The sequence below is a fragment of the Rhizorhabdus sp. P4_G6 genome (assembly GCF_056401045.1).
Genome location: NZ_JBFUKC010000004.1, coordinates 56,395 through 111,050 on the forward strand (window position 1 = coordinate 56,395; position 54,656 = coordinate 111,050).

54 protein-coding genes and 1 other RNA gene (2 of these 55 only partly in view) are annotated in these 54,656 nt (G+C 65.9%); 23 read left to right on the forward strand and 32 right to left on the reverse strand.

Annotated elements, in window-relative coordinates; all coding sequences use genetic code 11:
• Nucleotides 1-185, forward strand: partial view of an ATP-binding protein gene (locus AC1DPF_RS06000; protein WP_477868664.1) — the final stretch only. 637 nt of this gene lie to the left of the window's left edge; 185 of the gene's 822 nt are visible here — the last part of the coding sequence; the start codon falls outside the window, past its left edge; its stop codon occupies nt 183-185.
• Nucleotides 186-193: 8 nt separating this feature from the next.
• Here AC1DPF_RS06000 and AC1DPF_RS06005 read toward each other — a convergent pair whose 3' ends face one another.
• The 3 genes from AC1DPF_RS06005 to AC1DPF_RS06015 are packed head-to-tail and all read right to left on the reverse strand — an operon-like array spanning nt 194 to nt 2,636.
• Complete coding sequence (locus AC1DPF_RS06005) at nt 194-1,627, reverse strand: sensor histidine kinase (protein WP_477868662.1); 1,434 nt, start codon at nt 1,625-1,627, stop codon at nt 194-196.
• Between the two features lie 8 nt (nt 1,628-1,635).
• Nucleotides 1,636-2,298, reverse strand: coding sequence for a response regulator transcription factor (locus tag AC1DPF_RS06010; RefSeq protein ID WP_477868660.1), 663 nt, complete (start codon nt 2,296-2,298; stop codon nt 1,636-1,638).
• Between the two features lie 35 nt (nt 2,299-2,333).
• The gene (locus AC1DPF_RS06015; RefSeq protein ID WP_477868658.1) at nt 2,334-2,636 is read right to left on the reverse strand and encodes a PepSY domain-containing protein; all 303 of its coding nucleotides are present in this window, start codon (nt 2,634-2,636) and stop codon (nt 2,334-2,336) included.
• A gap of 119 nt (nt 2,637-2,755) precedes the next feature.
• Between AC1DPF_RS06015 and AC1DPF_RS06020 the strand changes: the two genes are divergently transcribed.
• Complete coding sequence (locus AC1DPF_RS06020) at nt 2,756-4,531, forward strand: ABC-F family ATP-binding cassette domain-containing protein (protein WP_477960244.1); 1,776 nt, start codon at nt 2,756-2,758, stop codon at nt 4,529-4,531.
• A gap of 195 nt (nt 4,532-4,726) precedes the next feature.
• Here AC1DPF_RS06020 and AC1DPF_RS06025 read toward each other — a convergent pair whose 3' ends face one another.
• Nucleotides 4,727-5,008: a chorismate mutase gene (locus tag AC1DPF_RS06025; protein ID WP_477868654.1), complete on the reverse strand. Its 282-nt coding sequence runs from the start codon at nt 5,006-5,008 to the stop codon at nt 4,727-4,729.
• A 148-nt stretch (nt 5,009-5,156) separates the two neighbouring features.
• Between AC1DPF_RS06025 and AC1DPF_RS06030 the strand changes: the two genes are divergently transcribed.
• From AC1DPF_RS06030 to AC1DPF_RS06040, 3 genes are all read left to right on the forward strand, one after another.
• Nucleotides 5,157-6,170, forward strand: coding sequence for a polyprenyl synthetase family protein (locus AC1DPF_RS06030; protein ID WP_477868652.1), 1,014 nt, complete (start codon nt 5,157-5,159; stop codon nt 6,168-6,170).
• A 59-nt stretch (nt 6,171-6,229) separates the two neighbouring features.
• Nucleotides 6,230-8,671: an ATP-dependent helicase HrpB gene (gene hrpB, locus AC1DPF_RS06035; protein ID WP_477960248.1), complete on the forward strand. Its 2,442-nt coding sequence runs from the start codon at nt 6,230-6,232 to the stop codon at nt 8,669-8,671.
• 63 nt (nt 8,672-8,734) lie between these two features.
• The gene (locus AC1DPF_RS06040; RefSeq protein ID WP_477868648.1) at nt 8,735-9,034 is read left to right on the forward strand and encodes an ETC complex I subunit; all 300 of its coding nucleotides are present in this window, start codon (nt 8,735-8,737) and stop codon (nt 9,032-9,034) included.
• Here AC1DPF_RS06040 and AC1DPF_RS06045 read toward each other — a convergent pair.
• Genes AC1DPF_RS06045 through AC1DPF_RS06060 form a run of 4 tightly spaced genes read right to left on the reverse strand, consistent with a single transcriptional unit; the run spans nt 9,024 to nt 11,645 of the window.
• Complete coding sequence (locus tag AC1DPF_RS06045) at nt 9,024-9,536, reverse strand: NUDIX hydrolase (RefSeq protein WP_477869262.1); 513 nt, start codon at nt 9,534-9,536, stop codon at nt 9,024-9,026. The two genes, AC1DPF_RS06040 and AC1DPF_RS06045, sit on opposite strands and share 11 nt — an antisense overlap.
• A gap of 2 nt (nt 9,537-9,538) precedes the next feature.
• Nucleotides 9,539-10,216, reverse strand: a complete 678-nt coding sequence (locus AC1DPF_RS06050; protein ID WP_477960250.1) for a TPM domain-containing protein — start codon at nt 10,214-10,216, stop codon at nt 9,539-9,541.
• Nucleotides 10,216-10,995 (reverse strand): TPM domain-containing protein, encoded by a 780-nt coding sequence (locus AC1DPF_RS06055; RefSeq protein WP_477960398.1) that lies wholly within the window; start codon nt 10,993-10,995, stop codon nt 10,216-10,218. The genes AC1DPF_RS06050 and AC1DPF_RS06055 overlap by 1 nt, the downstream gene beginning before the upstream one ends.
• Before the next feature lie 56 nt (nt 10,996-11,051).
• On the reverse strand, nt 11,052-11,645 hold the full coding sequence (locus AC1DPF_RS06060; protein WP_477868644.1) for a LemA family protein: 594 nt from the start codon (nt 11,643-11,645) through the stop codon (nt 11,052-11,054).
• Between the two features lie 145 nt (nt 11,646-11,790).
• On the opposite strand from AC1DPF_RS06060, the gene mscL reads away from it, so the two are divergent.
• The 4 genes from mscL (at nt 11,791) to AC1DPF_RS06080 (ending at nt 15,487) form a co-directional block, all read left to right on the forward strand.
• Entirely contained in the window at nt 11,791-12,219 is a 429-nt protein-coding gene (gene mscL / locus AC1DPF_RS06065; RefSeq protein WP_477868642.1) for a large conductance mechanosensitive channel protein MscL, read from the forward strand.
• Between the two features lie 13 nt (nt 12,220-12,232).
• Nucleotides 12,233-12,573, forward strand: a transfer-messenger RNA (tmRNA) gene (gene ssrA / locus AC1DPF_RS06070).
• A 351-nt stretch (nt 12,574-12,924) separates the two neighbouring features.
• Nucleotides 12,925-14,745 carry a DUF885 domain-containing protein gene (locus AC1DPF_RS06075; protein WP_477960252.1) on the forward strand — a complete coding sequence of 607 codons (1,821 nt, stop codon included), beginning with the start codon at nt 12,925-12,927 and terminating at the stop codon, nt 14,743-14,745.
• Nucleotides 14,746-14,845: 100 nt separating this feature from the next.
• The gene (locus tag AC1DPF_RS06080) at nt 14,846-15,487 is read left to right on the forward strand and encodes a glutathione binding-like protein (protein WP_477868638.1); all 642 of its coding nucleotides are present in this window, start codon (nt 14,846-14,848) and stop codon (nt 15,485-15,487) included.
• Nucleotides 15,488-15,494: 7 nt separating this feature from the next.
• On the opposite strand, the gene AC1DPF_RS06085 is transcribed toward AC1DPF_RS06080, so the two are convergent.
• The 6 genes from AC1DPF_RS06085 to proS all read right to left on the reverse strand — a co-directional run bounded on the left by AC1DPF_RS06085 (nt 15,495) and on the right by proS (nt 21,533).
• Complete coding sequence (locus AC1DPF_RS06085; protein WP_477868636.1) at nt 15,495-15,902, reverse strand: TadE/TadG family type IV pilus assembly protein; 408 nt, start codon at nt 15,900-15,902, stop codon at nt 15,495-15,497.
• Nucleotides 15,899-16,408: a TadE/TadG family type IV pilus assembly protein gene (locus AC1DPF_RS06090; RefSeq protein WP_477868634.1), complete on the reverse strand. Its 510-nt coding sequence runs from the start codon at nt 16,406-16,408 to the stop codon at nt 15,899-15,901. Before AC1DPF_RS06090 ends, AC1DPF_RS06085 begins: the two co-directional genes overlap by 4 nt.
• Complete coding sequence (locus AC1DPF_RS06095) at nt 16,405-18,156, reverse strand: hypothetical protein (RefSeq protein ID WP_477868632.1); 1,752 nt, start codon at nt 18,154-18,156, stop codon at nt 16,405-16,407. The genes AC1DPF_RS06090 and AC1DPF_RS06095 overlap by 4 nt, the downstream gene beginning before the upstream one ends.
• Before the next feature lie 132 nt (nt 18,157-18,288).
• On the reverse strand, nt 18,289-18,960 hold the full coding sequence (locus AC1DPF_RS06100; protein ID WP_477868630.1) for an ABC transporter ATP-binding protein: 672 nt from the start codon (nt 18,958-18,960) through the stop codon (nt 18,289-18,291).
• Nucleotides 18,953-20,203 carry a lipoprotein-releasing ABC transporter permease subunit gene (locus AC1DPF_RS06105; protein ID WP_477868628.1) on the reverse strand — a complete coding sequence of 417 codons (1,251 nt, stop codon included), beginning with the start codon at nt 20,201-20,203 and terminating at the stop codon, nt 18,953-18,955. The genes AC1DPF_RS06100 and AC1DPF_RS06105 overlap by 8 nt, the downstream gene beginning before the upstream one ends.
• Nucleotides 20,204-20,219: 16 nt before the next feature.
• The gene (gene proS, locus AC1DPF_RS06110) at nt 20,220-21,533 is read right to left on the reverse strand and encodes a proline--tRNA ligase (RefSeq protein ID WP_477868626.1); all 1,314 of its coding nucleotides are present in this window, start codon (nt 21,531-21,533) and stop codon (nt 20,220-20,222) included.
• A gap of 455 nt (nt 21,534-21,988) precedes the next feature.
• Between proS and AC1DPF_RS06115 the strand changes: the two genes are divergently transcribed.
• Entirely contained in the window at nt 21,989-22,117 is a 129-nt protein-coding gene (locus AC1DPF_RS06115) for a hypothetical protein (RefSeq protein ID WP_477868624.1), read from the forward strand.
• A gap of 269 nt (nt 22,118-22,386) precedes the next feature.
• On the opposite strand, the gene AC1DPF_RS06120 is transcribed toward AC1DPF_RS06115, so the two are convergent.
• From AC1DPF_RS06120 to tpiA, 5 genes are all read right to left on the reverse strand, one after another.
• Nucleotides 22,387-23,652, reverse strand: coding sequence for a cytochrome P450 (locus tag AC1DPF_RS06120; protein ID WP_477868622.1), 1,266 nt, complete (start codon nt 23,650-23,652; stop codon nt 22,387-22,389).
• Nucleotides 23,653-23,786: 134 nt separating this feature from the next.
• Entirely contained in the window at nt 23,787-23,939 is a 153-nt protein-coding gene (locus AC1DPF_RS06125) for a hypothetical protein (RefSeq protein ID WP_477960254.1), read from the reverse strand.
• Nucleotides 23,940-23,982: 43 nt separating this feature from the next.
• Nucleotides 23,983-25,617 carry a CTP synthase gene (locus AC1DPF_RS06130; RefSeq protein WP_477868618.1) on the reverse strand — a complete coding sequence of 545 codons (1,635 nt, stop codon included), beginning with the start codon at nt 25,615-25,617 and terminating at the stop codon, nt 23,983-23,985.
• Nucleotides 25,618-25,757: 140 nt separating this feature from the next.
• The gene (secG, locus tag AC1DPF_RS06135; protein ID WP_477868616.1) at nt 25,758-26,123 is read right to left on the reverse strand and encodes a preprotein translocase subunit SecG; all 366 of its coding nucleotides are present in this window, start codon (nt 26,121-26,123) and stop codon (nt 25,758-25,760) included.
• Between the two features lie 97 nt (nt 26,124-26,220).
• Nucleotides 26,221-26,970: a triose-phosphate isomerase gene (tpiA, locus tag AC1DPF_RS06140; protein WP_477868614.1), complete on the reverse strand. Its 750-nt coding sequence runs from the start codon at nt 26,968-26,970 to the stop codon at nt 26,221-26,223.
• A 135-nt stretch (nt 26,971-27,105) separates the two neighbouring features.
• On the opposite strand from tpiA, the gene AC1DPF_RS06145 reads away from it, so the two are divergent.
• The 3 genes from AC1DPF_RS06145 (at nt 27,106) to AC1DPF_RS06155 (ending at nt 31,543) form a co-directional block, all read left to right on the forward strand.
• Nucleotides 27,106-29,040: a peptidylprolyl isomerase gene (locus AC1DPF_RS06145; protein WP_477960256.1), complete on the forward strand. Its 1,935-nt coding sequence runs from the start codon at nt 27,106-27,108 to the stop codon at nt 29,038-29,040.
• Between the two features lie 10 nt (nt 29,041-29,050).
• On the forward strand, nt 29,051-30,562 hold the full coding sequence (gene trpE, locus AC1DPF_RS06150) for an anthranilate synthase component I (protein ID WP_477869258.1): 1,512 nt from the start codon (nt 29,051-29,053) through the stop codon (nt 30,560-30,562).
• Between the two features lie 147 nt (nt 30,563-30,709).
• Nucleotides 30,710-31,543 (forward strand): outer membrane protein, encoded by an 834-nt coding sequence (locus tag AC1DPF_RS06155; protein WP_477868610.1) that lies wholly within the window; start codon nt 30,710-30,712, stop codon nt 31,541-31,543.
• 84 nt (nt 31,544-31,627) lie between these two features.
• Here the strand turns inward: AC1DPF_RS06155 and AC1DPF_RS06160 are convergent, their stop codons facing one another.
• The 3 genes from AC1DPF_RS06160 to hflK all read right to left on the reverse strand — a co-directional run bounded on the left by AC1DPF_RS06160 (nt 31,628) and on the right by hflK (nt 35,219).
• Nucleotides 31,628-33,193, reverse strand: coding sequence for a Do family serine endopeptidase (locus AC1DPF_RS06160; RefSeq protein WP_477868608.1), 1,566 nt, complete (start codon nt 33,191-33,193; stop codon nt 31,628-31,630).
• Nucleotides 33,194-33,297: 104 nt separating this feature from the next.
• Nucleotides 33,298-34,167, reverse strand: a complete 870-nt coding sequence (gene hflC, locus AC1DPF_RS06165) for a protease modulator HflC (protein WP_477868606.1) — start codon at nt 34,165-34,167, stop codon at nt 33,298-33,300.
• Entirely contained in the window at nt 34,164-35,219 is a 1,056-nt protein-coding gene (hflK, locus tag AC1DPF_RS06170) for an FtsH protease activity modulator HflK (protein ID WP_477868604.1), read from the reverse strand. Before hflK ends, hflC begins: the two co-directional genes overlap by 4 nt.
• Nucleotides 35,220-35,290: 71 nt before the next feature.
• On the opposite strand from hflK, the gene AC1DPF_RS06175 reads away from it, so the two are divergent.
• Together AC1DPF_RS06175 and AC1DPF_RS06180 are read left to right on the forward strand one after the other, a co-directional pair.
• Nucleotides 35,291-36,292, forward strand: coding sequence for an Mrp/NBP35 family ATP-binding protein (locus AC1DPF_RS06175; protein WP_477868602.1), 1,002 nt, complete (start codon nt 35,291-35,293; stop codon nt 36,290-36,292).
• A gap of 25 nt (nt 36,293-36,317) precedes the next feature.
• Nucleotides 36,318-36,734 (forward strand): CoA-binding protein, encoded by a 417-nt coding sequence (locus AC1DPF_RS06180; RefSeq protein WP_477868600.1) that lies wholly within the window; start codon nt 36,318-36,320, stop codon nt 36,732-36,734.
• Here AC1DPF_RS06180 and AC1DPF_RS06185 read toward each other — a convergent pair whose 3' ends face one another.
• The 3 genes from AC1DPF_RS06185 to ubiA all read right to left on the reverse strand — a co-directional run bounded on the left by AC1DPF_RS06185 (nt 36,735) and on the right by ubiA (nt 39,884).
• Nucleotides 36,735-37,514 (reverse strand): 3'(2'),5'-bisphosphate nucleotidase CysQ, encoded by a 780-nt coding sequence (locus AC1DPF_RS06185; protein ID WP_477868598.1) that lies wholly within the window; start codon nt 37,512-37,514, stop codon nt 36,735-36,737.
• Complete coding sequence (locus tag AC1DPF_RS06190; protein WP_477868596.1) at nt 37,507-38,853, reverse strand: TldD/PmbA family protein; 1,347 nt, start codon at nt 38,851-38,853, stop codon at nt 37,507-37,509. Before AC1DPF_RS06190 ends, AC1DPF_RS06185 begins: the two co-directional genes overlap by 8 nt.
• Nucleotides 38,854-38,924: 71 nt before the next feature.
• The gene (gene ubiA / locus AC1DPF_RS06195; RefSeq protein ID WP_477868594.1) at nt 38,925-39,884 is read right to left on the reverse strand and encodes a 4-hydroxybenzoate octaprenyltransferase; all 960 of its coding nucleotides are present in this window, start codon (nt 39,882-39,884) and stop codon (nt 38,925-38,927) included.
• Between ubiA and AC1DPF_RS06200 the strand changes: the two genes are divergently transcribed.
• From AC1DPF_RS06200 to AC1DPF_RS06210, 3 genes are all read left to right on the forward strand, one after another.
• Complete coding sequence (locus tag AC1DPF_RS06200) at nt 39,883-40,623, forward strand: 16S rRNA (uracil(1498)-N(3))-methyltransferase (RefSeq protein WP_477868592.1); 741 nt, start codon at nt 39,883-39,885, stop codon at nt 40,621-40,623. The two genes, ubiA and AC1DPF_RS06200, sit on opposite strands and share 2 nt — an antisense overlap.
• A 62-nt stretch (nt 40,624-40,685) precedes the next feature.
• Nucleotides 40,686-42,056, forward strand: coding sequence for a glutamate--cysteine ligase (locus AC1DPF_RS06205; protein WP_477868590.1), 1,371 nt, complete (start codon nt 40,686-40,688; stop codon nt 42,054-42,056).
• A gap of 521 nt (nt 42,057-42,577) precedes the next feature.
• Nucleotides 42,578-43,120 (forward strand): CAP domain-containing protein, encoded by a 543-nt coding sequence (locus tag AC1DPF_RS06210; RefSeq protein ID WP_477868588.1) that lies wholly within the window; start codon nt 42,578-42,580, stop codon nt 43,118-43,120.
• A 46-nt stretch (nt 43,121-43,166) separates the two neighbouring features.
• Here the strand turns inward: AC1DPF_RS06210 and AC1DPF_RS06215 are convergent, their stop codons facing one another.
• Together AC1DPF_RS06215 and AC1DPF_RS06220 are read right to left on the reverse strand one after the other, a co-directional pair.
• Nucleotides 43,167-43,664 carry a PEP-CTERM sorting domain-containing protein gene (locus tag AC1DPF_RS06215; RefSeq protein ID WP_477868586.1) on the reverse strand — a complete coding sequence of 166 codons (498 nt, stop codon included), beginning with the start codon at nt 43,662-43,664 and terminating at the stop codon, nt 43,167-43,169.
• Between the two features lie 81 nt (nt 43,665-43,745).
• Nucleotides 43,746-44,234 carry a PEP-CTERM sorting domain-containing protein gene (locus AC1DPF_RS06220; RefSeq protein ID WP_477868584.1) on the reverse strand — a complete coding sequence of 163 codons (489 nt, stop codon included), beginning with the start codon at nt 44,232-44,234 and terminating at the stop codon, nt 43,746-43,748.
• A gap of 278 nt (nt 44,235-44,512) precedes the next feature.
• On the opposite strand from AC1DPF_RS06220, the gene xrtV reads away from it, so the two are divergent.
• Complete coding sequence (gene xrtV, locus AC1DPF_RS06225) at nt 44,513-45,421, forward strand: exosortase V (RefSeq protein ID WP_477868582.1); 909 nt, start codon at nt 44,513-44,515, stop codon at nt 45,419-45,421.
• Nucleotides 45,418-46,131 carry an exosortase-associated protein EpsI, V-type gene (gene epsI / locus AC1DPF_RS06230; protein WP_477868580.1) on the forward strand — a complete coding sequence of 238 codons (714 nt, stop codon included), beginning with the start codon at nt 45,418-45,420 and terminating at the stop codon, nt 46,129-46,131. The genes xrtV and epsI overlap by 4 nt, the downstream gene beginning before the upstream one ends.
• A 3-nt stretch (nt 46,132-46,134) precedes the next feature.
• Here the strand turns inward: epsI and AC1DPF_RS06235 are convergent, their stop codons facing one another.
• Nucleotides 46,135-46,464 carry an XrtV sorting system accessory protein gene (locus AC1DPF_RS06235; protein WP_477868578.1) on the reverse strand — a complete coding sequence of 110 codons (330 nt, stop codon included), beginning with the start codon at nt 46,462-46,464 and terminating at the stop codon, nt 46,135-46,137.
• 85 nt (nt 46,465-46,549) lie between these two features.
• Between AC1DPF_RS06235 and AC1DPF_RS06240 the strand changes: the two genes are divergently transcribed.
• On the forward strand, nt 46,550-47,353 hold the full coding sequence (locus AC1DPF_RS06240) for a SurA N-terminal domain-containing protein (protein ID WP_477868576.1): 804 nt from the start codon (nt 46,550-46,552) through the stop codon (nt 47,351-47,353).
• 162 nt (nt 47,354-47,515) lie between these two features.
• On the opposite strand, the gene AC1DPF_RS06245 is transcribed toward AC1DPF_RS06240, so the two are convergent.
• Nucleotides 47,516-48,979, reverse strand: a complete 1,464-nt coding sequence (locus tag AC1DPF_RS06245) for an undecaprenyl-phosphate glucose phosphotransferase (protein ID WP_477868574.1) — start codon at nt 48,977-48,979, stop codon at nt 47,516-47,518.
• Between the two features lie 4 nt (nt 48,980-48,983).
• Entirely contained in the window at nt 48,984-50,582 is a 1,599-nt protein-coding gene (locus tag AC1DPF_RS06250; protein ID WP_477960259.1) for a tetratricopeptide repeat protein, read from the reverse strand.
• Nucleotides 50,583-50,668: 86 nt separating this feature from the next.
• Between AC1DPF_RS06250 and AC1DPF_RS06255 the strand changes: the two genes are divergently transcribed.
• Together AC1DPF_RS06255 and AC1DPF_RS06260 are read left to right on the forward strand one after the other, a co-directional pair.
• Complete coding sequence (locus AC1DPF_RS06255; RefSeq protein ID WP_477960261.1) at nt 50,669-51,673, forward strand: glycosyltransferase family 2 protein; 1,005 nt, start codon at nt 50,669-50,671, stop codon at nt 51,671-51,673.
• Nucleotides 51,670-52,824 (forward strand): glycosyltransferase family 2 protein, encoded by a 1,155-nt coding sequence (locus AC1DPF_RS06260; RefSeq protein ID WP_477960263.1) that lies wholly within the window; start codon nt 51,670-51,672, stop codon nt 52,822-52,824. The genes AC1DPF_RS06255 and AC1DPF_RS06260 overlap by 4 nt, the downstream gene beginning before the upstream one ends.
• Here AC1DPF_RS06260 and AC1DPF_RS06265 read toward each other — a convergent pair.
• Together AC1DPF_RS06265 and AC1DPF_RS06270 are read right to left on the reverse strand one after the other, a co-directional pair.
• Nucleotides 52,821-54,203, reverse strand: a complete 1,383-nt coding sequence (locus tag AC1DPF_RS06265) for an oligosaccharide flippase family protein (RefSeq protein WP_477960264.1) — start codon at nt 54,201-54,203, stop codon at nt 52,821-52,823. The two genes, AC1DPF_RS06260 and AC1DPF_RS06265, sit on opposite strands and share 4 nt — an antisense overlap.
• On the reverse strand, nt 54,200-54,656 hold the final stretch of the coding sequence (locus tag AC1DPF_RS06270) for a hypothetical protein (protein WP_477868564.1). Its footprint extends 1,055 nt past the window's final position; 457 of the gene's 1,512 nt are visible here — the last part of the coding sequence; its start codon lies beyond the right edge, outside the window — the gene reads right to left on this strand; its stop codon occupies nt 54,200-54,202. The genes AC1DPF_RS06265 and AC1DPF_RS06270 overlap by 4 nt, the downstream gene beginning before the upstream one ends.

Genomic DNA, 54,656 nt, shown 5'->3' on the forward strand with positions numbered 1-54,656 from the left:
TCGGCTTCCACGTCTGTGACCAGGACACTTATGTTGCGATGGTGGCGGGCTATGCGGCCCGCTTCGGGCTGGAATTCCAGCCGCTCGACGCGATCGCCTGGGCGACGCAGCGGGGGAGTCGCTCGGGTCGGGTGGCATGGCAATATGTGGTCGAACTCGCGGGGCGAGCGGGCAAGGCCTTGTAGAGCCGGCGCTAGCTTGCCGCCGGTAGCCTCACCCGAACCAGCAGCCCGCCGAGATCCTCGCTCTCCTCCAGGCCGATCGTGCCGCCATAGATGCCGACGACGTCGCGCACGATGGCGAGGCCGAGGCCCGTGCCGGGCTTGCCGGTGTCGAGCCGCGCGCCGCGTTCGAACAGCCTGTTGCGCTCGGCCGGCGGGATGCCGGGTCCGTCATCCTCGATCAGGATCTCGACGAAATCGATCTTGCGCGACACCGCGATGTTCGAGATTTCGCGGACCACGGTCACGAAGACCCGACCCTGGCCATATTTGGCGGCATTCTCGATCAGGTTGCCGAGAATCTCATCAAGATCCTGCCGCTCGACATGGACCACCGCCTTCTGGTCGCCGACCATGTCGACCGTGACGTGGCGGTGCATCCGCGCCATCGCGCGCTCGACCGCCTTGAGCGACGGCCACACCTCCGAACGAGCCTGCGCATTGGCGCGGCGGCCGACCGCGCGGGCCCGCGCAAGATGATGATCGACCTGGCGGCGCATGTCGGCGGTGGTGCGCACCACCGTCTCGGCCAGCTCGGCGCTGCCGGCGGTCGCCTCGTTCATCAGCACGGTCAGCGGCGTCTTGAGCGCATGGGCGAGGTTGCCGGCATGGCGCCGCGCCTCCTCCGCCTGCCGCTCGTTATGCGCGAGCAGCTCGTTGAGTTCCTCGACCAGCGGGCGAACCTCGTTGGGAAGCTTGGCGTCGATCCGCGCGCTGGCGCCCGAGCCGACCGCCGCCACGGCCCGGCGCAGGCTGCGCAGCGGCCACAGGCCATAGGTCGCCTGCAGCGCGGCCAGGATGAGCAGTCCGAGCCCGAGGATCGCGAAGGAGCGGACCAGTGTCCGCCGGAGCACCGCGATCTGATCGTTGAGGTTGGCGCGACTGGCGGCGACCTGGAATCGCCATTCGGTCGATGAGCCGGGAAGCCGAACCTCCCGGTCCAGAATGCGCAGCGGCTCGCCGTCGAACTCGTCGCTGTCGGCGACGTGGAGCTGCTGGCCGGCGTGATCTCGCTGCTGGAGCAATGCGCGGTCCCAAAGCGAGCGCGAGCGGAACGGCTCATGGCCAGGGCCGGACACCTGCCAGTACAGGCCGGAATAGGGTTCCAGGAAGCGCTGGTCGCCCAGCGGGCGGTTGAACCGGACCTCGCTATCGGGGCCGATCTCGGCCGATGCGATCATCGCGTTGAGGACATATTCGAGCTGGGCGTCGAAATTGCGCGTAATCGCCTCGCTCAGCACCCGATCGAGCGCGAAGCCGCCCGCGACCAGCAAGACGCTGATCCACAGCGCTGCGATCGAAATCATCCGCCCGGTCAGCGAACCGGTCGAGTGGGTCTCGCTGTGGTGACGCCGCCTGGAGAACCAGCCGCGCACCGCCGCAAACCGACGCTTAAGCGGCGTCATGACCAGCCTTAGGCCGGATCATCCAGCGAATAGCCGAGCCCGCGGATCGTCGTGATCACATCCTGGCCGAGCTTCTTTCTTATCCGTGTGACGAACACCTCGATGGTGTTCGAATCACGGTCGAAATCCTGGTCGTAGATATGCTCGATCAGCTCGGTGCGGCTGACCACCTTGCCCTTGTGATGGAGCAGATAGCTGAGCAGCTTATACTCCTGCGCCGTCAGCTTCACCGGTTCGCCCGCGAGCGTTACCTTGCCGCTGCGCGTGTCGAGGCGGACATCGCCCGCGGTCAGTTCCGACGATGCATTGCCCGAAGCGCGGCGGATCAGCGCCCGCAACCGCGCGATCAACTCTTCGGTCTGGAACGGCTTTGCGAGATAATCGTCGGCACCGGCATCGAGCCCGGCGACCTTGTCCGACCAGCTGTCGCGCGCCGTCAGCACCAGCACCGGCGTATCCCTGCCCTCGCGCCGCCATCGGTCCAGCACCGTCAACCCGTCGACCTCGGGCAAGCCAAGATCGAGGATGATCGCGTCATAATTCTCGGTGGAGCCCAGAAAATGCCCATCCTCGCCATCGGTGGCGAGATCGATCGCATAGCCGGCGCCTTCGAGCGTCGCCCGCAATTGCCGGCCGAGATTCGGTTCATCCTCGACGATCAGGACGCGCATATATTCCCCTTTTCAGGCGCCTTGGCAGGTGCCGCTTATTGACCGACGCGGCCCAGTTCGCGTCCGGTGCGGCCGTCCATGTCCATCCATATCACCGATCCGCCCCGCTGAAACTTGAAACGGTAGCGTCCTGTTCCCGGATCGAACTCCGAACCGATCATTTGGCCATCGACCCGGCCCTGCGCGCGCGCGCGCATCTCCTGATAGGGCAGGAGCTCGCCCGAGCGCACACCGTTGCGCAAAGCATCCTGTTCAGGCGAGCGATTGCGATCCGCCGAGACCGGCGCGCTGGCGAGAAAGAAGATCGCCAGACACATGGCGGCAAGGGGGTTACGCATTGACATGGGGTATTGGCATAGGGTCTGGGGCTTGAATAGGGCATGAATGTTCGTGCTTTAGCGAAAACTGGCAACCTGTTGCCGATCGAAGACACCCCAGAACAGGCCCCCGACGGCTTATGCCCGCACCTATACTCGCCTATCAGAATCTCGGCCTCGTGCAGGGCAGCGGCTGGCTGTTTCGCGGGCTCGACCTCTATGTCGCGCCACGCGACCGGCTCGCGCTGATCGGCCGCAACGGCGCCGGCAAGACCACCTTGCTCAAACTCCTGGCCGGCACGATCGAGGCCGACGAGGGGCTCCGCACCATCGTGCCGGGCTCGCGCGTGGTGCTGCTTGAGCAGGAACCGTCGATGGCGGGCCACACGACGCTGCGTGATTTCGCAATGGCAGGCCCCGACGCGCCGGCGCTGCACGAGGTCGAGGCGATTGCCGACCAGATCGGCATCGATCTGTCGCGCGAGGCGGCAAGCGCCAGCGGTGGCGAACGCCGCCGCGCCGCGATTGCCCGCGCGCTGGCGATGGAGCCGGACGTGCTGCTGCTCGACGAGCCGACCAATCATCTCGATCTCGCCGCGATCGAATGGCTGGAGGGCTGGCTCGGCCGCTTTACCGGCGCGTTCATCGCGATCAGCCATGACCGGACCTTCCTGACTCGGCTGACCCGCCAGACCCTGTGGCTCGACCGCGGCGCGATCCGCCGCCACGAGGTCGGCTTCGGAGGATTCGAAGCGTGGACCGAGCGCGTCTATGAGGAGGAAGCGCGCAACGCCGAGCGGCTCGACGCCAAGCTCAAGATCGAGGAGCATTGGAAGCTGCGCGGCGTCACGGCGCGGCGGCGGCGCAACCAGGGACGGCTCACCAAGCTCTACGAGATGCGCGAGCAGCGCAAGGCGATGCTCGGCCCGCCCGGCACCGCCCGGCTCGCCATCGCCGTCGACGACGTGAAGACGAAGGTTGTCATCGATGCCGAGCATGTCACCAAGCGTTTCGAAGCGCGCACCATCATCAAGGATTTCAGCTTCCGCGTGACGCGCGGCGATCGAATCGGCGTGGTCGGCGCGAACGGCACCGGCAAGTCGACCCTGCTCAAGCTGCTGACCGGGGAGCTGGTGCCCGATGAAGGGCGGATCAAGCTGTCGAAGACCCTGAACGGCATCGTCATCGATCAGCAGCGCAAGCTGATGGCTCCCGACAAGCGGGTCCGCGACGTGCTCGCCGATGGCGGCGACTGGATCGATGTCCAGGGCGTCCGGAAGCATGTCCACGGCTATCTCAAGGAATTTCTGTTCGAGCCCTCCATCGCGGAAGCCAAGATCGGCACGCTGTCCGGCGGCGAACGCTCTCGCGTCCTGCTGGCGCGCGAGTTCGCCCGCCCGTCGAACCTGCTGGTGCTCGACGAGCCGACCAACGATCTCGACCTCGAGACGCTCGATCTGCTCCAGGAGGTTATCTCGGATTATGAGGGCACCGTCCTGATCGTCAGCCACGATCGCGACTTCCTCGACCGGACGGTGACGGTGACCCTTGGTCTCGACGGCTCGGGCAAGGTCGACATCGTGGCCGGCGGCTATGAGGACTGGGAGCGGCAGCGGACCGGCCGCAGCGAACCGAAGCGCGCCGCAGCGCCGAAGGCGGAGCCGCCGGCTCCGGCAAAGGCGAGGACGAAGCTGAGCTACAAGGACCAGCGCGACCTCGAACTGCTGCCGGTCGAGATCGAAAAGCTGGAGGCGGCGATCATGCGCGACGAGGCAGCGCTGGCCGATCCTGATCTCTATGCCAAGAACCCGAAAAAGTTCGACGCGCTGATGCAGGCGATCGAAGCGGCACGGACGAAGAAGGAAGAAGCCGAGCTGCGCTGGCTGGAACTGGCCGAGATGGCTGACAGTTTATAGCCCTCAAACGTCAGGCCCAGGACGTCCGCCCTGCTTGGCTTCCTCGCATAAGCTCGGGCCGCTTTTCGCGGCTTCTCGGCTCCGCCTCCACCACCGCAAAGCTCCAGTGGTTCGAAGAGGCAAGCGCGTGCAGCGCGTCCGAGCATAGCGAGGCAAGCCAAGTCGCGGATGCGACCGCCGGCGTCTGAGGCTAAACTAAATACCCTTCGCCTGGCGATGATGGTGAATCACCTCGTCGATGATGAAGCGCAGGAATTTCTCGGAAAAGTCCGGATCGAGATTGGCGCTCTTGGCCAGCGTGCGCAGCCGCTCGATCTGGATTTTCTCGCGGGCGGGATCGGCAGGAGGCAGGCCGGTGGTGGCCTTATATTCGCCGACCGCCTTGGTGACCTTGAAGCGCTCCGCCAGCATGAAGATCAGCGCCGCATCGATGTTGTCGATGCTTTCCCGGTAGCGATTCAGGATATCGTCTGTCATGCCGCCGCCCCTCGCTATTGCTGCTTGCGTCTAATGTTGATCGGGGCCGGGCTTGGCAAGCACGGAGTTTGATCCGCAACGGCTCGAAAGTCCTGTTCATATCGCCGCCATATTGCCTTTCCCGCGATCGGGGCTCATGGGCTGGCCCATGACTGCTACCGTCACCCCGATCCGCCGCGCGTCGACGCCCTCGCTTGATCCGATCATGGCCCTGGTCGCTTCCGACATGAACGCCGTGAACAGCGTCATTCTGGCGCGAATGCAATCGGACGTGCCGCTCATCCCCGAGCTGGCTGGCCATCTGATCGCCGGCGGCGGCAAGCGGATGCGGCCGATGCTGACCCTCGCCTGCGCGAAGCTGCTCGATTATAGCGGCGAGCGGCACCACAAGCTGGCCGCCACCGTCGAGTTCATCCACACCGCCACCCTGCTGCACGACGATGTCGTCGACCAGTCGGGCCTGCGCCGCGGGCGCAGCACCGCTAATATGATCTGGGGCAATGCCGCCAGCGTCCTCGTCGGCGATTTCCTTTTCAGCCGGTCGTTCGAGCTGATGGTGGAGGATGGATCGCTCAGGGTGCTGCGCATCCTCTCCAATGCTTCTGCGGTTATTGCGGAGGGCGAGGTCAACCAGCTGACGGCGCAACGCCGGATCGATACCAGCGAAGAACGCTATCTCGAAATCATCACCGCCAAGACCGCGATCCTGTTTGCCGCTGCCTGCCGCATCGCCGCGGTGGTGGCGGAGCGCGAACCCGCGATCGAGGAGGCGCTCGACCAATATGGCCGCCACCTCGGCATCGCCTTCCAGCTGGTCGACGATGTGATCGATTATGTCTCCGACGGTGCGACGATGGGCAAGGACGCCGGTGACGATTTCCGCGACGGCAAGGTGACCTTGCCGGTGATCCTGGCCTTCGCCCGCGCCGGCGCCGTCGATCGCGAATTCCTGCGCGAGGCGATCGAGGGCTTGCGCAACGAGGACGAGGATCTGGTCCGGGCGACGGCGATCCTGCGCGAAACCGGAGCGTTGGCCGACACGGCGGCGCGTGCGCGCCATTATTCGCAGCGCGCCATCGACGCGCTGGCGCGCTTCCCGAATGGCCTGGCCAAGTCCGCGCTGGTCGAGGCCGCCCAGTTCGCGGTGTCGCGCGCCTATTGAACTCTCCTTCCGGCGCGCGCCGGGATGACGGATCGCTGCAAGTCTGCCACACCTCCGCCATGTTGCCGATCGACGCCGTCCTGCCCGATCTCATTGCCGCGCTCGCCGTGCAGTCCAATGCGGTGCTGGTCGCGCCGCCGGGCGCGGGCAAGACCACCGCCGTGGCGCCGGCGCTGGTGGGTCAGGTCTGGTGCGACGGACAGATCCTGCTGCTGTCCCCACGCCGCCTCGCCGCCCGCGCCGCTGCCGAGCGCATGGCCGAGCTCGCCGGGGAGCCGGTCGGCAAGTCGGTCGGCTATGCCACCCGGCTCGACAGCAAACAGTCGGCGGCGACGCGGATCATGGTCGTCACCGAGGGGATTTTCGTCAACCGCATCCAGGCCGATCCCGATTTGCCCGGCGTGTCGGCGGTGCTGTTCGACGAAGTGCACGAACGCAGCCTCGACAGCGATTTCGGCCTGGCGCTGGCGCTGGATGCCCAGGCGGCGCTGCGGCCCGACCTCCGCATCGTCGCGATGTCGGCGACGCTCGATGGCGGACGGTTCGCCGATCTTCTCGGCGGTGCGCCGCTGATCGAGAGCGAAGGCCGGGCTTTTCCGATCGAACTCCGCCACATCGCCCGATCGGCCGAGAAGCGGATCGAGGACGAGATGGCGGCGGCGATCCGCCGTGCACTGGCCGAAGAGAGCGGAAGCCTGCTGGCCTTCCTGCCGGGTGTCGCCGAAATCGAGCGCACGGCCGAGCGGCTGATCGGCCTGCCCGAGGACCTGGTTCTTCACCGGCTGCACGGATCGCTCGATCCTGCCGAGCAGCGGGCTGCGATCGCGCCATCGCCGCCGGGTATGCGCAAGCTTGTGCTCGCCACCTCGATCGCCGAGACCAGCGTCACCATCGACGGCCTGCGAATCGTCGTCGATTCGGGACTTGCCCGGCGGCCGCGCTATGATCGCGCTGCCGGGATGACCCGGCTGGTCACCGAGCGCGCGAGCCAGGCATCGGTGACGCAGCGCGCCGGCCGCGCTGGGCGGCAGCAGCCGGGCGTGGTCTATCGCCTGTGGGAAGCAGCGGCCACGGCGGGGTTGCCGCGCTTCGATCCGCCCGAAATACTGGAGACCGATCTGTCCGCCCTGACGCTGGACTGCGCGCTGTGGGGCGTCGCCGATCCGGCGACGCTGCGCTGGCTCGATCCGCCGCCGCCTGCCGCGATCGGCGAGGCGCGCGAGCGGCTGGCCCGGCTCGAGGCGATCGACGCCGACGGCCGGCCTACGCCGCATGGCAAGGCGATAGCCGGCCTGCCATTATCGCCCCGACTGGGCCATATGATGATCCGGGCCGGCGAGCAGGGCTTTGCCGAGACGGCGGCGGAAGTGGCCGTGCTGCTGTCGGAGCGCGGACTTGGCGGCCAGGACGCCGATCTCGAGCTGCGGCTGCGGCGCTGGCGCAGCGAGCGCGGCAAGCGCGCCGAAGGGGCACGGCAGCTGGCGGGACGCTGGGCACGGCTCGTCGGCCAGCGCGGTCGCGACGACTCGATGATAGCCGCGGCGGTGGCGCTGGCCTATCCGGATCGCGTCGCCAAGCGCCGCTCCGCGTCAGGAGAAGACTGGATATCCAGCGGTGGGCGGGGCTTCCGGCTCGATCCGACATCGCCGCTCGCGCGCAACGACTGGCTGGCGGTGGCGGAAATCCAGGGTGCGGCGTCGGGTGCGAGGATATTGTCGGCGGCGCCGATCTCCGCGGCGGAGGTCGAGAGGCTGTTCGCTGATCGCATCGAGATCAGCCGCACCGCCCGCTTCGATCCCGCGACGGGAGCGGTCGAGGCAAGGCGCGAGCGCCGGCTCGGTGCGATCGTGCTCGCCTCGGGCCGCGACGAGAGTACCTCCCCCGCCATGATCAGCGCGGCCTTGCTCGATGCGGTGCGCACGCGCGGGCTCGAACTGATCGAGTGGCCCGAGGGCGTGACGGCGCTGCGAGCGAGGGCGGCCTTCGCGGCGGATCATGGCGGCGACGTGCCTGACCTGTCGGACGCCACCCTGATCCTGACCCTCGACGATTGGCTCGCGCCATTGGTCGAGGGCAAGCGACGGCTTACGGACATTTCTGCCGCCAGCCTGTCGCATGCGCTCCACGATCTGCTCGGTTGGGATGGACGGCAGGCGCTCGATCGGCTCGCGCCAGAGCATCTTGTGTCGCCGGCCGGCAGCCGTCATCCGATCGACTATGCGGCGGAAGGAGGTCCGGCGGTCGAGATCCGCCCGCAAGCGCTGTTCGGCCTGTCTTCACATCCGATGGTGGGCGGCGGAAGCGTGCCGCTCACCTTGCGACTGACCTCGCCGGCCGGGCGGCCGATCCAGACGACCAAGGACCTGCCCGGCTTCTGGTCCGGCAGCTGGACCGCCGTCGCCAAGGAAATGCGCGGCCGCTATCCCCGGCACCCATGGCCGGACGATCCGGCGGGGGCCGATCCGACGCTCAGGACGAAGAAGGCGATGCAGCGGTCTTGACGAGCGTCGCTGCGCTGCGGCAAGGCTCTCTCGCATATATCAACGCCGTTCGGGACAATCCACATGGCGCATGCGCGCATCTATCAGCTCACCAAGAATGCGATGCAGTCCGGCCGTGCCCGGACAGATAGCTGGATTCTCGAATATGAGCCGACCGAAGCCAAGCGCGCCGATCCGCTGACCGGGTGGACCGGGTCGGGCGACACCCGCGGACAGGTCAAGCTGGCCTTCCCGACATTGGACGCTGCGCGCGCCTATGCCGAACGGGAGGGCCTGACCGCCCATGTCGTTGCTGGTGGGGCGCGGACGCTCAAGCTGCAGGCTTATGCCGACAATTTCCAGGTCGGGCCGATCAATCTTTAACTATACCGCCGCCCAGCAGCAGTAGCAGCTTCACGTCCATCATCTTGCCCAGCGCACGCTGGCGCTCGAGAAAATCCGCAACCGCATCCAAGGCGACCCGGTGGACGATGATGTTCTCGCCCTCGACGCCGCCGCCGTCATGCACCCTCTCCAGCCCCGTCGCGCGAACCAGGGTGAAGGTCTCCGAAACCATCCCGGGTGACGACGCGAATTCACCGATCGCTTCGATTCGCGCGGGGCGGTAGCCGGTCTCCTCCTCCAGCTCGCGCGCGGCGGCGGTCTCCATCGCCTCGCCCGCGGTTTCGTCGCCGATCAGCCCGGCGGGCAGTTCGATGCAGTTCGCCTTGAGCGGCACGCGATATTGCTCGACCAGCAGGATGTGGCCGTCGTCGATCGCTACGATCACCGCGGCGCGGATGCCCCGGGCGCGGCCGACATATTCCCACTGGCCTTCGCGCTTTGCAGTGATGAAGCGGCCCTGCCACATCGTCTCGACTTGCATCGTCACAGGTAGATCATCCTGTTCGGCATCTCCTCGGGGTCGTTGCCGCTGTGTGGGAAATGCTCGGCAAGAACGTCGCCGATCGCGCTGACGGCCGCCGCCATCCCCTCGCCCGGCCGGTCTTCCTTGAGGTGATCGACCAGCAGCGCCATCGCCGCGCCCCAGGCTTCGGGCGCAACCTTCGCGACGATTGCCTCGTCTGCAACGATCTCGGCGCGGTGCTCGGCGATCGACAGGTACACCAACACCCCGGTACGACTGCGCGTGCGCCGCTCGGTCGATGCCTTGAACAGGGCGATAGCGCGGCTGCGCACGCGCCGCGTCTTGGTCTTGCCCGGCGTGAAGACCATGCGCAGCGGCCACCAGGCGATGATGAAGCGCGTGAACAGGAATTTGATCGTCGCGGCGAAGACCATAATGGTCAGCAGCTCGCGCGGCGTCCAGATGTGCCAGCCTCCGCTCAACCGGTCGATCAAGCCGACATAGACATCGGGGAAGGCGGCATAGACGGCCAGCGCGAACAAAGCGATCAGCGCCGCCCATACCAGCGGCACGTCGTTATAATTGTCCGAGCGTTCGGCAACGATCGTCGCGATCTCGGCGTCCGAACGGCTTTCGGCCTCGGTGACGGCCTGGGTGACGAGCTCGATGTCCTGTTCGTCGATGCTGATCTTCTGCATCACCAACTCCCCGACGATCCGCCGCCGCCGAACGAACCGCCGCCGCCCGAAAAGCCGCCGCCGCCCCAGCCGCCCCCGGAACCGCCGCCCCAGCCGCCGCCGCCTCCGCCCCAGCCGGGGCCCCAGAGGATGACCGGCCCGCCGCCGCGGCGATAGCGGCGACCACCACCGAAGCGGTTGGCGATGCTCGACCCGAAGATGAAGAGCAGCACGATTATCCAGAAGATCAGCGAGAGCGGCGGGCCGCTTTCCTGCTTCTGGCGGTCCTCGGCGACGAGCTTCGCGGCCTGCGCCCGGGCCTGGTCGGGCGGAAGCTGGAGGAGCTGCACCAGCGCGTTACTGCCGGCGAGAATACCGCCGGCCATGTCCTTGTCACGGAATCTGGGCAGGATGTTTCGCTGGATGATGACGCTCGACAAGGCGTCGGTGACGATCGGTTCGAGGCCGTAGCCGACCTCGATCCGCACCTTCCGCTCATTGGGCGCGACCAGGAGGAGCAGCCCGTCATTGGCCTTCTTGTCGCCGAGTCCCCATTTGCGGCCGAGCTGATAGCCATAATCCTCGATCGGGTAGCCCTGCAGGTCAGGGATCGTCGCAACCACCATCTGCCGGCCACTCTGCTGCTCAAGTTGCGCGAGCTTCGCGTCGAGCGCGGCGGCCTGATCGGGCTGGAGAAGGTGAGCGTTGTCGACGACGCGGCCGGTGAGCGCAGGAAAGCTCTGCGCGAAGGCGGGAGCGGTGAGGAGTGAGAGGAGGAGGAGCGCTACAAAAGCAACGATCCCCCTCCCCTTCGGGGGAGGGAGGAAAGATGCTGGGTGCAACACCGTCTCAGATCTCAAAAAGTGACGGTCGGCGCGTTGGCGGCACCTGCACTGGCTTCGAATGGCTGCAGTGGCTGGGCGCCATGAAACACCTTGGCGCCGATCGCGGTCGGGAAGGTGCGGATCAGCGTATTATAGCTGCGCACCGCTTCGTTATAATCGCGGCGGGCGATCGAAATTCTGTTCTCGGTGCCCTCAATCTGGCTCTGCAGCGCGAGGAACTGATCACTCGACTTGAGCTCGGGATAGGCCTCCGACACGGCGAGCAGGCGTCCCAGCGAGCCGCTGAGCTGCGCCTGGGCATCGGCAAAAGCCTTCACCTTGGCCGGATCCTGCAGGTCGGCGCCCGACAGCTGGATGCTGGTCGCGCGGGCGCGGGCGTTGGTGACATCGGTAAGCACCGACTTTTCCTGCGCCGCATAGCCCTTCACGGTGTTGACGAGGTTGGGAATGAGGTCGGCGCGGCGCTGATACTGGGTCTGGACATCCGCCCACTTCGCCTTGGCTTCCTCCTGCGCCGCCGGCACGCTGTTGATGCCGCAGCCACTGACGGCAATCGCAGCGACCGGAGCAAGCAGGGCGGCGGAGAAACGACGATCGATGGTCATCTGCTGGTCTTCCCTGAACCGACTATATCAATGCGCTACGTATTGCCGACGCGTAGGAGTTCAATGCCCGGCTTGACCTTTATTGCATGAAGGCGATGATCGCGTCACGGCCGAGCTGCTCGGACATGCGTAAGGAGAGCCTGACATGCTTAACGATTTCAAGGCCTTCATCAACAAGGGCAATGTCGTCGATCTGGCGGTGGCGGTGATCATCGGCGCGGCGTTCGGGCGTATCATCACCTCGCTGACCGACGACCTCATCATGCCCGTGATCGGCTATCTTACCGGCGGCCTCGATTTTTCGAGTCACTTTATCCGGCTCGGCGCGATCCCCGCCGATTTCGCGGGCTCGATCACCAGCTACGCCGATCTCAAGAAGGCCGGCGTGCCGCTGCTAGGCTTCGGCCAGTTCATCACCGTTACCGTCAATTTCCTGATCGTGGCGTTCATCGTGTTCCTGGCGGTGCGCGCAGTGCAGCGGCTCCAGCGGAAGCAGGAGGATGCGCCGGCGGCCCCAGCGGAGGAGGTTGTGCTTTTGCGCGAAATATTGGCGGAACTTAAGAGGAAGGACTGATCCGCGCACGCGAAGGCTTCAAATATCCGCGACGCGCCCCTATATGGGTCCTGCCGGGTTCGCCCGGCTATGGTGATAAATGATGTCGCGAAATAGATGCAGCGGACCCGGGGGCGGTACCCGGCGGCTCCACCAGAAGGCCCGGCAACGGGGTTCCTGACGGGGCCGAACTAGGATCGACGTGTATTCAAAGGCGATGTTTTTGCCCGGCCTGAATGAGCCGTTAAACCGTTCGAACCTACAAGTGCTAACGATAACGAGGCACTCGCGATCGCCGCGTAACCTAGTCCTCACGGACAAAGTTACTAAGGCTTAGCGCGGTTCGGTCCGCACCGGGCAACAGAAGCGGAATCCAGCGGCCCCGGGGGGGCCGGGCAACAGAACCCCCCGACCCACTCTGAGACTCGGAGCACCGGGCAACAGAAGCTCCCCACTTCATTCGAAATTGCCTCAGGCGCCGGGCGGCAGGCACTTCGGGCCTTCGATATTGGCCCGCTCGGACATCGAGCCCAGCATCGGAGCCCGACCAGCGCTCCGCAAGGCCGAACGGCCGCCGCGCCTTATTGGCGCGGAGCCTAGCAGGGCGGATGCCCTGCGCCCGGCGTCTGGGGGCAATCAAAGGTGTCTTCTGCGACTAATACAGTCTTGCACCTCTGAAATCAGCGGATAATCTCCCGGCCATAACCCGTTCGGGAGACGATTTTCATGGATAGACGTCAATTCATCGGCTCGGCCGGCCTGGCACTGCTTGCCGGCGCGGTGCCGCGGCTGGTCGAGGCTGCCGCCATTTCGGGCAACACGGCCGACCAAAAGCTCTCCGCGCTCGCCGCCTCGCTGTGGGAGCAGAAGCTCGACCACAGTCCCGAACTCGCGACAAACCTGGGCCTCGACAAGGGGCCGCGCGTCGCGGCGAAGAGCAGGCTGGATGGCTATAGCAAGGCCGATCAGGCGGGCAGCCTTGCCCGCGACAGGGCCGCGCTGGCCCAGCTCCGAGGCTTCGACCGCGCCGCCTTCTCGCCAAAGGCCCAGCTCAACTATGACGTGATCGTCTATATCTTCGAGCAGGTCACCAAGGGCGGCGGCAAATATCCGTTCGGCGACACCGACGGCTATTACACGCCCTATGCGATCAGCCAGCTGACTGGCCCCTATTCGCAGGTGCCGGACTTCCTAGATTCGCAACATGTGATCGAGACCAAGCCGGACGCCGACGCCTATGTCGCCCGGCTGCGCGAGTTCGCGCGGGTGCTCGACGAGAATACGCGCTTCCAGCAGGAGGATGTCCGCTACGGCGCCTTCGCTCCGGATTTCGCGCTCGACCTGACAATGGCGCAGCTCAAGGCGCTGCGCGATACGCCCGCCGCGGACACGGTAATGGTCGAATCGGTCGTCCGCCGGACGAAGCAGAAGAATATCCCGGGTGACTATCAGGCTGTCGCCGAGAGGATCGTCACCAGCGAGGTGTTTCCGGCCCTCGACCGCCAGATCGCGCTCGTCGCCGGTCTGCGCAAGGCGGCGACCCATGATGCCGGCTGCTGGCGGCTGCCCAAGGGCGACGAATATTATGCCGACGCGCTGATGAACGCGACGACCACCAAGCTGACGCCCGAGGAAGTCCACAACATCGGTCGCGAACAGGTCGCCGACATCTCGTCGCAGATCGACGCGATCCTCAAGGGGCAGGGGATGACCCGGGGCTCGATCGGCGAGCGGCTGACCGCGCTCAACCACGACCCCAAGCAGATCTTCCCCAATACCGACGCCGGCCGGGCCGAGCTGATCGACTATATCAACGGCCTGGTGAAGGTGATCGAAGCGAAGCTGCCCCAGGCCTTTGCGACGCTTCCGCAGGCGAAGCTAGAGGTGAAACGGGTGCCGCCTTTCATCCAGGACGGCGCGCCGAACGGCTATTACAACTCGGCCGCGCTCGATGGCTCGCGCGGCGCCATCTACTATATCAACCTCAAGGATACCGCCGACTGGCCGCGCTACGGCCTACCGAGCCTAACCTATCATGAGGGCGTGCCGGGCCATCATCTCCAGATCAGCCTGGCGCAGGAGGCGAAGGACCTCCCAATGCTGCGCAAGGACGCGCCGTTCGGCGCTTATGTCGAGGGCTGGGCGCTCTATTCGGAGCAGCTCGCCGACGAGCTGGGCGTCTATGAGGGCGATCCGATCGGCCGAGTCGGCTTCCTCCAGAGCTTCCTGTTCCGCGCGGTGCGGCTCGTGACCGATACTGGCATCCACTACAAGCGCTGGAGCCGCGAACAGGCCACTGATTATATGATCGAGGCGACCGGCTTCGCGCGCCCCCGCACCCAGCGGGAGGTCGATCGCTACTGCGTCTGGCCGGGCCAGGCGTGCAGCTACAAGATCGGCCATATGAGCTGGGTGAAGGCGCGCGAGCGGGCCAAGGCGATCCAGGGCGCGAAGTTCGACCTCCGCCAGTTCCACGAGGTGCTGCTCGAAGGCGCGCTGCCGCTGACGATCCTGGAGCATGTCGCCGAGGCAAGGGCGCGGGCGTAGCGTTGGCAAGCAGAACATCTCCCGTGCGGGAGAGGTTCTGCTTGACTCTTCACAGCGACGTACCGATCTGTAACATCGGTTGGCGGCGAGGAGCAGAAGGATGATCGATCTCTATTATTGGGGCACCCCCAACGGGCACAAGATCACGCTGTTCCTTGAGGAGGCGGGGGTCGGCTATCGCGCGCATCCGATCGATATTTCCAAGGGTGAGCAGTTCGCCCCCGGCTTCCTGGCAATCTCTCCGAACAACCGCATTCCGGCCATCGTCGACAACGAACCGCCCAGCGGCGGGGCTCCGCTGTCGCTGTTCGAATCGGGCGCGATCCTGCTCTATCTTGCGGAGAAGACCGGGCGCTTCCTGCCCGCCGATCTCGCGGGCCGCGCCGAGGTGCTGCAATGGCTGTTCTGGCAGGTGGGCGGGCTTGGCCCGATGGCGGGGCAGAATCATCATTTCGGCACCTTCGCACCCGAGAAGATCCCCTATGCGATCGACCGCTATGTGAAGGAAACGGCGCGTCTTTACGGCGTGCTCGACAAGCGGCTCGCCGACCGCGCCTTCGTGGCGGGCCAAGATTACTCGATTGCCGACATGGCGATCTATCCCTGGATCGTGCCCCATGAGCGGCAGGGCCAGAATCTCGACGATTTTCCCCATATCAAGCGCTGGTTCGAGGCCATAGCCGCACGCCCCGCGACGGCGCGCGCCTATGCCGTGTTCGATCGGATCAAGGAGGCGGCTTGAACGCGGATCAGCTGGCGGTCGGAAAACAGCTTTCGGTGCTGAGCGTTGTCAGCGTGCTCGGCAGCAGCTTGGTCGTGGCACCCTGATAGGGGCTGGTGATCGCCACCTTGGTCATGCCCGCTATCGAAGAGCAACTCGTGCTCGGCGTCAGCGTGACCGACGTTGTCGCCAGCGGCACGCCCGAGGCGGCGGCGCGCGCGACCGCATAGCCCTGCACCTCGGCCGAGGTCTTGCAGCCGGTCACGCCCAGCGCGGCGCAACGGGCAGTGTGCGTCGCCACCTCCTGCAGCGTCTGATAGGTCCAGGTGGCGCGCGCGCCATCGATGATCAGGAACATGAACATCAGGAAGGCGGGCGCGACCAGCGCGAACTCGACCGCCGTCACCCCCGAGACATCGCGCGGCAGGCGCCTCATTGCAGCCTTACCACCGCACTGCGCGTCTGGACCATGTTGCCGCCCAGCATCGCCGCCGGCACCAGCATCGTGCTGCTCGTCGCGACCGCCTTGATGTTCAGATAATAGCCGGCGAGGCTGCCGTCGGCGCAGGCCGCGTTGCACGCGGTCGTTATATAGGTCGGAGTCGGCGTTGTGCCGGTGACACAGGCGCAGGTCCGCGATGTGTTGACGCAGTTCGCACTGCCGCCGTTGCAGCCCACGGTCACGACCGGCGCGGTCGACAGCTTCGCAGCGGCGGCAACGAACGTGCCGATCGCCGCCTGGTCGACGCTGCTGCGCGAATTGAACGCGATCATCGCGCCCTGCTCGACCGCGCTGTCGAGCCGGAGCCGCTGCTGATACCACATGCCGATATCGAGCCCGGCGGTCATCACGAAGAAGAACAGCACCGAGAGCAGCGCGAACTCGATCGTGGCGACGCCGCGGCGGTCTTCGCGGAGGCGATGGAGCAGCTGCCGGATCATCTGAACAGCGACACGCTCGGTACGGGGCCGGTGGCCCCCGACAGGGCCGAACAGGTGCCGGTCGAGGTCGCGCCACTGCCGGTCATGCTCAAGGTGCTGACGATCAGCATCATGCAGGCCGATCCAGATGCGGACATCGATGCGCCGCCGCTGATGCTCATGTCCGATTTGGGCGCATAGATCAGCCCGGCATATTGGTTGCTCGATCCGCCCCCTATGGATGTATCGGCGGTGCTCTTGGTTGCGAGCAGCAGACCGGGTATGCCGTAGCTACTCGCGGCGCCAGGGGCGGCAAGGTTAAGCGACGTGCCGCCCGACAGCGCGAAAGTACCGCCGAGGCCAAAGCTGACGTCGACGCCGGTCATCGTGCCGCCGGTGTTGTTCGTGAAATTGCCCTTGATGACATAGCTGCCCGAACCGAAGGTCGAGCTGCCGCTCAGATCGAGATTGCCGGCGATGACGTGCGTCGCCGCCTTCGGGAAGACGATCGTGCTGCCGCCATTGCTGGTGATGTTGCCGCCCGCGCTGAAGGTGCCGGCAGCGGCGGTGGGCGTGCCGCAATTGGCCGTGAAGCAGAGCTTGCTGCCGCCGCCGATGTTGATGGCAACACCCCCGCTGGATCCGATCGTAACGGTGTTGCCGACGCCGACATCGAAATCGGCCAGCGCGCCCCCGCTCAGATCGATCTTGCCGTTGATGCCGATATTGCCGCTGCCGACATGCAGCACCGTCCCGCCGCCCATGCTGATCGAACCGATCGTCAGGTTGACCGGTCCCTGAAAGGTGGCCGTGATGCCGCCCTGCAGCGTCAGCGTCCTGATCGAATAGGTGCCGGCGGGAATGACATAGGTGTTGTTGCTGGTGCGATAGGCCGCGACGTTGACGGCGGGATTATAGTTGAGATCCCAATCCGACGTGCCGGCTGCAGGCGGCGTCACCAGCGGCGAGGTGCACAGCGTGTTGCCGTCGGCATAGTCGCTGTCGCTCGTGCCCGTCAGCTTGTTGACCTGACAGAGCAGCAATTTGAGCGCCGCGTCACCGCTCATCCAGTCGCTCGCGGCATTGGCCTTGCTGGCGAAGACATTGTTCGCGGTGGGAGAGGTGGTGATGGAAGCGCCACCGCTCTTGCTCACCGTCTTGCCCGCATCGACCTGCTTGGCGGCGATCGAGGCGCTGCCCGCGACGCTGACTCCGGCGTTGGTATCGACGGCGCATCCCGCGGCCGTGACCGATGAGTTGCCGGTCATCGTGATGGCGTAGGCGGGCGAAGAAGACAACGCAGCGATACAGGGCGGCGTGGTCGTCGCGATCGTCGTGGTGGTCGCGGCGCCGACCGCGGTGACATCGTAGCTCAGCGCGGCGGTGAAGACCCGGCCGAGCGCGAGCGGCACGGCCGTGGTGATCGTCACCTCGACGAGCTGCCGGCTGCTCGACGCGTCGGTGACCAACGCCACCGTGGCCGCGCTCGCCGCAATGCCCTGCGCGACGACGACCGCCTTGGCGGTCGCAGTCATCTCGTTGGTGCTGCTGTTGACGTTATACGCCAGCGCCCCGGCCAGCGCCGCCATGTCGGCGACCCGCTGGTTGGTGGTGTCAACGGCATAGCCCTGGGTCGCCTCGACCGCGAACGCCCCCATGCCGACGATCGTCGTCAGCGACAGCGCGCCAATCAGCGCCACGGCGCCGTGCGTACTATCGGACAGGCGGCGCGCGAAAGCCGCGAAAGAGTGAATCCAGCCCCGGATCATGGGGCTCGTCTAAACGATGGTGGTTAATAAAGCGGATAAGGAGACGATTAGCAGCCACCACCTCATCACGTCGTTCCGGCGGAGGCCGGAGTGACGGATTAGGGGGAGTGTGTGTATGTCGGTGGAGCTCGCCTAGCTCAGCCGTCCCTCGTGCAGCCGCACCACCCGGTCCATCCGCGCCGCCAGCCGCTCGTTATGCGTCGCCACCAGCGCCGCCGAACCCTCGTGGCGGACGAGCCGCAGGAATTCGGCGAACACCACATCGGCGGTCGCCTCGTCGAGATTGCCGGTGGGTTCGTCGGCCAGCACCAGCGCCGGCCGGTTGGCCAGCGCGCGCGCCACGGCGACGCGCTGCTGCTCGCCGCCCGACAGCTGGGACGGGCGATGGGTCAGCCGCTTGGCGAGGCCGAGCGAGGAGAGCAGGCTTTCCGCCCGGTCGCGCGCCGGCTGCATCTCGGCACCATGGATCAGCTGCGGCAGCACGACATTCTCGACCGCGCTGAAATCCGGCAGCAGATGGTGGAACTGATAGACGAAGCCGAGCTGGTCGCGGCGGATGCGGGTGCGGCCCGCCGCGTCGGCCTTGGCGGCTTCCTCGCCTGCGATGCGGATCGATCCCTCGAACCCGCCCTCGAGCAGCCCGACCGCCTGGAGCAGCGTCGACTTGCCCGAACCCGAGGGGCCGAGCAGTGCCACGATCTCCCCCGGCGCGATCGACAGATCGACCTGCCGCAGCACCTCGATCGCGACATCCGCCTGGTGGAAGGTGCGGGTAAGGCCCGTCACGTCGAGCACGTCACTCATAGCGGAGCACCTCGACCGGATCGGTGCTCGCGGCCTTCCACGCGGGATAGAGCGTAGACAGGAAGCTGAAGCCCAGCGCCATGATGATGATCGCGCCGACCTCGACGGGATCGCTCTTGGCGGGCAGCTCGGTCAGGAAGCGGATCGACGGATCCCACAGATTCTGGCCGGTCAGCAACTGCACGAAATTGACCACCGCCTGCCGGTAGAACAGGAACACCGATCCCAGGATGATGCCCGTACCGGTGCCAAGCACGCCGATCACGATGCCGACCGTCATGAAAATCTTCATCAGCGCCGCGCGCGATGCGCCCATCGTCCGCAGGATCGCGATGTCGCGCCGCTTGGCACGCACCAGCATGATCAGCGACGACAATATGTTGAACACCGCGACGAGGATGATCAGCGAGAGCACGACGAACATCGTGACGCGCTCGACGGCCAGCGCCTCGAACAGCGACGCGTTGAGATCGCGCCAGTCGCGGATCTCGCCCTGCATCGCGATCTCGGGCTTGAGCGGGGCGATGATCTCGCCGACCCTGTCCGCGTCGATCGTCTGGATCTCGACCATGCCGACCGCGTCGCCCAGCATCAGCAAGGTCTGCGCGTCGGACATCGGCATCACCACGAATGCCTTGTCATAATCATAGACGCCGACCTCGAAGATCGCCGCGACCTGATAGGAGACGATGCGCGGCACCGTGCCGAACGGCGTGGTCTGGCCCTGCGGACTGATCAGGCTGATCTGGCTGCCGAGGTCGGCGCCGAGCTGTTCGGCCAGCCGCGCTCCTATGGCGATCTTGCTCGATCCGGGCTCCAGCGCGTCGAGCGAGCCGCGCACCACCTTGCCCTGCATCACCGGGTTGCGGCGGATATCGGCGACGGTCATGCCGCGCACCAGCACGCCCTCGACGCGCCCCGAATAGGTCGCCATCAGCGGCTGCTCGATCAGCGGCGTCGCGGATGTGACGCCAGGCAGCTTGCGCGCGTCGGCGGCGATGCGGCGCCAGTCGGGGAGCTTGCCGTCATAGCCCTGGATCACCGCATGGCCGTTGAGGCCGACGATCTTGTCGAACAGTTCGGCGCGGAAGCCGTTCATAACGCTCATCACGATGATCAAAGCCGCGACGCCGAGCGCCACCGCCACCAGGCTGATCGACGCCACCAGGAAGATGAACGCCTCGCCGCGCCCCGGCAGCAGGTAGCGCCGGGCGATCATGCGCTCGTAGCGGTTGAGGATCATGACGGTGCCAACAGGCTCATCCTGCGATCCTCTGGAGCGCGTCCTCCACCGACAGCTCGATCTTCTCGCCGGTCGCGCGGCGCTTGAGCTCGACGACGCCCTTGTCGAGCCCTTTCGGGCCGATCACGATCTGCCAGGGCAGGCCGATCAGGTCCATCGTCGCGAATTTGGCGCCGCCGCGTTCGTCGCGGTCGTCATAGAGCGTCTCGACGCCAGCCGCCTGCAGCTTCGCATAGAGATCGTCGGCCGCCGCCGCGCAGCGCGCATCGTCGGCGCGCATATTGATGAGGCCGACCGCGTAGGGCGCCACCGAATCGGGCCAGATGATCCCGGCATCGTCATGGTTGGCCTCGATGATCGCGCCCACCAGCCGCGACACGCCGATGCCGTAGCTGCCCATCTGCGGCACCACCGGGGCGCCGTCGGGCCCCTGCACGCTCAATCCCATCGCCGCCGAATATTTGGTTCCGAAGAAGAAGATATGGCCGACCTCGATGCCGCGAGACTGCTTGAGCGCCGCACCGGCCTCGGTTTCGCGGGGGAGGTCGCGCTTCTCGTCGGTCGCGGCATAGTCGGCGGTCAGGCCGGCCACGAACGCCTGCAGCGCCTGGGGATCGTCGGCGTCGACATCGAGCGCGCGCTCCGCCTCCCAGTTGCTGTGATAGAACACCTCGCTCTCGCCGGTCGGGGCCAGGACGATGAACTCATGGCTGAGATCACCACCAATTGGCCCGGTGTCCGCCTGCATCGGGATCGCCGCCAGGCCCATGCGCTTGTAGGTGCGCAGATAGGCGACGAACATCCGGTTATAGCTGTGGCGGGCGCCATCTACGTCGAGATCGAACGAATAGGCATCCTTCATCAGGAACTCGCGGCCACGCATCACGCCGAAGCGCGGGCGGACCTCGTCGCGGAACTTCCACTGGATGTTGTAGAGCGTGCGCGGCAGATCCCGATAGCTTTTGGCAGCGTCGCGGAAGATCGCGGTGATCACCTCCTCGGCGGTCGGCCCGAACAGGATGTCGCGCTCGTGCCGGTCCTTGATGCGCAGCATTTCCGCGCCATAATCGTCATAGCGGCCCGACTGGCGCCACAGGTCGGCCGACTGGATCGTCGGCATCAGCAACTCGATCGCGCCGGCGCGGTCCTGCTCCTCGCGGACGATCTGCTCGATCTTGCGCAGCACGCGGTGGCCGAGGGGCAGCCAGGCATAGATGCCCGCCGCGGTCTGGCGGATCATGCCCGCGCGCAGCATAAGCTTGTGGCTGACGATCTGCGCGTCGGCGGGCGATTCCTTCATCACCGGGAGGAAGTGGCGGGATAGGCGCATGAAACGGGGCACTCGCGAGGATCAGGTTGGGGGCTGTCTATGCGGAGGCGCCCGCGCGGGCAACATATTCGGTTCCGCCCTTTTCGGCCGTACCGTTCAGTCCCTGTTGCCGATTAAACACACCCGCCGTCTTTCGAGTCCGCTGCCCTTGAAAGCCAATGACAAGGTCGGGGGGCGGATGTAGGAGAAGCGGCACGGAACATAAGGCAACAAAATGGCCATGGTTCGGGGAAAAATCGAGGCTCCGCCGTCATTTAAAGGGGTGGCAGTGTAGAGCCCGAAATTGGGGGTTGGCGAACAATCGTCACGCGGCGCCGGGATCGGAAACGATCCCGGCGCTTGCCTTTTCAGTCCACCCTGCCTGCGGCATTTCGGTCCGCTTCCACGTCGAACTTCTTCCGGCGCGACGGATAACGGCGGCGTCCAGTGCGTTCTGTTCGCGAAGGAGAGCCCCCATGGCCAGCCAGCCGCCCTCGCCAGAAGAATTCCCCGTAGATGCGCCGGTCGATATCCCGGTGCCCTCGCCGACCGATCCCGATCCTGGCGCGCCCAGCGACCCGGTGATGCCGGATCTTCCGGGGTAGGGCGGTGCATGGCCCGCCAGCTCTGGAAATCAGAAGGCAAGTACGCCTATTTTGGCTCGCACGCCGCTCTGCCGCTGGGGTGGTCCCGACGATTGCGGCAACGTGATCGCCTTTCTCCGCTCGAACCGCGCCCGGTTTTTGTGCGTGGCGTCACCATATCCCGGTCGACGACCGCTCTGCCTAGTGGCCGAGAAAGGGGTTTATAGCGAATACGCATGCATGCCGGACGGTCTGACGCGTTCTCCTCCCACGTGTCCGCGCGCTCGGCGCTAACTCCAACGGACTGGCAGATAGGTCGGGCCCCAAACGTTGAAGCCTTCGCCCCGCCGTGGCTCGCCGATCAGTTGCAGGTCGGGAAGACGTTCGATCAACATCTGGAACGCGCGCTTCACCTCCATGCGGGCCAGCCCTGCTCCGATGCAAAAATGGAGGCCACCTCCGAAGGACGCATGCTTGCGGGCCAGGCCGCCCGGCCGATCTAGGCGAAACTCGTTCGGATTATCGAAGACGTCTGGATTCTGGTTCACGGCCACGACATTGTACATCGCCTTGGCGCCGGCTGGGATCGTGATGCCGCCGACCTCCACGTCGTGCCGCGCGGACCGGAATTGAGCCAGGACCGGTGGATCAAGCCTAAGGCTCTCGTCGATCGCCACCTCGATCAGGTCAGGGGCTTCCTTCAATCGACGCCACAAGTCCGGCTGCTCCAGCAATCGCCACAGCAGATTGCCGAGGAGGTTCATCGTCGTCTCGTTGCCGCCGAGGATTACGGCGAGCATCAGCGAAAGCGTGTAGTGGTCCGGCACGGGATCATCGCCGATCCGGCTGCACATGAAGCGCGACATGAAGTCGTTCGGCAAGGTACTACCGACGAGCGCCATGTCTGGTTCGAGGCCTAGCCGCGCCAGTTCTCCTCGTCGCTCGGCGATCAGGCCGAAGAGCGATTCCGCTATTTCCCGCGCATCGTCCATCTGCCGCTCGGCGGTGAAGTCCGGATCGTTGAAAATGCTGTAGTAATAATGGTCGGCCCAAAGCTTGTACTTGGTATAGTCGCGCTCGGGCACTCCCATCAGCACGCACATGAGACGCGACGGCAGCGGCATGGCGAACAAATCGAAGAAGTCGCCCTCCGGCTGCGGCTGCTTCATCATATTGTCGATAAGGTCATCGACGATCCGCTCGACGACACCTTGGATGCGCATAAGCTCCGCGGGGGCGAAGGCGCGCTGGATGATCCGCCTGACGGCATGATGGCTCTCATCGTCCCGCAGCATCGGCGTCATGAGTTCTTCGGGAAGGAGCGTGGGAGCATTGCCGCGCTCGATCGTCCAAGTAGCGGCATCCCTCAGCATGACCTGCTCGATATAGGTCGGATCGTTGATGATGAAGAAGTCAAACCGGCCGCGGTAATGCGCGACGGGACATGTCGCCGCAAACTCTGCCAGCGATCCCAATGGATCGCCTTTGGTTTCTTGCGAATAGGGATCGAACGCCGGAGTTCGCAGCACTGCCTCGTCGGACCTTAGGCCGTTCATTCACGTGCCTCTTCTAATGTCGATGCCATTGACGTGCTTGCGACGGCACTGTCTTGCATGGACGCCTCGGACTCGGTTGTAACCGTTTGAACGAACCTGGCATCGTCGACTCGGACGATTTCAGGTCTGCGTATCTACGATTTCAGGCAGACCGGATTGCCGCAGACCAGCGCGCGGCGCGACGATGGATGGGCGGGATCGAGCGATGCTTCGGCCGCCTCAAGCACTTCCGCCGCTTCGCAACGCGCTACGGCCGGCGAACCATCCGCTTCGCCGGCTTCATTCACCTCGCCGCCGCAATGATCCGGTTACGCTGAATGTCGACCCGCCTTAGACCAGCCGGCTCTGCTTGACCGCAGCTTCGATGAAGCTGCGGAACAGCGGGTGCGGGTCGAACGGCTTGCTCTTGAGCTCCGGGTGGAACTGGACACCGACGAACCAGGGATGGTCGGGCCGCTCGATCACCTCGGGCAGCTCGCCGTCCGGCGACATGCCCGAGAATACCAGACCGCCCTTTTCGAGCGACTCCTTGTAATGGGCGTTCACCTCATAACGATGGCGATGCCGCTCAGAGATCGCGGTGGCGCCATAGATCGATGCCGCATGGCTATTGCCCGACAGCACCGCGTCATAGGCGCCGAGCCGCATCGTGCCGCCCATGTCGCCGCCTTCCTCGCGCTTCTGGAGTCCGTCTTGGCTCATCCATTCGGTGATCAGGCCGACGACGGGCTGGGCGGTAGAACCGAATTCGGTGGTCGATGCGTCTGGAATGCCTGCGGTGTTACGGGCGCTCTCGATGCATGCCATCTGCATGCCGAGGCAGATGCCGAAATAGGGAACCTTGCGCTCCCGCGCGAAGCGGACCGCGGCGATCTTGCCTTCCGAGCCACGCTCGCCAAAGCCGCCCGGCACCAGGATCGCGTGCATCGGCTCGAGATGGCCGGCGATCTCGCCGCCATTCTGCTCGAACAGCTCGGCGTCGATCCAGCGGATATTGACCTTCACCCGGTTGGCAATGCCGCCATGGACCAGCGCCTCGTGCAACGACTTATAGGCGTCGAGCAGGCCCACATATTTGCCGACCACGCCGATGGTGACTTCGCCCTCGGGATTTTCCAGTCGGTCGAGAATCTCTGTCCAGCGGCTAAGTTCGGGCTCGCCCTGGGTTTCTATCCCGAAGGCCGCCAGCACCGCGTCGTCGAGGCCCTCGGCGTGATATTGCAGTGGCACACCATAGATGCTGGCCGCATCGAGCGCGGGAATGACCGCTTCCTTGGCGACGTTGCAGAACAAGGCGATCTTGGCGCGTTCGCCATCGGGCAGCGGCCGATCGCAACGGCATACCAGCACGTCGGGCTGGATCCCGAGCGAGGTGAGATCGCGGACGCTGTGCTGGGTCGGCTTGGTCTTCAGCTCGCCAGCTGCAGCGATATACGGCACCAGCGTCAGGTGAACGAAGATCGAATTGCCGCGGCCGAGATCGTTCCGCAGCTGGCGGATCGCCTCCATGAACGGCAGCGACTCGATGTCGCCGACCGTGCCGCCGATCTCGCACAGCACGAAATCGAGATCCTCGACATCGGTACGCGCAAACTCCTTGATGGCGTCGGTCACGTGCGGGATCACCTGGACGGTGGCGCCGAGATAGTCGCCGCGCCGCTCTTTCTGGATGATCGTCTGGTAGATCCGGCCCGAGGTGACATTGTCCGACTGGCGGCTCGGCACGCCGGTGAAGCGCTCATAATGGCCGAGGTCGAGATCGGTCTCGGCGCCGTCGTCGGTAACGTAGACCTCGCCATGCTGGTAGGGCGACATCGTGCCGGGATCGACGTTCAGATAGGGATCGAACTTGCGGATGCGGACCCTGTAACCACGCGCCTGGAGGAGCGCAGCGAGGCTTGCCGCCATGAGGCCCTTGCCAAGCGAGGAGACCACGCCGCCGGTGATGAAAATGAACCGCGCCATGGGAATATGGGTTTAGCGCTGTGAGAGGGCGAAGGGCAAGGTGGGGAACTCCATCTTTTTTCAATTATACTGTGGACGAACAACGGGAAAGGCGCCCCGCGATCCGCAGGGGCCTTTACCATCACATTGATATTACGAGCTTATTGCGGAGCAGCGCCGTTGGCAGGAGCGCCGCCGCCCTGCGCCGCAGCCGCGGCAAGCGGATCATTGCTGGCCGGTGCCGGCCCGGGGCTGGCCGTGGCGGTCTTGCCGACCAGCGACGTGTCGATCTTGGCCGGCGCACGTTCCACTGTGGCCAGCGCGGCCAGCGTGATGCTGAGCACCACGAAGATCGTCGCCAGGACCGTCGTCGTCTTCGTCAGGAAATCGGCCGCGCCGCGCGCGCTCATCAGTCCGCCGGGATTGCCGCTCGACGCGAGCCCGCCGCCTTCCGACCGCTGCATCAGGATAACGGCAACCAGCGCCGCCGCGATGATGATGTGGAGGACGAGCAGGAAGGTGAACATCGGACGCTTTCGATTTCGAGGTTGCGGCGCATCTAGTCGATCGGGGCACAAGGTTCAACCTGCCTGCTCCGCCCCGCTTGCCGCAGGCGCGGAAAGATCAGGATGCCGCCGCCGCGCCTTCGATGATCGGCACGAACTGCGCCGCGGTCAGGCTCGCGCCCCCGACAAGCGCGCCATCGACATCGGCCACGGCCAGCAGTTCCCTGGCATTGTCGGGCTTCACCGATCCGCCATAGAGAATCCGCACCTTCGCACCCTCGTCGCCGAGCAGCAGCGCAAGGCGCCGCCGAATCGCAGCGTGCATCTCGGCGACGTCTCCGGTCGAAGGGGTGCGTCCTGTGCCGATCGCCCATACCGGCTCATAGGCTATGACGAGTGTCGTCCCGGTGCCGTCGCGCGGAATCGAGCCATCGAGCTGTCCCTCGACGACCGCGATCGCCCGACCGGCGTCGCGCTCCGCCTCTGTCTCGCCCACGCAGACGATGGCGAGCAGCCTGGCGGCGATCGCCGCGCTCGCCTTGGCCTGTACCTCGGCGTCGGTTTCGTGCTGGTCGGCGCGGCGCTCGCTATGGCCGACGATGACGAGCTTCGCCCCTGCTTCGACGAGCATCGCAGCGCTGACACAGCCTGTATGCGCGCCCTTGGCGGCAGCGTGGCAATCCTGCGCCCCGACGGCGAGCGCAGGAACCCGATTGACGGCCGCTGCGATCAGCGTGAAGGGCGGGCACACCGCAACGTCGACCGACGGCTGCGCCGCGGCCGCGGCTGCAATCGCATCGAGTTCTGCGAGGCTCCCCAGCGAGCCGTTCATCTTCCAGTTGCCAGCCACCAGCTTGCGCAATGCCATAGTCGTTCCTCGATCAGCGTTCGCCGCGGCCTTAGATTTACCGTTCGATTCCCGCAACCGCCCCCGGACGTTGCGGTCATGGGCTTTGGACCCTATGGCAGCGAAATTGCTATCTGATCTCAGACGGAACGCTTGATGATCTCCTTTTTCCGCCGCGCGCTTTCCTCCTGGGTCGTCCTTGGTCTGCTCGCGCTGATCCTCGTCGCCTTCATCATCACCGGCGTCAGCACGCCCGGCGCGCTGGGCGGAGCCGGGCCTACGGCAACCATTGCCGAGGTGGGCGACGCCAAGATCAGGTCTGACGAGTTGCTGCGCCGTGTCCAGAACCAGCTCGAAAGCACCCGCCGCGAACAGCCAGGCGTCGACCAGAAGGCCTTCCTGGTCGGCGGCGGATTCGAGGGGGTCACCGACGCACTGATCAGCGCCCGCGCCCTCGAAAGCTGGGGCCGCGAGCAAGGTTTCGCGATCGGAAAGCGACTGATCGACGCCGAGGTTGCCAGCAACCCGGCATTTCGCGGCGTCACCGGCCAGTTCGACGAGGATACGATGCGCCGCATGCTCGCCCAGGCTCGCGTCAGCGAGAAGGACCTGCGCGCCGATATCGCCAGCACCCTGATACGCGGCCAGATCCTCGCGCCCGTCGCCGCGGCGGCGCCGGCCCCGGCATCGGTCGCCAGGCCTTATGCCGCAGTGCTCCTCGAGCAGCGGACCGGGTCGATCGGAATCATTCCTTTCGCCGCGGTGGTCGATCCGCGCCAGCCGAGCGATGCCGAGATCACCGCCGCATATCGCGCCAATATCGCCGCCTACACCACTTCCGAGGCACGCGTGTTGCGCTATGCGCTGTTCGGCCCGGCCCAGGTGGCGGCGCAGGCGATCCCGAGCGAAGCGGAGATCGCCGCTTATTATCAGGAGAACTCCGCCAGCTACGCGGCCCGTGAGAATCGCAGCCTCGGCCAGGTCATTGCCCCCAGCGAAGCGGCTGCGCGGACGATCGCAGCAGCAGCGAAAGCCGGAACCCCACTGACCGCGGCTGCCGCAAAGTCGGGCCTGGAAGCATCGACCCTGAACAATCAGAGCCGCGCCGACTATGCCCGTTTGTCGAGCGCAGAGATCGCCGGCCAAGCCTTCTCCGCGGCGAAGGGCAGCATCGTCGGCCCGCTGAAGGGTTCGTTCGGCTGGTATGTGGTGCGCGTGGAGGCAATCAGTGGCAGCCCGGCTCGCTCGCTCCAGGAAGCCCGGCCGGAAATCGTGGCGCTGCTGACCAAACAGAAGGCCCAGGACGCGCTGTCGGAGCTGAGCGGCAAGATCGAAGATGCGGTGGCCGATGGCGCGAGCTTCGCGGAGGTGTTGGCCAGCAACAAGCTCGTGGCGGTGGACACGCCGCCGATCCTGGCCAGTGGCCAGCCGGTCGGCCAGCCCGGCTGGAAGGCTCCGCCGGAACTGGGGCCGCTGCTCAAGACGGGTTTCGAAGCCGCAGCCGAGGATCGCCCGACTGTCGAGACCATCGTCCGCGACCAGCAATATGCGCTGCTGAGCGTGGCCCGGGTGATTCCGCCGACGCCGCTGCCGCTCGCCCAGGTGCGGGACGCGGTGGCGCGCGACATCATCGCCAAGCGCGCCGCGCGGCGTGCCAGCACGATCGGCGAACAGGTCACTGCCGCGGTCAACCGCGGAGTCCCGCTGGCCAAGGCGCTCGCCGATACCGGCATCAAGCTTCCGCCGCCCCAGCCGGCCCGCGCCAGACAGCTCGACCTCGCCCGCGCACAGGCGAGCGGCGCCGAGGTCCCGGCGCCGCTGCGGGCGCTTTTCACGCTGCAGAAGGGCAAGGCCAAGCTATTGGCAGGCGACAAGGGCGGCGTGCTGTTCGTGACGGTTCTGGACACGGTGATGGGCGGCAACCTGTCGGCGGCTCCCGGCCTGCTCGACAATACCCGCCAGGATCTCGCCCGCTCCTATTCGCCCGAACTCGGCGAACAGTTCATGCGCGCCGTCGAGCAGGACGTGAAGGTCAAGCGTCATCCCGATGCGATTGCCGCTGCCAGGCGCCAGTTCGCCGGCGCCCAATAGGATCAGGATGATGGGGGAAACGCAGGACCAGTCGGCGCGCGAGGCGCTTGCACGCGGCGAGCCCGCATTGGTCTGGCGTACCCAGGTCGCCGACACCGACACGCCGGTCGCCGCCGCGCTCAAGCTGATCCGTCCAGGCCGTGGCGATTTCCTGCTCGAGTCGGTCGAGGGCGGCGCGGTTCGCGGGCGTTATTCGCTGCTCGGCCTCGCGCCTGACCTGATGTTCCGCGCCCGCGGCAACAGCGCGGAGATCAATCGCCACTGGGCAACCGACGCGCAGGCCTTCGAGCCGCTGGCCGAGGACGCGCTGACCGCGATGCGCGCGCTGGTAACGGCGTGCCGGATGACCGTCCCCGAGGGGTTGCCGCGCGCGCTCGCCTGCCTGGTCGGCTATTTCGCATATGAGACGATCGGCCTGGTCGAGACGCTGCCGCGCCCGCCCGCCAACCCACTCGACCTGCCGGATATGCTGTTCGCGCGGCCGACGATGATCCTGATTTTCGACAGGCTGGCCGACCAGCTGTTCATGGTCGCGCCGCTGTGGCCCGACAGCGCCGGCACGCCGGAGGCCAAGATCGCCGGCGCCATAGAGCGGATCGAAGCGCATGCCGCAATGCTGGACGGACCGCTCCCGCCGCGCAGCCGGTGCGATGTCGACCCCGGCGCACCGGCCCTGACGCCCCAACTGGGCGCCGATGCTTATGGCGATATGGTGCTGAAGGCGAAGGACTATATCGCCGCAGGCGACATCTTCCAGGTGGTGCTTGCCCAGCGCTTTACCGTGCCCTTCCCGCTGCCGCCGATCGATCTCTACCGCGCGCTGCGGCGGATCAATCCGTCGCCCTTCCTCTATTTCCTCGACCTGCCCGGCTTTGCGTTGATCGGGTCGTCGCCCGAGATACTGGTGCGTGCGCGTGACGGCGAGGTGACGATCCGACCGATCGCCGGCACCCGACCGCGCGGCCGCACCGCCGCCGAGGATGTCGCCAATCGCGAGAGCCTGCTGGCCGATCCGAAGGAGCGTGCGGAACATCTGATGCTGCTCGATCTTGGCCGCAACGATGTCGGGCGCGTTGCCCTGGCGGGCACGGTAGAGGTGACGGACAGCTACACGGTCGAGCATTACAGCCACGTCATGCATATCGTCTCGAACGTCGTTGGACGGCTCGATCCAGGCAAGGATGCGCTCGACGCGCTGTTCGCGGGCTTCCCGGCGGGCACCGTATCGGGTGCGCCGAAGGTCCGCGCCTGTCAGATCATCGCCGAACTCGAGCACGAAACGCGCGGCGCCTATGCGGGCGGTGTCGGCTATTTCTCGGCCGACGGATCTATGGACAGCTGCATCGTGCTGCGCACCGCGGTGGTCAAGGACGGGGTGATGCATGTCCAGGCCGGCGCAGGGATCGTCGCCGACAGTGATCCGCTCTATGAGCAGCGCGAGTGCGAAGCGAAGGCCGGCGCGCTTATTGCGGCCGCGCAGGAAGCGCTGCGGCGCGCGTCGGAACCAAGTTTCGGACAATAGACCATGTTGCGCCGAAACGGTTCATGCAGGCGACAGAAACCGTGGCAAATGTGCACCACTGGGCGTTTATCCAGCCGTAATGACGGATCGATTTGAGATGAAGGCCGTTTCCGCCTCGCCGTTCGGCAGCAGAAAGGGTTTATACATATGCGAAATCTCCTCATCACGACGGCGGCTATTGGGCTGGCAGCGCTTGGTGCCAGTGCCGCGTCTGCCCAGGACCTCACAACTACTTCGCCCAGCTGGACCGGCTTCTATGTCGGTGGCCAGCTTGGTTATGCCTGGCAGCCCCGGGATGGCGACGAGCAGATTGTCTTCGACCGCGACATGGACGGCAGTTTCGGCGATTCCTTCCAGCCGACGTTCGGCCCCGGCTACTGCGGCGGCTCGCCTACCTCTACGAGCCCGACCACCGGTTGCACGAAGGACAATGACGGCACCGCCTGGAAGGTGCATGCGGGCTTCGACTATCAGTTCGGCGAGACCAGCGGCCCGGTCGTCGGCGCGGTCGTCGAAGGCGGCAGGGCCTATCTCTATGACAGTGTCACGGCGTTCAGCACGACGCCGGCCGTCTACAAGATCAAGGCCAAGCTGAAGGAAAATGGCGCGATCCGCGCTCGTGGCGGTTATTCGTTCAGCACCGGCACGCTGCTCTACGGTACCGGCGGCCTCTCCTACGGCAAGATCGAGAACAGCTTCTCGACGACGAACGCGGTGAATAGCTTCACCACCTCGGGCAGCAAGAAGGACGCCTGGGGTTATAATTATGGTGGCGGCATCGAGCAGAAGGTCGGACCGTTCTCGATCGGCGCACTGTACCTGTTCACCGTCCTGAAGAACAACAAATACACCGTGAACGCCTCTGGCGGCCCCGTCGGTGGTCCGTTCACCGCGATCAACGGGACCGGAACCGATTTCCGGCGCGGCTTCACCAAGTTCGCCTACCACTCGCTGCTGGCAACGGTCAGCTACCGCTTCTGAACGGCTCAGGAGGAACGGGCCGGATGGCTTCCCCATCCGGCCCGTTCCTTTTGCGGTTGCCCTGCTCTCCTGGAGCAGGAGATATCAGTTTTTCAGCTGGACGCCGATGTAGCGCGGCGGATTGTTTCCGCGCTGCGCGAACAACAGCACGGTGGGCCGCTTCGCCTTCTTGGCAGCAGCGATCTGCGCAGCCGCAGCCTGCGCCGTCGTGACCGGCACATTGTTGATCTGCAGGATGATGTCGCGCGGCTGAAAGCCGTTCGCAGCCGCATCGCTGGAGGGATCGACATAGTTGACCACCACGCCCTTGAGCGTCGGCGAGACGCCGAGCCGGCGGGCGATATCCGGCGTCAGCGTCTGGAAGCCGAGGCCGACGGCGTTGCGGGTCGCCTGGTCGGGCGCAGCCTGGGCGCTGCTGTCGTCATCGCCCTGATCGGCGTCGCCATCGGCACTGGCGGCCAGCTGGTCCTCTGGCGGCCGCTCGCCCAGCGTTACGGTGACGGTCCGCCTCTGGCCCTCGCGGATCAACTCGATCGGCATGCGCGTGCCCACCGGCGTTTTCCCGACGATGTAGGACAGCGTGTTATCGGGTGTGACGTCCTGGCCGTTGACGGACACGATCACGTCGCCCTGGCGGATGCCGGCGCGCGCAGCGGCCTCGCCGGGCTCGACCCGAGCAACGATCTCGCCCCGATCCTTGGGCAGGCCCAGGCTGGTCGCGATATCCTCCGTCATCGGCTGGATACCGACCCCGAGATAACCGCGCTTGATGCGGCTGCCCGAGCGCAGCTGGTCGATGATCGGCTTCGCTTCCTCGGCCGGGATCGCGAAGCCGATGCCGACATTGCCGCCGGTGGGCGAGAAGATCGCGGTGTTGATGCCGATCACATTGCCCTGCAGGTCAAACATCGGCCCGCCGGAATTGCCCTGGTTGATCGAGGCGTCGGTCTGGATATAGCGGTCATAGGGGCCGTTCACGCCAATCGACCGGTGCAGCGCCGAGACGATGCCCGCCGTAACCGTGCCGCCCAGGCCGAACGGGTTGCCGATCGCAACCACCCAGTCGCCAACACGGGCGCGGGTGGAATCACCGAAGGTGACGAAGGGTAGGCCCTTGGCCTCGATCTTCAGCAGGGCGAGATCCGAGGTCTGGTCGCGGCCGACGATCGTCGCCTTATACTCCTTGCGATCGGGCAAGGTGACGGTGATCGAGCTCACCACCGCGTTACCGCCACCTTCGGGCGCCGCCGAGATGACGTGATTGTTGGTGACGACATAGCCATCGGCCGAGACGATGAAGCCGGATCCGAGCGATGTCGCCTCGCGCGTGATCGGCTTGCCATCATCGTCGGTGCCACCGCCGCCACCGCCACCGAAGCGCTTGAACAGCTCCTCGAACGGCGTGCCGGCGAAGGCGTTGCCGCCATTCTTGACCTGAATCTTCTGCGTGGTGGAGATGTTGACCACCGCAGGCTGCAACCTCGCGGCAAGATCGGCAAAGCTCATCGGCGCGCCGGGGCGCGGGGCGGCGGCATCGATCGTGCCAGGCGCATTCTGCGGAATCTGGGCACCGAGCGGCTGCTGCATCGTCAGGGTCGCGGTGGCGCCACCTGCCAGCAAGGCCGCGGTGATCGCATAGGCATAACGCACTTTTGCCAACTCCTTAAAACTCCTGTCCTGACGAGCCGAATATCCGGGTCGGTTATCTCTTAGGTCGCTGAACCCCGCTTGAACGGTGCCGTTTCCCTTGCGGCCTAGCGCCGCCCTCGAAACTCCCGCAGATATTCGTTGTCGGGTGACAGTAATATGTTGGACGAACCGGTTGCCTCGGTTCCATCGGTGCCGAAGGTCATCCGGTAGGACTGCATCGCCCGATAGAAGTTATAGAAATCGGGATCCTTGTTGAAGCTTTCCGCATAGGTGCCGGCGGCCTGCGCATCCGCCTCCGCAGTGATGATCTGCGCCTGCTTGCGGCCCTCGGCAAGGATCGACCGCGCCTCCTGCTCGCGCGCGGTGCGCATGCGGTTGAAAGCCGATTCCAGCGGCGTCCCGTCGGGCAGGTCGGCGCGTTTGATCCGAACGTCGACGATTTCGGCGCCATATTGGCGCGCGACCCGATTGAGCCGCGCCTGGATATTCTCCATCACCGCGCCACGCTCGGGGCTGAGCAACGCTGCGAACGGCCGCTTGCCGAGCTCATTGCGCAGCGAGGAGCCGAGGATCGGGCGCAACGCCTCGCTGACCCGCCGCTCGGTGCCGGCGGTGATCGCCATCCTCAGCGGATCGACGATCCGGTAACGGGCATAGGCATCGACCTCGAGCCGCAGCTGGTCGGTCGACAGTACCGACTGGCGCTCCATGTCGAAATCCAGCACGCGCTTGTCGATCCAGCGGATCTGGTCGATGAACGGGATCTTGAAGATCACGCCTGCGCCGGTCTGCCCGAAATCCTCATTGGGTTTGTAGGCGTTGTAGACCTGCTCGGGCTTGCCGAAGCGGACGACCAGCGCCTGCTTCGTTTCCGGCACCACCGCGAAGATGCTGCTCAGGAAGATCACGGCGGCGATGATCGCTATGGTCCAGCCGATCATGGTGCGGCTGGCGAGGCTGTCGCTGATATTCATTGCTGCGGCACCGGCTTCGGCTGCTGCGTCTGCGGCAGCGGGAGATAGGGCATGACGTTGGGCGCCTCGATCACCGTCTTGTCGGTCTTGGCGAGAACGCGTTCCATCGTCTCATAATACATGCGGCGGCGGGTCACTTCGGGCGCCAGCTTATATTCGGCATAGACCTTGTCGAACGCGGCGGCCTCGCCTTCGGCCTTGGCGCCGAGCTGCTGGGCATAGGCGCGCGCCTCGTTGAGATAGGCCTGGGCCTGCTGCTGCGCGGCCGATACCGACTTGAACGCCTCGACCACGGCCGTCGGCGGATCGGCCTGCTTGATCGCGACGCCCTGCACGGTGATGCCGGCGCGGTAGCCGTCGAGGATTTCCTGCATGCGCTGCTGGACGCGGCCTTCGATCTGGCTGCGCTGCGAGCCCATCGCATCGTTGAGGGCGACCCGGGCGATCTCGGCCCGCATCGCGCTCTCGGCCACCTCGGCGACGGTATCGTCGGGATCGGCCAGCTCGTAGAGATAAAGCTCCGGATCACGGATGTTCCAGCGCACCGAATAGGCCAGGTCGATCATGTTCTGGTCGCCGGTCAGCATCAGGTTCTGCGCATTGCCGCCGGCAGCGGGAATGTCCTTCACCCTTATGTCTTCGATGTCGATCTTGGTGACCACGTCGATCGGTGCGGGGAAGGAAAAGCGCATGCCGGGTTCTAGTGTGCCCGCATAGGAGCCGAGCCGCGTGATCACGCCGCGCTCCTGCGGATCGATCCGGTGGCTGCTGGTCCAGACAATCCACAGCAGCAGCAGCCCGCCGATCACCCACAGAACGAGCCGCCCGGCCTCGGGCTCCTGCCCGCCGCGGCCACCGAACCGGGCGCGGCCCCGACGCAGCAGCTCGTCGAGCGCAGATCGGCCCGCCGGGCCGCGGCTCTGCCGTCCACGAGGCGGCTGGTTCCAGGGGTTGGGCCCCTCGCCATCGCCGCCGGATCCCCCGCCGCCCCACGGCCCGCCCTCGTTGAGCACCGGCCGCGGCACTAACCCGCTACTGTCATTCTCGTTCATACTGCCATTATAGGAGGCGATCCGCGGAAAAACAGTGCTCTTTCCCTGCCGACTGTCTATTCGCTGCGGCCATGCAAATGACAGACTCGCTCCCCAAGGCGCTCGACAGCGTCATCGACCCCATCAGCGGGAAGGGCCTGATCGCCAGCGGCCGTTCCGCAGAGCCACGCTATGACGATGGAACGGTCAGCGTAGTCCTCGACGTAACCGGCCTGTCCGGCGATGCGCGCAGCAAGCTCGAGACCGCCGTCAAGCAGGCGCTGATCGCCGTTCCCGGCGTGGAAACGGTGCGCGTCGCGATGACCGCGGAGAAGCGCGGGCGAAAGATCATCGCGATCGGTTCCGGCAAGGGCGGGGTCGGCAAATCGACCCTGTCCGCCAATCTGGCGGTCGCGCTCAGGCGGATGGGCAAGAAGGTCGGACTGGTCGATGCCGATATCTACGGCCCTTCCCAGCCCCGTCTGCTGTCGACCGAGGGGATGAAGCCGACGGCGACCGGGCAGAAGATGGACCCGGTGATGTCACCGTTCGGGGTGCCGATGCTGTCGATGGGCCAGCTGGTGAAGCCGGGCCAGGCGATCGCCTGGCGCGGTCCGATGGCCGCCAATGCGCTCGGCCAGCTGATCGATGCCGAATGGGGCGACGTCGACCTGCTGATCCTCGACCTGCCGCCCGGCACCGGCGACGTCCAGCTCACCATGGTCCAGAAGTACAAGCCGGCGGGCGCGATTATCGTCTCTACGCCGCAGGACCTGGCGCTGATCGACGCCACCCGGGCGATAGACTTCTTCAACCAGGCGAGCGTGCCGATCGTCGGCATGGTCGAGAATATGGCCGGCTATGCCTGCCCGCATTGCGGCGAAATATCCGATCCCTTCGGCCAGGGCGGTGCACAGGCCGCGGCGCTTTCGATGGGCCTCGACTTCCTCGGGCGGGTTCCGCTCGACATCGACATCCGCACCCGGTCCGATGGGGGCACGCCGCCTGCGGCGGAGGCGGACGACGTGGTTTTCGCGGCGCTCGCCGCCAAGCTCACGGACTGGTTGAATCCCGCCAAGCCAGCCGCATTCTAGCCGGATCCCCGCTAAAGGACACGCCATGCCGCTCGACAGCAACCAGGACATCGCCGACCTTCTCCGCAATGCCAGGACGATCGCGATGGTGGGCGCGAGCGACCGTCCCGATCGGGCGAGCCATGGCGTGATGCGCTTCCTGCAATCGAAGGGCTATCGGGTCATCCCGGTCAATCCGCAGCTTGCCGGCCAGTCGATCCACGGCGAACCCGTCGTGGCGGCGCTCGCGGACATCGCCGAGCCGATCGACATCGTCGACATCTTCCGCAACTCCGCCGCCGCCGGCCCGGTGATCGATGACGCGATCGCCGTCGGGGCCGGTGCGGTGTGGACCCAGCTGGGCGTGTTCAACGACGAGGCGGTGGCCCGCGCCGAGGCGGCCGGGCTCAAGGCGGTGGTCAACCGCTGTCCCAAGATAGAGATCCCCCGGCTCGGCCTATGATCAGCGGATAATCCCCTGCGCGGCCCGGTGCGCCAGCCGCTGTACGGCCGCAGAGTGGATTGCCGGCGCCGCCGCCAGGACGCCGAACTGTTCGCCCTTGGTACTGTTGTAGCGCAATGGCTGGCCCAGCGCGTCGGTGACCGTGGCGCCAGCCTCCTGCGCGATGAGCGCCGCGGCGGCGATGTCCCATTCATTGCCCCAGCGGATCGTGGCCAGAAGGTCGGCCTGGTCCGCGGCAACCATCGCGATCCGGAGCGCGATCGAGTTGGGCTTGCCCACCGTGACCAGATCGGAATCGGCCCGCGCGAGCACGTCGGCCGGAACCCGCGCACCGGCCAGTTCCTGCCGTGTCGATGCCCGGATCGGCTCGCCATTGCGGGTCGCGCCCTGCCCGGCCTTCGCGCGCCAATGCTCGCCGCGCGCTGGCGCGTCGAGCACGCCGATCAGCGGACGCCCGCCTTCGACGAGCGCGATCGAGACCGCCCAGCCTTCACGGCCACGCACATAATCGCGCGTTCCATCGATCGGATCGACCACCCAGACGCGCACGCAGTTGAGCCGCTCGGCGCTGTCTGCGGTTTCCTCCGACAGCCACCCCGCTTCCGGGTCGAGCGCCATCAGCCGCTCGCGCAGCAATGCATCGGCCGCCAGGTCGATGTCGCAGACCGGGCTTCCCGGCACCTTGTCCCAAGTCTTGAAATCGCCGCGCCATGCCGCGTGTGCCATTGCGCCGACTTCGACTGCGACGGCGCTTACCGCATCAAGGAGGCTCTCAGGCACCAGCGATCATCATCCCTTCGATCCGAATAGTCGGAGCATCAACGGCGCGGCGGAAGACAAGATCCGAAGCCGCGGTCAATTCGCGGAACATATCCTTGAGATTGCCCGCGACGGTGATCTCGGCGACGGGCTCGCACAACTGGCCGTCGCGGATCACGAAACCCGAGGCGCCGCGGCTATAGTCGCCGGTGACGCCGTTCACGCCCTGCCCTATCAGTTCGGTGACGTAGACGCCGAGCCTGATGTCGGCGATCAGCTCTTCCGGCGAGAGTATGCCGGGCTCGAGATAGAAGTTGGTGACGCCGGTTCCCGGCGGACCGCCGACGCCGCGGGTGGCATGGCCGGTCGGCTCCAGGCCGAGCTGGCGCGCGGACGCCGAATCCATGATCCAGCCGGTCAGCACGCCGTCGGCGATGATGTCGCATTTCGCGGTCGGAAGCCCCTCGCCATCGAACGGCTTGGAGCGCAGGCCGCGCAGGCGGTGCGGATCGTCGCGGATGAAGATGCCCTTGGCGAACACCTGCTCGCCCAGCCTGTCCAGCAGGAAGCTGGTGCGGCGCGCGACCGCCGACCCGGTGATCGCGCCGGCGAGGTGGCCCAGCAGTCCCGAGCCGACGCGCGGATCATAGACGACCGGCATCGCGCCGCTCGACAATCTGCCCGGGTTCAGCCGTTTCACCGCACGTTCGCCGGCGCGGGTGCCGATCGCGGAGCCATCCTCGAGATCGCTCAGGTGACGGGCGGAATGATAGGCATAGTCACGCTGCATGCCACCGCCCTCGCCGGCGATGACGCTGGCAGAGCAGCCATAACCGCTGGTCGAATAGCCGCGCGCGAAGCCGGCGCTGGTGGCAAGCGCGATCACTGTGCGGCTCGCCGATGCCCCCGCGCCTTCGCTGTTGGTGATGCCCGCGACCGCGCGGGCGGCACTTTCAGCGGCTTCGGCGCGCTCGCGCAGCGCCGCCGGGGACGGGTCGGCCAGATCGTCGCCGTCGACATCGACCGCCGTGCCGCGCAGCAGCCGGTCCTCAGGCGCCAGGCCGGAATAAGGATCCTCGGGCGCCTCGCGCGCCATCGCCACCGCGCGATCGACCAGTGCCCCAAGCGCCTCGGCCGACAGATCCGACGACGACACGCTGGCCGAGCGGCTGCCGACGAACAGCCTGAGTCCGATCTCCTCGCCTTCGGAGCGTTCGACATCCTCCAGCGCGCCGAGGCGAACCGAGATCTGGGTCGAGGCGTTGCAGATGTAGAGCGCATCGGCGGCGTCGGCACCGGCCTTGCGGGCGGCGGCGACAAGATCGGCGGTACGGGTTTCGGCTTCGGAAGTGCTCAGCATGGGGGCGACTTAAGTTCGGCGCACCGCGAGGTCAAAGGGTAAACGCCCCTCGGCGTTCCCGCTAAAACCTGTCAGGCCGTCGCACCGACGACGAAACATGCCAGAAACATCAGCAAACCGGCGAAACGGTTCGCCCGGAACTTGGCGAGCGCATCTACCGGATCGGCCGGGTCCAGCGCCATGACCTGCCAGCCCAGATGCACCGCGATCGGGATCAGCGCCACGAGCGCCAAGGCCTGCGGGCGCAGCTGCCACAGCGCTCCCGCCCAGCAGGCGATCGCGAGGACATAGAATGAAGCGACCCCTGTCCGGGCATGCCGGCCGAGCGCGCGCGCCGAAGACTTGACCCCGGCCAGCGCGTCATCCTCGATATCCTGCAGCGCATAGATGGTGTCATAGCCGATCACCCAGAAGATCGATCCGGCATAGAGCAGCCACAGCGCCGGATCGAAGCCGCTGGCTACCGCTGGCCAGCCGACCAGCGCAGCCCAGGAAAAAACGATGCCGAGCCACGCCTGCGGCCACCAGGTGATCCGCTTCATGAATGGATAGGCCGCGACGGCGCCAAGGCTGGCGAGCGCTACACAGGCCGCCACCAGATTGAACTGCAGCAGTACGACCAAGCCGATGAGGCAAAGGACGGCGAGCCACGCCCAGGCCGCCTTGAGGCTCACCCTTCCGCTCGCCAGCGGCCGTGCCGCGGTGCGGGCAACCTTGCGGTCGAGATCGCGGTCGACGATGTCGTTATAGACGCACCCGGCACCGCGCATCACGACCGCGCCGAGCGCCATCCAGGCGATCAGGTCCCAGCGTTCGACCGCGCGGCCGGCCAGCGCGACCGCCCAGGCTCCAGGCCAGAACAGCAGCCAGCTGCCGATCGGACGATCGAATCGTGCGAGCAGCCAATAGGGACGCAACGTGGCAGGCAGCCGCCGCGCCATGCCCCGAAACTCGCTGTCGGGTACGATTTCCTCGACTTCCTCGGCCATGGACGGCAGGTAAGGGAAAAGCTCCGCCTTCGGAAGACCCATGGCCAATACTCCCGCCTGGCCGCCCGCCAGCCTCACCCGCCTGTTCATCGATCAACCGCTGTCGGACGGCCTGTCGCTGACGATCGACGGCGGCCAGGCGCATTATCTCAGTGGAGTGATGCGCCTCAGGGAGGGCGATGGAATCTCTCTGTTCGACGACCGCACCGGGGAATGGCGCGCCGAAATCGAACAGGTCGGCAAGCGGGCGCTGAGCGTCCGCATCGTCAACCGGCTCCGCGAGCGCGAAGCCGTACCCGACCTCTGGCTGCTGGCCGCGCCGATCAAGAAAGGCCGCATCGACTGGATGGCGGAAAAGGCCTGCGAACTCGGAGTAGCGCGGTTACGACCGGTGATCACCCAACGCACCATCGTCGACCGGCTGAACCTCGATCGGCTGCGCGCCCATATGGTCGAGGCCGCCGAACAGTGCGAGCGCACCGCCCTCCCGGTCCTCGACGAGCCGGTGAAGCTCGCCACCCTGCTGCGCGAATGGCCCCAGGACCGCGCCCTGATCTTCGCCGACGAGGAAGGCGGCGTCCCGATGGGGCAGGCGGTGCAGCCGGGGCCGGCCGCAATCCTGATCGGGCCGGAGGGTGGCTTCACCGCGGAGGAGCGCGCGGCGATCAGGGCAATTCCCCAAACCACCGGCATATCGCTCGGCCCGCGAATCCTGCGCGCCGATACGGCGATGGCGGCAGCGGTATCGCTGTGGATGGCGCTGGCAGGCGACTGGCGGTAAGCCCCGGCTGCCGCGACGCGGGGCACTAGCCACGTACCGATCGGTCCGCTATGGGCGCGACGATGAGCACGCGCAAAGCAGCCGATGGCGAAGATCCGCTGATCGAGTCGAAAGACGACCTGATCTCCGTCTTTTCAGGCGGGGAAAAACCGAAGCAGAATTGGCGCATCGGAACCGAGCATGAAAAGTTCGTATTCTTCGAGGATTCGCACCGTGCCCCTTCCTATGAGGAGCGCGGCGGCATCCATGCGCTGCTGATCGGCCTGACCAAATATGGCTGGGAACCGGTCTATGAGGGCGACAACATCATCGCCCTTGCCGGCAACGACGGCAATGTCAGCCTCGAGCCCGCCGGCCAGTTCGAGCTGTCGGGCGCGCCGCTCGACAATATCCATCAGACCTGCGCCGAAACCGGCCGCCACCTCGAACAGGTCAAGGCGATCGGCGAAAAGCTCGGCATCGGCTTTCTCGGGCTGGGCCTGTGGCCCGACAAGACCCGCGCCGAATTGCCGATCATGCCCAAGGGCCGCTACGACATCATGCTGCACCACATGCCGCGGGTGGGCACGATGGGCCTCGACATGATGCTGCGGACCTGCACCATCCAGACCAACCTCGACTATTCGAGCGAGGCCGACATGGTCCGCAAGTTTCGGCTCAGCCTCGCGCTTCAGCCGCTCGCGACCGCGCTGTTCGCCAACTCGCCTTTCCTCGAAGGCAAGCCCAACGGCTTCCTCAGCTATCGCAGCCATATCTGGACCGATACCGATCCGCACCGCACCGGCATGCTGCCGTTCGTGTTCGAGGATGGATTCGGCTATGAGCGCTACGCCGACTATATGCTCGACGTGCCGATGTATTTCGCGTTCCGCGACGGTTATGTCGACGCGGCCGGCCTGAGCTTTCGGGATTTCATGGATGGCAAGCTGTCGGTGCTACCCGGCGAGAAGCCGACGATTGCCGACTGGACCGATCATCTGTCGACCGCCTTCCCGGAAGTTCGCCTCAAGAGCTTCCTCGAGATGCGCGGTGCCGATGGCGGCCCCCACAGCCGGATCTGCGCGCTTCCCGCCTTCTGGGTCGGCCTGCTCTACGACGACGACGCGATGGATGCGGCGTGGGATGAGGTCAAGCACTGGACGATCGAGGACCATCACCGCATCCGTGCCGAGGTGCCGCGGCTGGGGCTGCGGGCGATGGGGCCACGCGGGCGCGATTTCCAGCAACTCGGCGCGACGATACTCGACATCGCTGCGAGCGGGCTCAAGGCGCGGGCGCGGCTGAACGGTGCGGGCGACGACGAGAGCGGCTTCCTCGCACCGTTGCGCGAGATTGTCGCCAGCGGCAAGACACCCGCCGATCAGTTGTTGGATCTCTATCATGGCGACTGGGGCGGGGACATCAGCCGCGTTTACCAGCACGGACGCTTCTAGCAGCACCGCAGATTAACATATAGTTGCGTAAACCGTGACGTCGCTGCAACACTCTACAACTAATGTTGCGGCATGGGCTGGCAATGCCGGGACGGTCCAGAGTCCGCTGGTGCGGGCAGCCGGCTTCTAGTAGATAGCAGTGGCTGCGTCGGCAGGGACATCCGCTTAAGTGGAGCCCTTCGCAGGAGAGAGATGCGCCGGTGAAAGTCCGGTACGGCGTGCAGGACGTGGTGGCTGCGGTAAAATCGCAGAAGCGGCAATAGCCGATCTCGAGCCGGAACCTCCGGCCCGCAGCGCCCCTCTCCCCCAGCCCTGACCATATGATTCGGACGTGCCGCGCACACCAGCCGCCGCGTCGACGGTAAACAGCGCGTCAACATCTCGACCGGATCAGCCGGAAAAGGGCGGCTTCGAGCGTCAGGACTGGTGGAAAGTGCTGAACGGCACGGTCACCAATCTCCCACACCAAGCCGCAAGTCACAGTTCCTAACATTCGAGCCATCGGATGATGGAGCGATGCGATGGCTTTCGGCTTGGGGCGTGCAAAGGTGATGAAAGTGGCGGGAGCGCTGGCGCTGGCGCTGGCTGCTCCCTTCGCGCAAGGTGCCACCGGGCTGGACAATAATCTCGAACAGCGGCTGCTCGCCGGCCACAACCGCGAACGCGCGGCGCTTGGCATAGCGCCGCTGGCGTGGAACGAATTGCTGGCACATGATGCCGAGGCCTATGCGCAGCATCTCGTGCGGGTCGGCTATCTGGTGCACTCGGAAGATGCGCCGGGGGAGACCGATCCGCAGGGCGAGAATCTCTGGGCCGGGACAAGGGGCTATTATGGCCCGGAGTCGATGATCGGCCTGTGGGTCGCCGAGAAACGCGACTACAAGCCCGGCATCTTCCCCAACAACAGCATCAGCGGCGATCTCGACAAGGTCGGCCATTACACACAGGTGATGTGGCGCTCCTCGCGCGCCGTCGGCTGCGCTGTAGCCCATGGCCGCCGCGACGACTTCCTAGTCTGCCGCTACAGCGAAGGCGGCAACGTGATCGGCGAAAGGCCGTTCTGAGCCGTTCGTCGGCCGGGGATCGATAGACTCCCGGCAGATCGGAACGTCACGCCGGCGTCTTCTCGCCCTCTCGCCCCGCGTTCTTGCGATAGTTAACGCGAGGAATGCCGGGGATCACCCCAAAGCCGAGGATGAGCTTCACCCAGCTCGACGACTCCGGCGCACCGTCCGGCTCCGAGGCGGCCATGCCATCGTTGCGCGGAATGAAGATGCGCGGCGTGAGGGGCAGCCCCGCCTCGGGCTGCGGCACCTCCGCAAGCTGCGACGGACCGGTCGCCAGCGAGGCGGCCGGGGCCTGGAACGGCACGTCGGCAATGGCGAGAGGGGTCAGCGTGGGACAGTCCTCGGCCGACGCGACCTGAACGGGCTCTTCCAGCTGGCGCACGCGCGTCTTGGGTTTGGCATATTGGCGCGGCTGCACGGCCTTGTGGACGGCGTCCCGGACCTGGGGAACGCCAAGGGTCAGGGCGGTCGTGCCGGCGACCGGACACACGCAGGTCATCAGCAGCTTGGCAGCTTTGGATGCGACGGCTTCCTTCAGCATGACAACCCCGTTCCCGATATTTCAAAAGCCGACACGGCCTTCGACGATCGCAACATCGTTCCTTCCAAGAAATCGATCATCTCAGGACTGCTCCGGCTCGGCGCCGGTCCGGCCGTTGTTCTTGCGGTAGGCGCTGCGCGCAATGCCGCCTATGAGGCCGAAACCGATCACGAGCTGAAGCCAGGTCGATGGCTCCGGCACGCCAGGCGGGCCGGGCGGCACCCCCGGCGGACTGGGCGGGAAGATCGGCGGCATCGGCGGCGGAGGATCGTTCGGCGGAGGGCTCGGGGGATCGTCCGGCGGGTTCTTGGGCGGTTTGGTGGGCGGCAGATCGCCGATCTTGAAGGGCGTGACGGGCGGGCAGGCATCGTTCACGGCGACTTCGACCGGCGCCTCTCCCTGCTGCCGCACGCGCGTCTTGGGCTTGGCATATTGGCGGGGCTGGGTCGCCTTGTAGACCGCATCACGAACCTGCGGAACGCCGAGACTCAGGGCCGTCGTTCCCGCGACCGGGCAGACACAGGTCATCAGCAGCTTGGCAGCTTTGGACGCAACCGCTTCCTTCAACATGAAGAACTACCCCGAAACCCCCAACGCAACTGCGTGCCCCATCCAATAGCATAAACCGGATCAACTACAAAACCGCGCTGGTTAACAATTGCAAACCGCCGCTCCAGCAAAAACCACCGACTTCGCCCGTAATCGGCTATCCGGTCCTGTGCCGATCCGCTATGCCCGATCGGGGCGAAGCGCTCGTTACCGACTCCATCGCGCCGCGGTGCGATCGGCGGCGAGGATGCGCACAACATGGTTGAGATGGCGTAAACTTGGGCGATCATTCGGGGGACATGGCAGAGCGGCGGGCAGGCCGGAGCGCCAGCCATTATGGCTGGTCCGACTTCGCCCCGATCCGCGCTGCGCTCGCGTCGCATTGGCTGCTCGTCATCGGCATGCTCGGCCTGGTGCTGCCGACCATGTACGGCGTTGCCAGCGAGAACTGGTCGACCGAGCAGGGCGCGCACGGCCCCATCGTCCTGGCAACCGGCCTGTGGCTGTTCTGGCGCCGGTGGAGCGAGGTTCGCATGCTCGCCCGACCCGGCGATACCCGCATCGCGCTGGCCGCCTTCCTGCTGCTGGCACCGGTCTATGCAGTCGCGCGCATCATCACCGTCATCGAGGTCGAGGGCTTCATGATGTATGGGTTGCTGCTGGTCGCCGCCTATTGGCTGGTCGGGTTTGCGCCACTCAGGGCGATGTGGTTCCCGATCCTCTATATGCTCTTCATCTTCCCACCGCCCGATACGGTGGTGGCGATGATCACCCAGCCGCTGAAGATCGCGATCTCCCAGGCCGCGATCGACCTGCTCCACGGCTTCGGCTATCCGATCGCCGGATCGGGCGTGACGATCGTCATCGGCCAGTACCAGCTGTTGATCGCCGCCGCCTGCGCGGGGCTCAACTCGCTGATCAGCCTGTCTGCGATCGGGCTGTTCTATGTCTATATCCGCCACAACGCGAACTGGCGCTATGCGCTGCTGCTCATGCTGGCGATCGTGCCGGTGGCGATCCTCGCCAATTTCATCCGCGTGCTCGGCCTGATCCTGATCACCCATTATTTCGGTGACGAGGCGGCGCAGGGCTTCCTTCACACCTTTTCAGGCATCACCATGTTCCTGGTCTCGGTGCTGGGCATCTTCGGGATCGACGCGCTGGCATCGCCGCTGCGCCGCCGCCTTGCCCGAAGCGCCGCCGCATGAGCGGCAAGCTGCCGATCACCCGCCGATCGCTCATCGCCGGCGGCCTTCTCGGCGGCGTGGGGCTGGTCGCCAATTCGCGCCGCCCCGACGTGCCGTTCCGGATGATCGAGGATGCCAAGCTCGACCCGCTTTTTCCGAAGCAGGTCGGCGACTGGTCCTACGAGACCAGCAACGGCCTGGTCCTGCCGCCGGCCGACCAGCTGCGCGACAGACTCTACAATGCCGTGCTGACCCGTTATTATGCATCGCCGACCCAGCTGCCGGTGATGCTGCTCGTCGCCTATAACGGGACGCAGGACGGCATGCTCCAGGTCCACCGCCCCGAAGTCTGCTATCCGGCGTCGGGCTATGAACTGCTGGAGCAGCGGATGATCCCGCTTGATGTCGGCGGCGGCCTTACCGTGCCCGGCCATTATATCGGCGCGCGCAGCGCCAATCGCAGCGAGCAGCTCATCTACTGGACCCGCATCGGCAATGATTTCCCGACGCGCTGGTGGGCGCAGCATTGGGCGGTGGCCAAGGAAAACCTGAAGGGACGCGTGCCCGACGGCGTGCTCGTCCGCATCTCGACCGCTGCTCCCGACGACAAGAGCGCGACGCTGACGCTGATGCGCTTCATCCCGGCGCTGCTTGCCGAATTGTCACCGACCGCGCGGCGGGTGGTTTTCGGCGAGGCGGGCGCGCCATCGCCGGCAGAATCTTCCCGCTAAAGCCTAGTCGCCCGGCTTCTCCAACGGCTTCAGCACGATCTGGATATAGGCCAGCGTCGCCACGATGACCGTGATGCCGATCAGATGATAGATGAAACCTTCGCCGGCGATGGCCTTGTTGCCGAAATAGTTGGCGACGGCGCAACCCACCGCGGCGCCCAGATATTGCAGCATCGAATCTCGAGGTGGTCGTTCGCCGGTCGACCGTTGCATGAAGAGAACGACCAGTCCTGCGAAGATCGCGACCGTGACCCAATCGTAAATTGTCTCCAATTCCACACCCTCCAAGCCAATATGGCGGCATACAGGCTTGTCGCCACGGCTGGCAATCATGTAGCAATGTTGCCGACGTCAATGTGACATGCACGCGTCGGGGGAATTCAGGGTGAAGGTAAGAGCTGCACTTCTCGGCGGCGTCATGGCCGCGAGTCTTCTTGTCTCTGGCTGCCACAAGGAGCCGAAAGGCCAGGTGGTCGCGATCGTCAATGGCGACGAGATCTCGATGCAGGAGCTTAATGCAGAGCTTCAGGGCGTCCGCATTCCGGACGCCGCAGATCGCACCAAGCTGCGCAAGCAAGTGTTGCAACGGCTGATCGATCGCAAGCTGATCGTCCAGAAGGCGCGCGAGCAGGGTCTCGACAAGACTCCCGATTTCGTTGCCCAGCAGCGCCGGCTCGAGGAAAATCTTCTGGTCAGCATGCTCGGCCAGAAGATCGCCGCGACCGTGCCAATGCCCGACGACCGCGACATAACCCAATATGTCGCCGACAACCCTGCACAATTTGGCGGACGCCAGCGCCTGCTGCTCGACCAGATCCAATTTGCTGCGCCCAAAAATGCGAGGAGCCTGATGGCGCTGAAGGACGCGCACAGCCTCGACGACATCGCGGCAGGGCTCCAGAAGCTCGGCCTCGGCTTCGCGCGCGGCAAGGGGGTGATCGACACCGGGCGGCTCGATCCGCAGCTGATCGGCGTCATCAACAAGCTTCCGCCAGGCGAGCCGTTCGTGTTGCCGTCGAACGGGCAATATGTGGCCAGCGTCATCGTCGGCCGCGACAACACGCCGACGCCCACCGCCTCGGCGCGCCTGGCCGCCGCCGAAATGGTCCGCCGCCGTGAACTGGTCGCCGAAAGCAAGGCCCAGGTCGCGCGCGCCCGCACCAGCGCGGAGATCCAGTATCAGCGCGGTTTCGAGCCTGAGAAGGCTGCAGCGGCTAAGTGATTTGACGGCACAGGGTGTTTGTTTGGCCCTCAGACGCCGCGCGGCACGTCCGTGCTGCTTGGCTTCCTCGCAATAAGCTCGGGCGGCCGAACGGCCGCCGCGCCTTATTGGCGCGAAGCCACGGTCAGCGGATGCTGGCCGCCCGGCGTATGAGGCGCCTGATCAATACGCATTTTCCCAGATCAGCCGCCAGATCGTCTCGAGGATGATCCGCAGGTCGAGCAATAGCGACCAGTTCTCGATGTAGAACATGTCATATTCGACGCGCCGCTTGGCGCGCTCGATGGTATTGATCTCGCCGCGCAGGCCACGGACCTGTGCCAGGCCGGTGATGCCCGGCTTGACCCGGTGGCGCGCCGCATAACCGCGCACCGCTTCGAAATAATAGTCGTCGCCGACCATCATCGTCGTCGCGTGCGGGCGGGGGCCGACGATCGACATCTCACCGGTCAGCACGTTGAATAGCTGGGGCAGCTCGTCGATCGACAGGCGGCGGATGATCCGCCCGAACGGAGTGACCCTCGGATCTTGGCGGGTGGTGCGCTCGGTGCCGCTGACATCCTGGCGATCGACATACATCGAGCGGAATTTGAGCACGCTGATCTTGACGTTGTTGAAACCGAAGCGCTGCTGGCGGAACAGCACCGGACCAGGGCTGGTGAGCTTGATGAGCAATGCCGTCAGCAGCAGGACCGGCGACAGCAGGACCAGGCCGAGCAGCGCGATAACCCGATCCTCGATCGCTTTCAGGATGCGGTTGAAATCGCGCATCGGCCGCTGCCACAACGCGAACAGCGGCAGCGAGCCGATGAAGCGCATGCTATATTGCTGCGACAGATCGAGCGCCTCGCGCGGCATCAGGCAGATATCGACCGACACTTTCTGCAGCGCCTCGGTAATCTGGTCGAGCCGCTCCTGACCGATCATAGGCAGCGCGATGATCACCATGTCGACGTCGCCCTTGGCGATTCGCGCCACCAGCGCTTCCAACCCGCCGAGGAAGGGCACGCTCCACGGGGTCTTGCGCTCGATCCGCTTGGACCGGTCATCGGCGACCCCTACCACGGCGACATAGGGCAACCGCTCGATCTCCAGCAGGCGCAGGACGCGGTCCGAGCTCGCTTCGTCGGCACCATATATCACGATACGCTGCCCGATATGGCCCGCCTGGACCAGATAGAAGACGAGCTTGCGCACGACGAAGCGGCTGACGAACAACAGCACGGCCGTCCCGCCCAGATAGCAGAGCGCGAGCCCCGTCGAAAACAGCCTGGCCTGCCCGAGTTGCCAGATCGTCGCGAACACCAGCAGGGCCGCCAGCAGGAACTCGAACGCCACGGCCTGGTCGCTGTCGCCGCCGCGGCCCATCGGATGGGCATAGCTGTCCCGCGACAGCCTTATGAGGAAGAAATTCACCGCGACGATGACCGCGACGTTGACATGCTGGCCGACGAAATATTGCGGTCCGCGGATCAGCTCGTAGGCGAGTGGCGCCATCAGCGCGCCCAGCGTCAGGCAGATCAGGTCGACGGCCAGGATGATCGTGGCGATCACGTTGGAGGTGAAGCGATATTTGCGCGACTGCGGCTCCGCGACCGCGCCCTGTCCTTCGATGACGTTCAGCATGACCTCACCGTCCTGTCACAATCGGCTGCGGATTACCCGGTACCCGGGCCTGCCGTTGCTGCGCGGCCCAGGCAGCCGCAAGCCCATGCCGGGTCTTCGCTCCACCGGATATGCGGTCGAGCGCGGCGAATGTCTGTTCTACGCACGCGGCATCGCGCAGGGCGATGCACAGCCGCGCGCGCTCGCTCCAGCCGTCCCGCGAGCGTGGATTATCGTCGGTAAAGCGTTTCGCGACATCGCGCGCGTTCGAGGCTCGTCCAGTTTCGACCAGATAGCGCACATAGGCGGCCAGCATAGCGCTGTCGTCGGGCAACGCGTTCATCGCCTGCGCAAAGGCATTGTCGGCCAGGACCGGCTCCTTGCGGCGGACGTAGATCCGGGCGAGCGCAACCCGTCCTTCGGCGATCCCGGGATTATCGCGAACCAGCAGCTGCGCATAACGCAATGCCTCGGGCAGATCGCCCCGCGCGACCAGCACGCGCACGCGCATCAGCAGCGCACGCGGATTGCCTTCGTCGAAGTCGAGGATGCGGTCGACCAGTGCCGTCGCCTGTGCTCCACGGCCCAGTCCGGCCAGTGCACCGGCATAGAGCACGTCCGGCTCGACATTGGCGGCAGTGATCGCATCCTGATCGACGAACGGCCGCAGCGTTACCTCGGCGTCGGCATAGCGGTTCTGGTCGAGCAGCAGATGCCCGAGCGCGACCTTCATCTGCTCGTCGCCATCCGCCGAGACGAAGCGGCGGACGCGGTCGACATCGACCGCAGCGCTGCCCACGTCGGTCCAGATATCGACGATGCGCTGCTGGAGCGCGGCATCGCCCGGATGGGAGCGCGTCAGACGGGCGAGCATGGCGAGCGCGCGATCGGGGAGGCCCTGTTCGTAGAGAAGCTTCACATATTCGAGCCGGAGGTCGACATCCGCCGGGCGCAGCGTGAACAGCCGGGCATAGGTGCGGGCGGAGTGGCGGAAGTCATCCTGGCCGGCATAGAGATCGAGCAGCACCATCAGCTTGGGCACCGTCTCGCCGTCCTTGGCTATCGAAGCTTCAATCGTGCCGACCGCGGACTCATGGTCGCCGCCGGCGTTCAGCACCCGCGCGAGCAATATGGTGGCGCCTTCGTTTGTGGGGTCGATAGCCAGCATCCGGTCGACGATCGCACGCGCCTCGGCCAGGTCATGGCGCGCCGCCGCGATCGAGCCCTTGACGAGCAGCATGCGCAGCGAGCGGGGCTGGAGAGCGAGCCACTGGTCCGCAAATTTCTCCGCATCGTCCAACGATCCGCCGGAATAGGACAGCTCGGCCAGTGCCTGAACCGCGTCGTCATTCTTCGGGTCGAGCTCCACGACGTGGCTATAGGCGCTGTAGGCGTCGAGATATCGCCCGAGCGCGGTCTGCACGCGCGCGAGCTTCGACCAATATTCGGGGACGTCCTCCTGCGCGGCGATCGCCCTGGTGATTTCGACCCGCGCGGCGAAATAATTGTGCGCAGCATAATAGGCGTCGAAGCGCGCGGCAGCCTTCGCAGCCTTTTCCTGCGACTGGCCACAGCCGGCGAGCACAAGCGGCACCAACAGCGCCGCCGCCCAGATGCGTGCCATCCCCCAAGCCATCTCTTGCCAGCCGCCCCTTTCCACTCGATTACAGACCTGTGGGCCGAACCGATCAATAGGGCAAAGCGTAAACAATGAGCCGAAGCGATATCGCAGCGGTGGTGATCGGCCGCAACGAAAGTGCGCGGCTCGAGTCCTGCCTGCGGTCGCTGAAGGGGGTTCGCACCGTCTATGTCGATTCCGGATCGAGCGACGGCAGCGCAGACCTTGCACGAACGGCGGGCGTCGAGCTGATCGAACTCGATGCCGCAGGCGGCTTTTCCGCAGCGCGGGGCCGCAATGCCGGGTTGATGCGCGCGACCGCCGATCCGGCGATCCGCTATATCCAGATGGTCGATGGCGACTGCGTGGTCGATCCCGGCTGGATCGCCACCGGCGCGGCGACGCTCGATGCTGATCCGACACTGGGCGCGGTGTTCGGCCGCCTGCGCGAGATCGATCCGGAAGCGTCTATCTACAGTTGGCTCTGCGATATTGAATGGACTGTGCCGCCCGGACCCGCGGACATGTTCGGAGGGCTCGTCATGCTGCGCGCGGAGGCGGTTCGCGACGGCGGCGGATATCGGAGCGGGATGATTGCCGGCGAGGAACCGGAGCTCGCCATCCGGTTGCGCGCCGCCGGCTGGCGGATCTTGTCCCTCGCCCAGCCGATGGCCGAGCATGACGCCGGGATCACCCGCTTCGGCCAATGGTGGCGGCGGGCCGTCCGGGGCGGCCATGCCTTCGCGGAACTGGTCCACCTTCACCCCGGCCGCGGCGCGCATGATTTCGCCCGGAGCCGCCGGCGCATCCTGTTCTGGGGCGGAGCGGTGCCGTGCCTGGCGCTGACGGGGCTGGTCGCAGGCATGATGTTCGATCCGCGCTGGATGGCGCTTAGCGCCGCGGCGGCTCTGCTCATCGGTGCGCAGGCTGCCCGAGCCACGATGCGCGATCGGTCGCGCTACGGCGCCAAGCGCGCGTTCCTGCTGGCGCTGTTCCTCGCTATCGGCAAATATGCCGAAATGATCGGGCTCATCCGCTTCCACGTCGACCGCGGACTCAAGCCTCGGCCACGATCGATCGAGCGGGAGGCGCCATGATCGAGATCGTCGCCTGGGCACTGCTGCTCCCGCCGGCCATCGCGACGCTGGTACTGACCGTCGAGTTGATCGCCGCGCAATGGCCCTTGCGTCGTGCGGAAGTCACGATCCGGCCGCGTATCGCCATCATCGTTCCGGCGCATGACGAGGCCGCCGGTATCGGAGTGACGATCGCGACGCTCCGCAACGCCGCGCCGGGAGGTACCCGGCTGATCGTGGTGGCCGACAATTGCAGCGATGCCACCGCCGCGCTGGCGCGCTCCGCCGGTGCGGACGATGTGATCGAGCGCGACGAGCCCGAGCGGCGCGGCAAGGGCTTCGCACTCGCCTTTGCACGCGACCGGCTCGCTGCCGACCCGCCCGATGTCGCGATCGTGGTCGATGCAGACTGCAGCATGTCGGGTGGGGGTATGGCCCGGCTGGCGGCGGCAGCCCAGGCGAGCGGTTGCCCGGTACAGTCCGCCTATATGATGCGGCCTCGGCCCGATCTCGGCACCCTCGTCTGCCTGTCCGGCTTCGCCTTCCTGGTGCGCAACCTTGTCCGACAGCGCGGCCTGGCGCAGCTGGGGGCGCCGGCGCTGCTCACCGGGTCTGGCATGGCTTTCCGCTGGGACGTCTTCGCCAGCGCGCCGCTCGCGACCGCCGACATGGTGGAGGACCTGTCGCTCGGCATCGCACTGGCCCGGGCTGGCCGGCCGCCGCTCTTTCTACCCGATACGGCGACATGGTCGGAGCCGGCACCGCGGCCTGCCACCGTAGCGCAACGCACCCGTTGGGAGCATGGCTTTCTGCACACCGCCCGCCAGGCGGCGCTGCCGCTGCTGGCCGAACGCCAATGGCCGCTCATCTGGCTGGGCCTGCACTTGCTGGTGCCACCGCTCGCGCTGCTGGTCGCTGTCGACGGCGCTACGCTGGTGCTGCTCTTCGCGCTGGCGAGGGCCGGGTCGACGGCATTGCCCTTCATCCTGCTGGCGAGCGTGCTGATTGCTGCGATGCTGTTGCTAGGAGTGAGTTGGGCGCGCTTCGGACGTGCGCAGATCTCGGGCGGCAGGCTGCTGCTGATCCCCTTCTATATTCTCTGGAAGATGCCGATCTATCTCGGCGCCCTGATCCGGCCCGAACGCCGCTGGATCCGCACGAAGCGGAATTAGCCGATCAGCGCCAGGCCGGCGCGGATCACTTCCGGCGCGAAGACAAGGCTGACCCCCGCGCCCAAGGCGGCGGCGGCGGCCAGCACGGCGTAGAACAGGCCGTGGGTGGCGGGACGGAACAGGTCCGCCTTCCGCAACAGCGCGATCGTGTAGAGCAGCGCGCCAAGCTCCGCGACGGTCAGCGCCAGCGGCAGGGCGATCGGGCCGAGCGTCTGGAACAGCGCCGCTGTCCACAGACCGAACAGCAGCAGCCGCACCAGATTGGCGCGCAGCATCGGGCTGCTGCGTCCCATCGCCAGGATCGTGCGGATATTGGCGAGGCTGTCGATCTCCAGCGCCGCGCGCAGCAACAGCACCGAGAAATAGATCCAGCCATATTCATAGCGATGATCGAACAGGATGCGGAACAGCGTGGGTGCGAAGCCGATACCGAAGCCGAAGCCCGCGAACAGCAGCAGATAGAGCCGCGTGCGCACCGCATAGAACAGGCCCGCCAGCTTTTCCGGCGCCTCCTGCCAGGTGCGCGCGACCAGCGGATAAAAATAGCGCTCGACGTAATTCCGACCAAAGGGCTGGAGCGCCAGCGCCAGATTGGCCGGCAGCATGTAGACGCCGAAGTCGGCCACGCTGAACAGGCGGGCGAACAGGATCTTGTCCGACTGAGTCAGCAACAGGGTGAGCAGCGTCGATGCCATGATCCAGCGTGAGAAGCCGAAGAACTCGCGCGCCAGCCCGACATCCCAGCGCGGTCGCGACCCGCCGCCGATCATCGCGATCGTCAGGATCGGGCGGACGATCGAGCTGACATACAGGCCGATGAGAAGCGCGCGATAATCGGGAAGCACCAGGCTCAGCGCGAGATTGGCGGCGATCTGGGCGGCCAATGTACCAAGTTCGATCGTGCAGGTGGTGCGTACCCTGCCCTCGCGCTGCGCGACCAGCAATGCCATCGGGCATAGCGCGTTGACGAGGAACAGCGGCGCGGTCGCGGCGATCGGCAGAACCAGTTCGGGCTTCCCCAGGAACAGCGCGACCGGCCAGGCGCTGGCCATCATCGCCAGCGACTGGAGCGCGGCCTGCCCCAGCCGGATCGTCCAGATCACGTCGAGCAAGCGCCGGTCGTTGCCCTTTTTGTGGCGGACGACAAACTCGAGAAAGCCGAGATCCGACAGCATCGTCAGCACCACCATCACCGAGGTGATCACCCCGACCACGCCGAACGCATGCGGATTGAGCAGCCGCGTCAGCACGACGTTGCTGCCCAGCCTCAGCAGCAGGGTGGCGGCGGAAAAGGCGAGCAGCATCGCGCCCGCCTCGCTGCGGGCGAGCCGCAGCATGAACGCCTTGGCCTGGCCGGGCAGGGCCGCCACGCCGGTCATCGCAGCACCGGCAAGCGGTCGGCGGCCACGGCCGGGAGATCAGCGACGCCGCGCTCGATCGAAAGCACCGGGCGCGCGGCTTCGCCGAAACGGGGCCGGCGCGTGTCGAACCGCAGCGCGATCAGCATCGCCGTTACCAGGAAGCTGAGCTGCATAGGCGCCACCCAGGCGCCGAGCAGCGCGAGCGCAACGATGGTCGCGGTCTGGATCGCGATCAGCGCCTGGGCGAGCAGCAGCGTTTCGGAATCCGGCTTCGACCGGCGGATGGCACGATAATGGGGGTAGGTGGTCAGCAGGAACAGCAGATAGGGAATCAGCGACACGACGCCGCCCTGGACGATAATGGCAAGATAGGCGTTGACCAGATCGACGATCCCCTGCCCCTGGATGAACGCGTCGAGCAGGCCCATCTCGACCGCCTCGCGATAGCCGAACCAGACACCGCTGCCCAAC

Bases quoted from the DNA above. Each gene is read 5' to 3' on its own strand.
- secG (WP_477868616.1), bottom strand. From the start codon at position 26,123: ATGTTCACCTTCCTGCTCGTCCTCCACATCATCATCGCGGCGGCGCTG.
- hflK (WP_477868604.1), bottom strand. From the start codon at position 35,219: ATGAACGAGAATGACAGTAGCGGGTTAGTGCCGCGGCCGGTGCTCAAC.
- AC1DPF_RS06100 (WP_477868630.1), bottom strand. From the start codon at position 18,960: ATGAGTGACGTGCTCGACGTGACGGGCCTTACCCGCACCTTCCACCAG.
- AC1DPF_RS06115 (WP_477868624.1), top strand. From the start codon at position 21,989: ATGGCCAGCCAGCCGCCCTCGCCAGAAGAATTCCCCGTAGATGCGCCG.
- AC1DPF_RS06260 (WP_477960263.1), top strand. From the start codon at position 51,670: ATGATCGAGATCGTCGCCTGGGCACTGCTGCTCCCGCCGGCCATCGCG.
- AC1DPF_RS06090 (WP_477868634.1), bottom strand. From the start codon at position 16,408: ATGATCCGGCAGCTGCTCCATCGCCTCCGCGAAGACCGCCGCGGCGTC.
- epsI (WP_477868580.1), top strand. From the start codon at position 45,418: ATGAGCGGCAAGCTGCCGATCACCCGCCGATCGCTCATCGCCGGCGGC.
- AC1DPF_RS06175 (WP_477868602.1), top strand. From the start codon at position 35,291: ATGCAAATGACAGACTCGCTCCCCAAGGCGCTCGACAGCGTCATCGAC.
- AC1DPF_RS06040 (WP_477868648.1), top strand. From the start codon at position 8,735: ATGGCGCATGCGCGCATCTATCAGCTCACCAAGAATGCGATGCAGTCC.
- proS (WP_477868626.1), bottom strand. From the start codon at position 21,533: ATGCGCCTATCCCGCCACTTCCTCCCGGTGATGAAGGAATCGCCCGCC.
- AC1DPF_RS06145 (WP_477960256.1), top strand. From the start codon at position 27,106: ATGATCTCCTTTTTCCGCCGCGCGCTTTCCTCCTGGGTCGTCCTTGGT.
- mscL (WP_477868642.1), top strand. From the start codon at position 11,791: ATGCTTAACGATTTCAAGGCCTTCATCAACAAGGGCAATGTCGTCGAT.
- AC1DPF_RS06080 (WP_477868638.1), top strand. From the start codon at position 14,846: ATGATCGATCTCTATTATTGGGGCACCCCCAACGGGCACAAGATCACG.
- AC1DPF_RS06120 (WP_477868622.1), bottom strand. From the start codon at position 23,652: ATGAACGGCCTAAGGTCCGACGAGGCAGTGCTGCGAACTCCGGCGTTC.
- AC1DPF_RS06210 (WP_477868588.1), top strand. From the start codon at position 42,578: ATGGCTTTCGGCTTGGGGCGTGCAAAGGTGATGAAAGTGGCGGGAGCG.
- AC1DPF_RS06255 (WP_477960261.1), top strand. From the start codon at position 50,669: ATGAGCCGAAGCGATATCGCAGCGGTGGTGATCGGCCGCAACGAAAGT.
- trpE (WP_477869258.1), top strand. From the start codon at position 29,051: ATGGGGGAAACGCAGGACCAGTCGGCGCGCGAGGCGCTTGCACGCGGC.
- AC1DPF_RS06085 (WP_477868636.1), bottom strand. From the start codon at position 15,902: ATGAGGCGCCTGCCGCGCGATGTCTCGGGGGTGACGGCGGTCGAGTTC.
- AC1DPF_RS06245 (WP_477868574.1), bottom strand. From the start codon at position 48,979: ATGCTGAACGTCATCGAAGGACAGGGCGCGGTCGCGGAGCCGCAGTCG.
- AC1DPF_RS06095 (WP_477868632.1), bottom strand. From the start codon at position 18,156: ATGATCCGGGGCTGGATTCACTCTTTCGCGGCTTTCGCGCGCCGCCTG.
- AC1DPF_RS06020 (WP_477960244.1), top strand. From the start codon at position 2,756: ATGCCCGCACCTATACTCGCCTATCAGAATCTCGGCCTCGTGCAGGGC.
- AC1DPF_RS06005 (WP_477868662.1), bottom strand. From the start codon at position 1,627: ATGACGCCGCTTAAGCGTCGGTTTGCGGCGGTGCGCGGCTGGTTCTCC.
- AC1DPF_RS06190 (WP_477868596.1), bottom strand. From the start codon at position 38,853: ATGCTGAGCACTTCCGAAGCCGAAACCCGTACCGCCGATCTTGTCGCC.
- AC1DPF_RS06025 (WP_477868654.1), bottom strand. From the start codon at position 5,008: ATGACAGACGATATCCTGAATCGCTACCGGGAAAGCATCGACAACATC.
- AC1DPF_RS06205 (WP_477868590.1), top strand. From the start codon at position 40,686: ATGAGCACGCGCAAAGCAGCCGATGGCGAAGATCCGCTGATCGAGTCG.
- AC1DPF_RS06030 (WP_477868652.1), top strand. From the start codon at position 5,157: ATGACTGCTACCGTCACCCCGATCCGCCGCGCGTCGACGCCCTCGCTT.
- AC1DPF_RS06075 (WP_477960252.1), top strand. From the start codon at position 12,925: ATGGATAGACGTCAATTCATCGGCTCGGCCGGCCTGGCACTGCTTGCC.
- ubiA (WP_477868594.1), bottom strand. From the start codon at position 39,884: ATGGGTCTTCCGAAGGCGGAGCTTTTCCCTTACCTGCCGTCCATGGCC.
- AC1DPF_RS06010 (WP_477868660.1), bottom strand. From the start codon at position 2,298: ATGCGCGTCCTGATCGTCGAGGATGAACCGAATCTCGGCCGGCAATTG.
- hrpB (WP_477960248.1), top strand. From the start codon at position 6,230: ATGTTGCCGATCGACGCCGTCCTGCCCGATCTCATTGCCGCGCTCGCC.
- AC1DPF_RS06105 (WP_477868628.1), bottom strand. From the start codon at position 20,203: ATGATCCTCAACCGCTACGAGCGCATGATCGCCCGGCGCTACCTGCTG.
- AC1DPF_RS06130 (WP_477868618.1), bottom strand. From the start codon at position 25,617: ATGGCGCGGTTCATTTTCATCACCGGCGGCGTGGTCTCCTCGCTTGGC.
- AC1DPF_RS06235 (WP_477868578.1), bottom strand. From the start codon at position 46,464: ATGATTGCCAGCCGTGGCGACAAGCCTGTATGCCGCCATATTGGCTTG.
- hflC (WP_477868606.1), bottom strand. From the start codon at position 34,167: ATGAATATCAGCGACAGCCTCGCCAGCCGCACCATGATCGGCTGGACC.
- xrtV (WP_477868582.1), top strand. From the start codon at position 44,513: ATGGCAGAGCGGCGGGCAGGCCGGAGCGCCAGCCATTATGGCTGGTCC.
- AC1DPF_RS06155 (WP_477868610.1), top strand. From the start codon at position 30,710: ATGCGAAATCTCCTCATCACGACGGCGGCTATTGGGCTGGCAGCGCTT.
- AC1DPF_RS06250 (WP_477960259.1), bottom strand. From the start codon at position 50,582: ATGGCACGCATCTGGGCGGCGGCGCTGTTGGTGCCGCTTGTGCTCGCC.
- AC1DPF_RS06045 (WP_477869262.1), bottom strand. From the start codon at position 9,536: ATGCAAGTCGAGACGATGTGGCAGGGCCGCTTCATCACTGCAAAGCGC.
- AC1DPF_RS06015 (WP_477868658.1), bottom strand. From the start codon at position 2,636: ATGCGTAACCCCCTTGCCGCCATGTGTCTGGCGATCTTCTTTCTCGCC.
- AC1DPF_RS06215 (WP_477868586.1), bottom strand. From the start codon at position 43,664: ATGCTGAAGGAAGCCGTCGCATCCAAAGCTGCCAAGCTGCTGATGACC.
- AC1DPF_RS06200 (WP_477868592.1), top strand. From the start codon at position 39,883: ATGGCCAATACTCCCGCCTGGCCGCCCGCCAGCCTCACCCGCCTGTTC.
- AC1DPF_RS06240 (WP_477868576.1), top strand. From the start codon at position 46,550: ATGGCCGCGAGTCTTCTTGTCTCTGGCTGCCACAAGGAGCCGAAAGGC.
- tpiA (WP_477868614.1), bottom strand. From the start codon at position 26,970: ATGGCATTGCGCAAGCTGGTGGCTGGCAACTGGAAGATGAACGGCTCG.
- AC1DPF_RS06180 (WP_477868600.1), top strand. From the start codon at position 36,318: ATGCCGCTCGACAGCAACCAGGACATCGCCGACCTTCTCCGCAATGCC.
- AC1DPF_RS06050 (WP_477960250.1), bottom strand. From the start codon at position 10,216: ATGCAGAAGATCAGCATCGACGAACAGGACATCGAGCTCGTCACCCAG.
- AC1DPF_RS06220 (WP_477868584.1), bottom strand. From the start codon at position 44,234: ATGTTGAAGGAAGCGGTTGCGTCCAAAGCTGCCAAGCTGCTGATGACC.
- AC1DPF_RS06060 (WP_477868644.1), bottom strand. From the start codon at position 11,645: ATGACCATCGATCGTCGTTTCTCCGCCGCCCTGCTTGCTCCGGTCGCT.
- AC1DPF_RS06265 (WP_477960264.1), bottom strand. From the start codon at position 54,203: ATGACCGGCGTGGCGGCCCTGCCCGGCCAGGCCAAGGCGTTCATGCTG.